At 65.0% G+C, this 55554-nt stretch carries 61 protein-coding genes, 1 tRNA gene and 1 pseudogene (2 of these 63 running past the window's edge); 39 read left to right on the top strand and 24 right to left on the bottom strand.

From position 1 onward, the window contains the following. Together MAE01_RS09275 and MAE01_RS09270 are read left to right on the top strand one after the other, a co-directional pair. Nucleotides 1–703 carry the 3' portion of a uroporphyrinogen decarboxylase/cobalamine-independent methonine synthase family protein gene (locus MAE01_RS09275; protein WP_147039267.1) on the top strand. 344 nt of this gene lie to the left of the window's left edge, so 703 of the gene's 1047 nt are visible here — the last part of the coding sequence; its start codon lies beyond the left edge, outside the window; its stop codon occupies nt 701–703. A gap of 135 nt (nt 704–838) precedes the next feature. Beyond that, nucleotides 839–928: transfer RNA gene (locus MAE01_RS09270), tRNA-Ser, on the top strand. A gap of 119 nt (nt 929–1047) precedes the next feature. Here MAE01_RS09270 and MAE01_RS09265 read toward each other — a convergent pair. Then, the gene (locus MAE01_RS09265; protein ID WP_147039266.1) at nt 1048–2187 is read right to left on the bottom strand and encodes a tyrosine-type recombinase/integrase; all 1140 of its coding nucleotides are present in this window, start codon (nt 2185–2187) and stop codon (nt 1048–1050) included. Continuing rightward, complete coding sequence (locus MAE01_RS09260; RefSeq protein ID WP_229718090.1) at nt 2180–2758, bottom strand: hypothetical protein; 579 nt, start codon at nt 2756–2758, stop codon at nt 2180–2182. The genes MAE01_RS09265 and MAE01_RS09260 overlap by 8 nt, the downstream gene beginning before the upstream one ends. A 126-nt stretch (nt 2759–2884) precedes the next feature. Between MAE01_RS09260 and MAE01_RS09255 the strand changes: the two genes are divergently transcribed. The 3 genes from MAE01_RS09255 to MAE01_RS09240 all read left to right on the top strand — a co-directional run bounded on the left by MAE01_RS09255 (nt 2885) and on the right by MAE01_RS09240 (nt 4552). Continuing rightward, on the top strand, nt 2885–3118 hold the full coding sequence (locus tag MAE01_RS09255; RefSeq protein WP_147039265.1) for a helix-turn-helix domain-containing protein: 234 nt from the start codon (nt 2885–2887) through the stop codon (nt 3116–3118). Between the two features lie 37 nt (nt 3119–3155). Further along, entirely contained in the window at nt 3156–3815 is a 660-nt protein-coding gene (locus tag MAE01_RS09250) for an AAA family ATPase (protein ID WP_186806192.1), read from the top strand. A gap of 482 nt (nt 3816–4297) precedes the next feature. Beyond that, nucleotides 4298–4552 carry a glutaredoxin family protein gene (locus MAE01_RS09240; RefSeq protein ID WP_147039262.1) on the top strand — a complete coding sequence of 85 codons (255 nt, stop codon included), beginning with the start codon at nt 4298–4300 and terminating at the stop codon, nt 4550–4552. Between the two features lie 195 nt (nt 4553–4747). Here MAE01_RS09240 and MAE01_RS09235 read toward each other — a convergent pair whose 3' ends face one another. Then, nucleotides 4748–5746 carry a zeta toxin family protein gene (locus MAE01_RS09235; RefSeq protein WP_186806191.1) on the bottom strand — a complete coding sequence of 333 codons (999 nt, stop codon included), beginning with the start codon at nt 5744–5746 and terminating at the stop codon, nt 4748–4750. After that, nucleotides 5739–5948 carry a hypothetical protein gene (locus tag MAE01_RS09230; protein WP_186806190.1) on the bottom strand — a complete coding sequence of 70 codons (210 nt, stop codon included), beginning with the start codon at nt 5946–5948 and terminating at the stop codon, nt 5739–5741. The genes MAE01_RS09235 and MAE01_RS09230 overlap by 8 nt, the downstream gene beginning before the upstream one ends. A 473-nt stretch (nt 5949–6421) precedes the next feature. Here MAE01_RS09230 and MAE01_RS09220 point away from each other — a divergent pair, with 473 nt between their 5' ends. The 3 genes from MAE01_RS09220 to MAE01_RS09210 all read left to right on the top strand — a co-directional run bounded on the left by MAE01_RS09220 (nt 6422) and on the right by MAE01_RS09210 (nt 9720). Further along, nucleotides 6422–6679: a hypothetical protein gene (locus MAE01_RS09220; RefSeq protein ID WP_147039259.1), complete on the top strand. Its 258-nt coding sequence runs from the start codon at nt 6422–6424 to the stop codon at nt 6677–6679. 500 nt (nt 6680–7179) lie between these two features. Continuing rightward, nucleotides 7180–8598 carry a hypothetical protein gene (locus MAE01_RS09215; protein WP_147039258.1) on the top strand — a complete coding sequence of 473 codons (1419 nt, stop codon included), beginning with the start codon at nt 7180–7182 and terminating at the stop codon, nt 8596–8598. A gap of 219 nt (nt 8599–8817) precedes the next feature. Next, complete coding sequence (locus MAE01_RS09210) at nt 8818–9720, top strand: DUF4062 domain-containing protein (RefSeq protein ID WP_147039257.1); 903 nt, start codon at nt 8818–8820, stop codon at nt 9718–9720. 80 nt (nt 9721–9800) lie between these two features. On the opposite strand, the gene MAE01_RS09205 is transcribed toward MAE01_RS09210, so the two are convergent. Beyond that, nucleotides 9801–12515: an NACHT domain-containing protein gene (locus MAE01_RS09205; protein WP_186806189.1), complete on the bottom strand. Its 2715-nt coding sequence runs from the start codon at nt 12513–12515 to the stop codon at nt 9801–9803. A 537-nt stretch (nt 12516–13052) separates the two neighbouring features. Here MAE01_RS09205 and MAE01_RS09200 point away from each other — a divergent pair. The 4 genes from MAE01_RS09200 to MAE01_RS09185 all read left to right on the top strand — a co-directional run bounded on the left by MAE01_RS09200 (nt 13053) and on the right by MAE01_RS09185 (nt 18802). Further along, entirely contained in the window at nt 13053–16028 is a 2976-nt protein-coding gene (locus tag MAE01_RS09200; protein ID WP_229718089.1) for an AAA family ATPase, read from the top strand. Beyond that, entirely contained in the window at nt 16028–16288 is a 261-nt protein-coding gene (locus MAE01_RS09195; RefSeq protein WP_147039255.1) for a hypothetical protein, read from the top strand. Before MAE01_RS09200 ends, MAE01_RS09195 begins: the two co-directional genes overlap by 1 nt. 6 nt (nt 16289–16294) lie before the next feature. Continuing rightward, the gene (locus MAE01_RS09190; protein WP_147039254.1) at nt 16295–17572 is read left to right on the top strand and encodes a hypothetical protein; all 1278 of its coding nucleotides are present in this window, start codon (nt 16295–16297) and stop codon (nt 17570–17572) included. Nucleotides 17573–17647: 75 nt separating this feature from the next. Further along, entirely contained in the window at nt 17648–18802 is a 1155-nt protein-coding gene (locus MAE01_RS09185) for an AI-2E family transporter (RefSeq protein ID WP_147039253.1), read from the top strand. Nucleotides 18803–19082: 280 nt separating this feature from the next. Here the strand turns inward: MAE01_RS09185 and MAE01_RS09180 are convergent, their stop codons facing one another. Further along, entirely contained in the window at nt 19083–20162 is a 1080-nt protein-coding gene (locus tag MAE01_RS09180; RefSeq protein ID WP_147039252.1) for a DinB/UmuC family translesion DNA polymerase, read from the bottom strand. Between the two features lie 58 nt (nt 20163–20220). Here MAE01_RS09180 and cmtR point away from each other — a divergent pair, with 58 nt between their 5' ends. Genes cmtR through MAE01_RS09155 form a run of 5 tightly spaced genes read left to right on the top strand, consistent with a single transcriptional unit; the run spans nt 20221 to nt 23945 of the window. Further along, nucleotides 20221–20580 (top strand): Cd(II)/Pb(II)-sensing metalloregulatory transcriptional regulator CmtR, encoded by a 360-nt coding sequence (gene cmtR, locus MAE01_RS09175; protein WP_036297877.1) that lies wholly within the window; start codon nt 20221–20223, stop codon nt 20578–20580. Then, nucleotides 20577–22490: a heavy metal translocating P-type ATPase gene (locus MAE01_RS09170; RefSeq protein ID WP_147039251.1), complete on the top strand. Its 1914-nt coding sequence runs from the start codon at nt 20577–20579 to the stop codon at nt 22488–22490. Before cmtR ends, MAE01_RS09170 begins: the two co-directional genes overlap by 4 nt. Continuing rightward, the gene (locus MAE01_RS09165; RefSeq protein ID WP_147039250.1) at nt 22490–23101 is read left to right on the top strand and encodes a cadmium resistance transporter; all 612 of its coding nucleotides are present in this window, start codon (nt 22490–22492) and stop codon (nt 23099–23101) included. Before MAE01_RS09170 ends, MAE01_RS09165 begins: the two co-directional genes overlap by 1 nt. Further along, nucleotides 23098–23622: a signal peptidase II gene (locus MAE01_RS09160; RefSeq protein ID WP_147039249.1), complete on the top strand. Its 525-nt coding sequence runs from the start codon at nt 23098–23100 to the stop codon at nt 23620–23622. The genes MAE01_RS09165 and MAE01_RS09160 overlap by 4 nt, the downstream gene beginning before the upstream one ends. Before the next feature lie 11 nt (nt 23623–23633). Beyond that, complete coding sequence (locus tag MAE01_RS09155) at nt 23634–23945, top strand: thioredoxin family protein (RefSeq protein ID WP_147039248.1); 312 nt, start codon at nt 23634–23636, stop codon at nt 23943–23945. 7 nt (nt 23946–23952) lie between these two features. On the opposite strand, the gene MAE01_RS16195 is transcribed toward MAE01_RS09155, so the two are convergent. From MAE01_RS16195 to MAE01_RS09140, 3 genes are all read right to left on the bottom strand, one after another. Beyond that, nucleotides 23953–24405 carry a hypothetical protein gene (locus MAE01_RS16195; RefSeq protein WP_229718087.1) on the bottom strand — a complete coding sequence of 151 codons (453 nt, stop codon included), beginning with the start codon at nt 24403–24405 and terminating at the stop codon, nt 23953–23955. 760 nt (nt 24406–25165) lie between these two features. Next, complete coding sequence (locus tag MAE01_RS09145; protein ID WP_147039247.1) at nt 25166–25567, bottom strand: hypothetical protein; 402 nt, start codon at nt 25565–25567, stop codon at nt 25166–25168. Nucleotides 25568–25880: 313 nt separating this feature from the next. Further along, a complete protein-coding gene (locus MAE01_RS09140) occupies nt 25881–26246 on the bottom strand; it encodes a hypothetical protein (protein WP_147039246.1) in 366 nt (121 codons plus the stop codon). 122 nt (nt 26247–26368) lie between these two features. Here MAE01_RS09140 and MAE01_RS09135 point away from each other — a divergent pair, with 122 nt between their 5' ends. From MAE01_RS09135 to MAE01_RS09105, 7 genes are all read left to right on the top strand, one after another. After that, on the top strand, nt 26369–26962 hold the full coding sequence (locus MAE01_RS09135) for an RNA polymerase sigma factor (RefSeq protein WP_147039245.1): 594 nt from the start codon (nt 26369–26371) through the stop codon (nt 26960–26962). Continuing rightward, nucleotides 26959–27717 (top strand): hypothetical protein, encoded by a 759-nt coding sequence (locus tag MAE01_RS09130; RefSeq protein WP_147039244.1) that lies wholly within the window; start codon nt 26959–26961, stop codon nt 27715–27717. The genes MAE01_RS09135 and MAE01_RS09130 overlap by 4 nt, the downstream gene beginning before the upstream one ends. 144 nt (nt 27718–27861) lie before the next feature. Then, nucleotides 27862–28425, top strand: coding sequence for a hypothetical protein (locus MAE01_RS09125; protein WP_147039243.1), 564 nt, complete (start codon nt 27862–27864; stop codon nt 28423–28425). A gap of 322 nt (nt 28426–28747) precedes the next feature. Then, nucleotides 28748–29464 (top strand): VIT1/CCC1 transporter family protein, encoded by a 717-nt coding sequence (locus tag MAE01_RS09120; protein ID WP_147039242.1) that lies wholly within the window; start codon nt 28748–28750, stop codon nt 29462–29464. Between the two features lie 73 nt (nt 29465–29537). After that, nucleotides 29538–30959 carry a ferredoxin reductase family protein gene (locus MAE01_RS09115; RefSeq protein WP_147039241.1) on the top strand — a complete coding sequence of 474 codons (1422 nt, stop codon included), beginning with the start codon at nt 29538–29540 and terminating at the stop codon, nt 30957–30959. Nucleotides 30960–30973: 14 nt separating this feature from the next. Then, nucleotides 30974–31453: an FMN-binding protein gene (locus MAE01_RS09110; protein WP_042538263.1), complete on the top strand. Its 480-nt coding sequence runs from the start codon at nt 30974–30976 to the stop codon at nt 31451–31453. Then, the gene (locus tag MAE01_RS09105) at nt 31453–32292 is read left to right on the top strand and encodes an FAD:protein FMN transferase (RefSeq protein ID WP_147039240.1); all 840 of its coding nucleotides are present in this window, start codon (nt 31453–31455) and stop codon (nt 32290–32292) included. The genes MAE01_RS09110 and MAE01_RS09105 overlap by 1 nt, the downstream gene beginning before the upstream one ends. Here MAE01_RS09105 and MAE01_RS09100 read toward each other — a convergent pair. The 4 genes from MAE01_RS09100 to MAE01_RS09085 form a co-directional block, all read right to left on the bottom strand. Beyond that, a complete protein-coding gene (locus tag MAE01_RS09100) occupies nt 32283–33260 on the bottom strand; it encodes a sensor histidine kinase (RefSeq protein WP_071043059.1) in 978 nt (325 codons plus the stop codon). The genes MAE01_RS09105 and MAE01_RS09100 overlap by 10 nt on opposite strands. Continuing rightward, nucleotides 33257–33970 (bottom strand): response regulator transcription factor, encoded by a 714-nt coding sequence (locus MAE01_RS09095; RefSeq protein ID WP_228385636.1) that lies wholly within the window; start codon nt 33968–33970, stop codon nt 33257–33259. Before MAE01_RS09095 ends, MAE01_RS09100 begins: the two co-directional genes overlap by 4 nt. Nucleotides 33971–34206: 236 nt before the next feature. Beyond that, complete coding sequence (gene lgt, locus MAE01_RS09090; RefSeq protein WP_147039239.1) at nt 34207–35118, bottom strand: prolipoprotein diacylglyceryl transferase; 912 nt, start codon at nt 35116–35118, stop codon at nt 34207–34209. A gap of 144 nt (nt 35119–35262) precedes the next feature. Then, entirely contained in the window at nt 35263–35556 is a 294-nt protein-coding gene (locus tag MAE01_RS09085; protein WP_042538258.1) for a metal-sensitive transcriptional regulator, read from the bottom strand. Nucleotides 35557–35658: 102 nt separating this feature from the next. Between MAE01_RS09085 and MAE01_RS16280 the strand changes: the two genes are divergently transcribed. The 11 genes from MAE01_RS16280 (at nt 35659) to MAE01_RS15965 (ending at nt 41980) form a co-directional block, all read left to right on the top strand. Further along, nucleotides 35659–35844 carry a DUF8730 family Cys-rich protein gene (locus MAE01_RS16280; protein ID WP_074731942.1) on the top strand — a complete coding sequence of 62 codons (186 nt, stop codon included), beginning with the start codon at nt 35659–35661 and terminating at the stop codon, nt 35842–35844. A gap of 6 nt (nt 35845–35850) precedes the next feature. Further along, complete coding sequence (locus MAE01_RS09075; RefSeq protein WP_147039238.1) at nt 35851–36216, top strand: thioredoxin family protein; 366 nt, start codon at nt 35851–35853, stop codon at nt 36214–36216. Nucleotides 36217–36230: 14 nt separating this feature from the next. After that, nucleotides 36231–36350, top strand: a complete 120-nt coding sequence (locus tag MAE01_RS16275; protein WP_488181021.1) for a DUF8730 family Cys-rich protein — start codon at nt 36231–36233, stop codon at nt 36348–36350. A gap of 26 nt (nt 36351–36376) precedes the next feature. Further along, entirely contained in the window at nt 36377–37786 is a 1410-nt protein-coding gene (locus MAE01_RS09070) for an MBL fold metallo-hydrolase (RefSeq protein ID WP_042538252.1), read from the top strand. Between the two features lie 17 nt (nt 37787–37803). Then, nucleotides 37804–38574: a sulfite exporter TauE/SafE family protein gene (locus tag MAE01_RS09065; protein ID WP_147039237.1), complete on the top strand. Its 771-nt coding sequence runs from the start codon at nt 37804–37806 to the stop codon at nt 38572–38574. Between the two features lie 20 nt (nt 38575–38594). Further along, nucleotides 38595–39113 carry a DUF4395 domain-containing protein gene (locus MAE01_RS09060; RefSeq protein WP_042538248.1) on the top strand — a complete coding sequence of 173 codons (519 nt, stop codon included), beginning with the start codon at nt 38595–38597 and terminating at the stop codon, nt 39111–39113. 32 nt (nt 39114–39145) lie between these two features. Continuing rightward, nucleotides 39146–39511, top strand: a complete 366-nt coding sequence (locus MAE01_RS09055) for a rhodanese-like domain-containing protein (RefSeq protein WP_147039236.1) — start codon at nt 39146–39148, stop codon at nt 39509–39511. Nucleotides 39512–39876: 365 nt separating this feature from the next. Beyond that, complete coding sequence (locus tag MAE01_RS09050) at nt 39877–40359, top strand: hypothetical protein (RefSeq protein WP_147039235.1); 483 nt, start codon at nt 39877–39879, stop codon at nt 40357–40359. Between the two features lie 256 nt (nt 40360–40615). Further along, nucleotides 40616–41146: a hypothetical protein gene (locus MAE01_RS09045; protein WP_147039234.1), complete on the top strand. Its 531-nt coding sequence runs from the start codon at nt 40616–40618 to the stop codon at nt 41144–41146. Nucleotides 41147–41243: 97 nt separating this feature from the next. Further along, on the top strand, nt 41244–41552 hold the full coding sequence (locus tag MAE01_RS16090; protein ID WP_147039233.1) for a transposase: 309 nt from the start codon (nt 41244–41246) through the stop codon (nt 41550–41552). Between the two features lie 26 nt (nt 41553–41578). After that, entirely contained in the window at nt 41579–41980 is a 402-nt protein-coding gene (locus MAE01_RS15965; protein WP_186806188.1) for a hypothetical protein, read from the top strand. Nucleotides 41981–42006: 26 nt separating this feature from the next. On the opposite strand, the gene MAE01_RS09030 is transcribed toward MAE01_RS15965, so the two are convergent. Then, nucleotides 42007–43227, bottom strand: coding sequence for an IS30 family transposase (locus MAE01_RS09030; RefSeq protein ID WP_443093770.1), 1221 nt, complete (start codon nt 43225–43227; stop codon nt 42007–42009). A 410-nt stretch (nt 43228–43637) separates the two neighbouring features. On the opposite strand from MAE01_RS09030, the pseudogene MAE01_RS09025 reads away from it, so the two are divergent. Then, nucleotides 43638–44099: pseudogene (locus MAE01_RS09025) on the top strand (transposase); the annotation flags it as partial. Nucleotides 44100–44267: 168 nt separating this feature from the next. Here MAE01_RS09025 and MAE01_RS09020 read toward each other — a convergent pair. The 3 genes from MAE01_RS09020 to MAE01_RS09010 form a co-directional block, all read right to left on the bottom strand. After that, a complete protein-coding gene (locus MAE01_RS09020) occupies nt 44268–44501 on the bottom strand; it encodes a hypothetical protein (RefSeq protein WP_147039232.1) in 234 nt (77 codons plus the stop codon). 221 nt (nt 44502–44722) lie between these two features. Continuing rightward, complete coding sequence (locus MAE01_RS09015; RefSeq protein ID WP_147039231.1) at nt 44723–45073, bottom strand: GntR family transcriptional regulator; 351 nt, start codon at nt 45071–45073, stop codon at nt 44723–44725. A 1-nt stretch (nt 45074) separates the two neighbouring features. Continuing rightward, entirely contained in the window at nt 45075–45980 is a 906-nt protein-coding gene (locus tag MAE01_RS09010; protein ID WP_147039230.1) for a hypothetical protein, read from the bottom strand. Between the two features lie 1245 nt (nt 45981–47225). On the opposite strand from MAE01_RS09010, the gene MAE01_RS09005 reads away from it, so the two are divergent. The 3 genes from MAE01_RS09005 to MAE01_RS08995 all read left to right on the top strand — a co-directional run bounded on the left by MAE01_RS09005 (nt 47226) and on the right by MAE01_RS08995 (nt 49671). Next, the gene (locus MAE01_RS09005) at nt 47226–48404 is read left to right on the top strand and encodes an O-antigen ligase family protein (RefSeq protein ID WP_186806187.1); all 1179 of its coding nucleotides are present in this window, start codon (nt 47226–47228) and stop codon (nt 48402–48404) included. 366 nt (nt 48405–48770) lie between these two features. After that, complete coding sequence (locus MAE01_RS09000) at nt 48771–49142, top strand: recombinase family protein (protein ID WP_222591668.1); 372 nt, start codon at nt 48771–48773, stop codon at nt 49140–49142. Nucleotides 49143–49188: 46 nt separating this feature from the next. After that, the gene (locus tag MAE01_RS08995) at nt 49189–49671 is read left to right on the top strand and encodes a helix-turn-helix domain-containing protein (RefSeq protein ID WP_147039228.1); all 483 of its coding nucleotides are present in this window, start codon (nt 49189–49191) and stop codon (nt 49669–49671) included. Between the two features lie 185 nt (nt 49672–49856). Here the strand turns inward: MAE01_RS08995 and MAE01_RS08990 are convergent, their stop codons facing one another. The 7 genes from MAE01_RS08990 to MAE01_RS08960 form a co-directional block, all read right to left on the bottom strand. Continuing rightward, the gene (locus MAE01_RS08990; RefSeq protein WP_147039227.1) at nt 49857–50117 is read right to left on the bottom strand and encodes a hypothetical protein; all 261 of its coding nucleotides are present in this window, start codon (nt 50115–50117) and stop codon (nt 49857–49859) included. Between the two features lie 83 nt (nt 50118–50200). Further along, the gene (locus MAE01_RS08985) at nt 50201–50647 is read right to left on the bottom strand and encodes a single-stranded DNA-binding protein (protein ID WP_186806186.1); all 447 of its coding nucleotides are present in this window, start codon (nt 50645–50647) and stop codon (nt 50201–50203) included. A 38-nt stretch (nt 50648–50685) separates the two neighbouring features. Further along, the gene (locus MAE01_RS08980) at nt 50686–51165 is read right to left on the bottom strand and encodes a hypothetical protein (protein WP_147039225.1); all 480 of its coding nucleotides are present in this window, start codon (nt 51163–51165) and stop codon (nt 50686–50688) included. Continuing rightward, nucleotides 51162–51551, bottom strand: a complete 390-nt coding sequence (locus tag MAE01_RS08975) for a hypothetical protein (protein WP_147039224.1) — start codon at nt 51549–51551, stop codon at nt 51162–51164. Before MAE01_RS08975 ends, MAE01_RS08980 begins: the two co-directional genes overlap by 4 nt. Continuing rightward, entirely contained in the window at nt 51548–53362 is a 1815-nt protein-coding gene (locus tag MAE01_RS08970; RefSeq protein WP_147039223.1) for a type IV secretory system conjugative DNA transfer family protein, read from the bottom strand. Before MAE01_RS08970 ends, MAE01_RS08975 begins: the two co-directional genes overlap by 4 nt. 13 nt (nt 53363–53375) lie before the next feature. After that, a complete protein-coding gene (locus MAE01_RS08965; protein WP_147039222.1) occupies nt 53376–54647 on the bottom strand; it encodes a ParA family protein in 1272 nt (423 codons plus the stop codon). Beyond that, nucleotides 54644–55554, bottom strand: the 3' portion of a protein-coding gene (locus MAE01_RS08960; protein WP_147039221.1) for a putative type IV secretion/conjugal transfer ATPase. The gene runs 676 nt beyond the window's last position; the window shows 911 of its 1587 coding nt (coding positions 677–1587); the start codon falls outside the window, past its right edge; its stop codon occupies nt 54644–54646. Before MAE01_RS08960 ends, MAE01_RS08965 begins: the two co-directional genes overlap by 4 nt.

Genomic DNA, 55554 nt, shown 5'->3' with positions numbered 1-55554 from the left:
GGGGGCGGTGCCGGACGGCATCCGCTTCCAGGTGTCGCTGCCGACGCCGGTCGCGATCGTGGCGTCGTTCTTCTCCGGCGACGATCGCGCGGCGATCGCGCCGGTGTACACGGCGACGATGAAGGCGGAGCTCGAGGCGATCCTGGATGCCATCCCGCACGAGGATCTTGCCGTGCAGTGGGACGTCGCCAACGAGATGGGCATCATCGAGCGCGCTGCGATCCACGGCGCTCCGATGCAGGCGTGGTGGGACGGCGACCCGTTCGACGGGCTCGTGGCGCGCCTGGTCGAGCTGGTGGATGCCGTCCCCGCCGATGTCGAGGCCGGGGTGCATCTCTGCTACGGCGACATCGCCGAGCATCATTTCCTGGAGCCGGCGGACACCTCCGTGCTCGTGCGGTTCGCGAACGCCGTGATCGCCGGCGCCTCGCGGCCGCTGTCGTGGCTGCACCTGCCCGTGCCGATCGAGCGGGACGACGCCGACTACTTCTCCGCACTCTCCGAGCTCACGCCGGTCGCCGAGCTGTATCTCGGACTCGTGCACCGGGAGGACGGCGTCGAGGGTGCGCAGCGGCGGATCGCTGCGGCATCCGCTGTCGTGCCGACGTTCGGCGTCGCGACGGAATGCGGCATCGGCCGCGCGCCGGAGGGTACGACCGAGGGCATCCTCCGCACGCATGCCGAGGTCGCCGCGGGGTGGTGAGTGGGGTTGGGCGCTGTCGCGCCGCGAGACGAGGTTTCCCGCACGAGACGGGCGCTGCCACCGCCGGTCTCATGCTGCAGACCTCGTTTCGTCGCCGATTCGCGCGAGCGGCCCTCGTCGCGTAAACTTTTCCGCGGTGACGTGTCCGAGCGGCCGAAGGTGCAACACTCGAAATGTTGTGTAGGTTCACCCCTACCGTGGGTTCAAATCCCACCGTCACCGCCAGAACGAAGGCCCCGACTCCCCTAGGAAACACTGGGAAGTCGGGGCCTTCGTCATTGCAGGAAATGGGCCCGTGCCCACATTTTGCCCACATCTGAAACAAAGGACTTGGCGAGGAACGTTCACATTCGCAGGTCGGAGGAGCGCCCGGGTTGCGGGGACGGCCAGGGGCCGGTTTCCATCGATTGCGAGCGCGCTCGGTCCAGGGCCTCCGAGACGGCATCGAGGTCATCGTCGAACAGGTCGCTGTATGTGTCCAAGGTCATCGCGGCGCTAGCGTGTCCCAGCATCCGCTGAACCGCCTTTACATTTGCGCCCGCGCTGATCGCCAGTGAGGCAGCGGTGTGACGTAGATCGTGCGGGCTCACGTAGGGAAATGAACGATCCTCGGCCATCGTGCGCTTCACGGCGGCGGCGAACCATCCTGACTTCGAATTCGGCAACCGCATGGGCTCCGCGCCATCACCGAAGAGGAACTCATCCGGCCTGCGGAGCCTGGCGATCGTCCGAAGGTCGCGCGCGAGGAACCGAGGAACCGGCACGGATCGTGCATGGTGTGACTTCGGTGTGCCCATGTGGACTGTTCCGGAAACCATCACCGCGTTCTCAGAAACGAGAACCCTGCTTCGCACGGGGTCGAGATCGCGCACTCGAAGCGCGCTGGCTTCACCCCATCGAAGTCCCGTGTAGGCCAGGAAGAAGACCAGCATCGGATGAACTGACCGTTCGGCGAGCAGTGAGACCTGGTCATGGGACAAGTACGACTTCCGCTTCGGGTTCTTGCGCGGGAGTGTCATGTCTCGTATAGGATTCGCACCCAGCCGGCGGTCTCGAACTGCAGCATCAAAGATGCCCGCCAGGATCCCGTACGCCCGCAGCACGGTCGTAGCGCTACGAACCGCTGCCAACTCGGACACCCACGCCTGCACATCGGAATGGCGGACAGCCGAGATCTTCCACGAGCCCCATCGCGGAAGCACGTGTAGCCGCCACGCAGACTCCAGTGATCGGTATGAGGAGGGCTTCATCACCGCCTTGCGTGCGGTCAGCCAGTCATCGCCTAGCGTCGCCACCGTCACGCGAGCGTCGGAGGGGTTGATGAACTCGCCGCGTGCCTTCGCGATTTCAACGCTCGCGAGAAAGATCTCGGCGGCGCGGCGGGTCTTGAAGCCGCGCTTGTCGGTCTGCCTGTTGTCGGGAGTGCGGAACCGGACCCGGTAGCGCCGGCCCTCGTTGGTCTTGTACGGCGTGACGCTACCCATCGGCCTGGCGGCCGACGTTGTACGTCATGCCTTCCAGGCGTCCAGAGTCGCGGGCCTTCTTGATCCAGTCGGATGCGGTGCGGTGAGGGATATCGAGCTCGACCTGCACCGCCCGCACGGGCGGGGTGCCGGCAAGGGCGGCGGCACCGTAGATGATCTCCACGACTTCCATGCGCTCATCTTTCACGCCGCGTTTCACGGCGGCGGACGCCATCCATGACGGAATGATCCGTCCTTCGGTGGAGGTGAGGTCCGCGATGGTCGTCCAGTTCGAATCCGGTTCGTCGCCGAGGCGCACGGCAATGCAGTGCGGGACAGCTGCCTGCACGATCGCGGCGGATGCGGTGCGTCGCAGCGCCTGGTGGTCGAAGTTCGGACGGGTGGCGCGATTGAGGATCGTCGTGACGATGTAACGGCCCTCGCCCGTGTTGTAGTGCGCCTCGATCGTGGTCTCCACGCCGGCGACTTCGTCGATGACGGAGGCGGTGAACTCGGGCGCAATGCGCAGCGCGGACCCGACCGGCTGCGTGGCGGAGTGCCACGTCATTGCTGTGCCATCAGGATTCTTCACGTCGACCTTCACCCCCTCAGTTTGCCTTACCGCGCCAGAGATTCGCAGAAGCCTCTTGACTTAGTGTACGACTAAGCCGTCTACTTGTGTCAATACGCATTTTCGATACGCAAGAAGGGTGAGACGATGTCAACGGTGAACACCACTGAGTCGCCCGACGTTGGGCACGAGTTTGTGAAACCGCAGGAGGTGGCCCGTCTGATCCCGGGTCTCACGGTCAAGAAGCTCGCCGAGTGGCGGTACGAGCGGCGCGGCCCGGACTACTACAAGTTCGGCAGAGTGATCCTCTACGACGTGGAAGAGCTAAAGGCCTGGATCAACGCCTCCGCGATGTCTGCCGGTGATGGTCATGCTCGCTGACCTCGCTACCTCGTCGACCGCGGGGGGCGCTGGGCACATGAAGATCATCTCGGTCGTCAACCAGAAGGGCGGAATGGGGAAGACGACGATCACGATGCAGCTCGCCGCCGCGCTGTCGCGGCGCTACCGCGTACTCGTGGTCGATGTCGATCCGCAGCAGTCCACGGTGTGGTGGGCGGAGAACGCGCACCGGCATCTGCCGTTCGACTTCGCCGGTAGACAGCATCCGTCCGTGCTCGCACGCCTGTCGCACCTCGACGGCGACTACGACTTCGCAATCGTCGATACGCCCGGGAGCCTCGAGGACGCCCGCACCCTCGACGTCGTCGTGGGCGCGTCGGACTTCGTGATCGTGCCGCTCGCCCCCGAACCGCTCGCTGTCGAGCCCACGATGCGTACGATCCAGCGGTTCATCGAACCGCGCGGTGTCCGGTTCGCCGTGCTACTCAATCGAGTCGACCCGCGGGTGCATGGACAGTTGGAGGCGTGGCACGAGCTTCTCGATGGCACGCTCGGTGTGCCGCGCTTCGATGCCCATCTGCGACAGTACAAGGCGCAGGCGGACGCTCCTGTCCTGGGCAACTTGATCACAACGATCCGTGACAACCGCAGCACCCAGGGTGTGATCTGGGACCTCACGATGCTCGCGCTCGAGATGGTCGAGCAGCTCAGCCCGCGGCTGCAGGAAGCGTGGTGAACCATGGCGCACGTCGACCTCAACGACCGGCTTCGTGAAACGCGCGCGCGACTCGACCGGCAGCGTGCCAGCGCCGGCCAACCTCGTGCCAAGTACGCACGCCTCGAGCGCAAGGAGGCCCGAGTGCGCGAGGACCAGTGCGCCGAACTGACGAGCCTCGCACGCTCGCTCATGCGCGATCGCGTGTCGAGGCGGGAGCGCATCACCGAGAACACACTGATCCGCGTCGCCATCGATCTGCTCCTCGCGCACCGTGACCAGCTTCGCGGCTCTGACGAGGGTGAGCTCCGCCGTTCGATGATGCCCGAAGTTCCGGACTTCCGGAGTTCGGCGGTTGCGGAGTCCGGAACATCCGGCGTTCCGGACTCCCGAACAACGGATTCCCCAGACTTCCGAAGTTCGGGCGTCGCAAACTCGCTGACTTTCGGACCTCGGAACTACGAGCGTCCGGAACCTACCGAGTCCCGACGCGGGAGGCGATCATGACGCAGGTCACCGTGTACTCGACCGGGCCGACGTGCCAGCGCTGCCGGCTCACGTGCGAGCGGCTCGACGCGCTCGGCATCCGGTACGACCTCGTGGACATCCACGACGAGCACAACGCCGCAGTCCGCAGGTTCCTGGTGGACGAGCTCGGATATCGTGAAGCGCCGATCGTCCAGGCAGGGGACTCGCGATGGGCCGGCTTCCGGCCGGATCTCATCGACGGCGTCGCTCGCGGGCTGGGCATCTCGTAGGTCCGAGACGATACCGAGAGGTGGGCAGCCCCGCCGGCTGCAAGAGGGTAGTGGACGGCACCCCGCTCCGTGCCGCGCTTTCGCGGCATATCCTCCCTCGCTGCGCTCGGTCCGGTATTCCACGACGCGGCACTGCGCAGCGCACCGTCCACTAGGAGTCGGCAGCTATCCGGCCGGAGCAGCAGTGCGGGCAGCTCAGCGCAAGATCGACGTCCCCGGTGCAGATGGGGTGACGATCGGGGCTGCGATGTCAGGCGAGTCGTGACGGTCAGCGCGCTGCTTGAGCGCTGCGAGTCTCGATCGCAGGGCAACAAGTTGGATGGGCACGACCTCGGAGTCCGGTGGAAGCGGCAGATCGGGCACCACCTTCCGGATCGCCATCTCGTGGAGCTCGATGATCGACTCGACCGCGGCGTCAGGAATCGAGCGCAACGATTGCGCGTACACCGTCATGTGGCGCAACTCACTCAGCCACTGTGTTGCTTCGAGGGCGGACATCGTCTCAGAGCATGACGCGCGAAACGCAGCAGACGCGCCGGCCATCGCCGTGGGGTCGGCGCGGTGAGCATCGAGCACGGTCTGCCCTCGCCGCCCGATCACCGATACGCGTTGGACGGCCGAGTCAGCCACGGATGCCAAAACGAGCGCATCGACATCGGCAAGGCGTAGCTCATTCTCCGCAGGGGTGACGAACCGCGACTGTCGACGCTGCTGCATCTGACGCAGGCCTCGCGACGTCGCCGACAACAGGCTCTCCTCGCTGCGGGTGGCGGCGACAACGACGTGCACTTGATAGTTGGAGGCCGCGAAGCGACGTGCCACAGCAAGTGCAGTGCTCGGTGAACGGAACGCGCCCTCGAGAAGCAACGAATAACGGTTCTCGCGCGCATGAGCGATGCTCGCTTGCAGCCAGGAGGCCGCGGCCTCAGACAGTTCGTTCTGGCCGACCGCTGAAGCACGGAAAGGCGGCTCGAGATAGCGCGGATGAAACGCTTGAAGATCCTCGCTCAAGATCGGAACGAGATCGCCGCCATGCATTCGTCGGATCAGCGCGATCGCTCGTCCGGCCCCCGCACCCGATGCTCCGGAAAGCAGGACCAACGCGGGGTGCGGAGCGGACTGTGCGCCGCTGAACACCGATCGCAGGACGAGCGCCTCGAGGTCTGCGGCCGACGTCTCTGCAGAGTCAGCCACGAGCAGGCCCGGCGTTGTGGATCGCGTTGAGTTTCGCGACGACCTCGTCGCGATCGAATCCGTTCACGTCGTAAAGCTCGGAGCGAGCCTGCGCGATCCGATCTGCGACGCTCGCGTCATGACCTTCGCTAGACGCGAGGAGCCCGGCTAAGGCTACGCGTACCTCGTCGCGCAGCGCGTCATAAAGCACCGCATCGTTCACTCGCCACGGCGAAGGGCGCTGGGACATGTTGACTCCTTGCCGAGAGCTTACCAACGGTGCTGGGCGCAGGACCGGCCCGAGAAGTTGCCGTGTCAGAGGCGCCCCGTACGATCGCCGTGGGCCGGGAAAGGGGACCGGTGTGGGATCGAGTAAGCGTCTCGCGGAACTGTACGACAGGTACGCGGCTGAGAAGAACCTTGCCAGGTTGATGAAGGAAGCGCCCCTCCAATCGCTCACCTCCCGAGAGCTGGAACTGGACCGACTGCCGGTGACGATCTACCCGCGCCCACGAGGATGTCAGGCCTGGGTGCGGATCGGGCCGCACGCCGTCCGTGTTTCGGCCAGGGTCGTGCGGTCGACCCCGCGTGCGGCCGGGATTGAGTTTGTCGTCGAGGAACGGACAGTACGGTGCTGGGTCTGGGGTTCGGCCGTCGACGTGGAAGCAGCGGACGAGGACGCGTAAGGTCACAATTATGGGCGCACCATCTGAGTGGATCGCCGCGCGCGGACTCTGGCCAGTGAGCGCCGATCCAAGCGAACTCGTGGTTCCCGACCACGTGCTGAACGACGTGGAGCTCTCGCTCGCAGCCAAGGGACTATTCGCGCTACTCGTCGCGTCTCAAGGGCAGCCCATCGACCCGTTTGACGACGCGCTCGAAGACACAGCCGACATCTCGGCGGCGATTGATGAGCTTCTCGAGGCGGGACTGGCCGTCCGCGTCGCGAAGTGAGCGTGGCGGTGGCCGAAGTAGCCAGCGGCACAAGCGTTCTCGTGCCGATATGGATGCCCCGCATCGTCGCCCCCGAGGCCAACGCCCTCCTACTCAAGCATCCACACCCCGCCTTGGTCCCGATACCTATGTCGAGACGTGCCGCGGCAGCTGGCAGCACTCCAGTGACGGTTGCAAAGACCAGCTCGCGGGCAGGATCCGGCATGGGCGTCGAGACGGCTAAGCGTCGGTGTTCGCGGCAGGCCCTCGGCGGAGCTCATCCAGGCCTACGAGATTGCGCAACTCGATGCTCAGAAGCAGACTGCCGGTGCGCAGGAAGTCTGTTGACGTGACTGGTCTATTCAGACGGACTGCGCATTGTTCCGCTGCGTACCCCGCAAGTCGATTCGTATCCGGGCAATGCCCGTTGGCGGAGCCTGGTGGACACCGAGAGCGGCAGGGCAAGAGTGACGCTGCGGAAAGCGCGCACGGCGCATCGGGATTGGCGATACTGTGCGCGTGTGAGCGAGATTGTCATACACCCTGTTTCCGATTCGACAGAGCTAGACGCGCTCCTTAGGCGGGCTCACGCCGGCGACGAATTCACGTTCGCCGCGAGAGCCGGCGCGGCGGGATTCTCGGGGCGGAGGCTTTGCCTTGTGTCTTTGCCAGCCGGCCGCGCGTGGATGTCGGATTATCTCGGCGACACGTACGACTGGCCGAGTTCGATCGTTGCGATCGCTGTAGCTACCACGGGGCGCCGCATCACCACCGTCGATACGCAGATCCGGCTCGGGCCGATCCTCGCCCTCGCTGAACCCATTGACGAAGACGGGCTAGTTGCGAATCTCCCCCTGTCTCGAAGCCAACTCGACACTGTTGCGGAGGCGATCGATCGCGGTCGGCGGCTGCCACCCGTGACGTCGCGGCGCATCGTCGATGCACTTGAGGGTCTCGCTGGGACCGACGGTCCGGCCGTTCGCGCAATGTTGTCGCAACTGACCGGAACTGTGATTGAGCGCGGTCGTCGGGGGAGCGTCCTGCAACAGGAGCGGGACGCTGTGATGCTTGCGGGGGAGATCTTCGGAGCTCGCGAGGCATTCCGACCAGCGCTCAGGAGCATGGAGGCTGGCCAGGGAGGTCGCGCGCCGTTCCTTGCGCGGGTCACTACCGCACATCAGTTGGAGGACCACGTCATCAATTCCGACGCGCGCAACTTCCTGGACTGGACTCGCGAGGAGGAGATCGCGGCAGCCGCACTAACGTTTCGACAAGGAGATCGCGCCCTCACAATCATCAACGCGAACAAGGCCCCCCTTGAGCGACTGACTGGCGCAGACCTCATCTACTTCAACCACCCGACCGGATCCTTCGTCCTGGTTCAATACAAGATGATGGAGGCAGGTTCTGACGGATGGACCTATCGTCCCGACCGCCAGTTCGATGCGGAACGACAGCGGCTCGGGTCGGTCCAGGCGGCCCATGACCGAGCGCGTACATCCTCGATCGACGTCACGAACTACCGATTCTCAGAGTCCGTTGCTTATTTTAAGTTTTGCAAGCGGAATGGCGCGTTCAGCTCAGATGAAACACGACTCATGCCCGGCTACTACGTCACTGACGAGTTCCTCGGACTCTATCTGGATGAATTTCGGACCCCACGCGGCGCACGCCTGGTTACCGAAGCGCATCTGGCAGACCGAGCCCTGTACGGAGCTGGCTTCGCCCGAATGGTCGCAGCTGGCCTAGTCGGAACCCGAGCGTCAACCAGCGAAGAGATCAACCGGGTGGTCGCCGAGTCGCTGAGTGGGAATCGAGCCGTGGTGTTCGCATTCGAAGGTCCATCGCGTGAGCGCTCTAGGGGAACCGATGATGAAGAGACAGAAGCTGAGCTCATCGATCCGGATCCCGAAGTTCTCCGGGGCACACTTGGTCTGTAGGCGGTGAAGCACCCCAAACGAGCAAGAGCGCTCGCTCGATCCTCAAACGGGCGACGCACGCTAGAAAGGTGTGCGGCGTGCGCGAGACGGTCGAAGGTCATAGCCCTGACCACAACGAGCGCCCTCACGTCACATCGTGTCTTGGAGAAGAGACGTGTTTCAAGCAGCTCGGCTGGTCAATGCCTCCCTCCGCTTACACCTCATCTCTAGACTGTGGCGGTGACCAGCATTGCTTCAGTCGTCTACGTGATGATCGCCTCCCCATCCGATGTGCCAGAGGCGAGGGACGCCGTTTACGAAGCGATCGGCCGCTGGAACGAAGCGAATACGAGAGAGCGCGGTGTCGTCCTCGTGCCACTCCGCTGGGAGACAGGAGCGGTGCCTCTGTTAGGCAATCACCCGCAGGCCATCATCAACAACCAACTCGTGGAGCGCGCCGACGTCGTGGTCGCCATATTCGGAAGTCGACTTGGTAGTGCCACGCCAGCAGCGATCTCCGGGACCGCAGAGGAGATCGAGCGCGCTGTGAGCGCCGGCAAGCCGGTGCATCTCTACTTCTCATCAGCTCCTCGACCGAACGACGTGGATCCTCAGCAGCTCGCTGCCCTCCACGACTTTCGATCAAGGCTGGAGCAGGACGGATTGCTCGGCACATTTGCCAGCCCGACTGAGCTCACCGCTCACGTGTGGCAGGCGATCGAGCATGACATCACTCAGTTTCGCTCCGATGGCCGGCTTGCGCCCGTCGGCACCCCAACGGCTACGGCACCACCTCAGTTAAGCGGTGATTCGTCTTTGGCGCCTAGTAGGGCGGGCGCGGACCTCTTGGTGCAGGGTGGATCGGAGCGCGAGCAAGTATCCGATGCGAAGGGTCGACTCCGTAGTCGCCTCCATCGCTGGGTGGACATCGTCAACCGGGGCAGCGATGACGCGAGCGACGTATCTCTGGTGCCCGTTGGTCAGGGCGTGTTCCTCTACGACGACGATAGATCTCGGACTGTTCACAGCGGCCAAGCACAGCGAATTCCGTACGAACTGTCGCTAGCAGCTGGGGGCCGCCAGGCCTTCACAGTGCGATGGGCTGATTCGACTGGCGCGCATGAGAAGACATTCGACGTTTAGTGCGGGTCGGTCCCTATCGGGAAGCGCCTCGCCGTCGATCGACGAGCACTTCGTCACCATCTCCGAACGTTCAGCAGTCCCTAATCCGCCAGGATGTCGCGCAGAGAATCGCCAACTGAGTGTCGGTGGACAGCAGGTAGGACGGCTTCCTGAAGTGCTCGCGTGAGGACTGGCTCGCTCGGAACTACGTGGTGCAGCGCCTGTGCGAGCGCCGTGGCGACGCCCGGCTGTTCTAGCGCGAGAAGAATCGTTGCGCCGACATCAGGGTCGGTCGCACTCTCGGCTAGTGACCGTACGGCCTGACCAGCCCCTGCGAGCGTGACGGTCAGATTCGCCATTAAGGGCGCGGTGGCAACCTCCGCTTCGAATTCGTCCCAATCAAGCGGCGTCTGCCGACGGATGTCCGTCGGACGTGGCAGTACGGCCGCAAGTCCCCGAGCCCGAAGCCCGGCACCGGTCTCGTCGCAGAGGGCGTGGATCATGTCCTTGAAGCGCCAAGCATTGTCGTTGCCGGTGCCCGACGCGGCCATGGCATCGCGAATACCGTCCGCGACCAACGCCGAATTTCTGTCGTCCGCGTCCGCGAACTGGATCATGATGCGGCAGTTCTCTGGGAACTCAGATGTGGCCGGCGCTTGGAGTACTCTCACACCTTGTCGCATGAGCCTGGCTCTCCATTTCGGGCTAGATCTGGCCATTCCGTCATCGATCACATCCAAGGCCAGCCGCGGCCCGACGGGGAAGAGAGCAGCGAGCCGGTTCACTGCGTTGTCGTCGAGCGACTCGATGAGTTCTATCACCGCACTCTGGAGATGCGGCTGTGGAGTTGCAAAGAGTCTGCCCGCAGCGAACAGCCACGTATTGCGCCAGTGGGGACTGGGGGCGCACACGCGGAGTGCTTGGACGGTGGACTCGAGCGGACCTGACGTCAGTAACATCGCTGCCATGAGCTCCTGAAGGGACCGTACGTCGTATCCGTAGCCTGCTTCTCGACGAGGGACGATCAAGACGAGTCGGTGGGTGACCGCTTCCAGAATGCGTCGTAGAAGATCGCTATCTCGGCCGGAGGGTTGGAACTCGTGCTCTAGCAGCAGGTTCCATGCGATCGCTTTCAGCTCGTCGAACGACAACACGGCTAGCGAGCGATCTGCGTTCTCGCTTCGGACCTGCAGTTCAAATCCCACCCGCTCGTGGAGGCGGTGCACAAGCGACGCATGGTCGCGAAGTAGATGACTGTGGCCGCCGACCTTGCCCTTCTCTCGTTGCGCGACAGTCTCGTAGTAGCCCGAGAACAGGCTGAAACGATCGGGAGCTAGGGGGCCCGATCCTTCGATAATGATCGCGAGGATTAGAACTTGGAGTGGTGTGCGGAACAAGTACTTGAGCGACTCGTCCTTGGCGGCAATTCGGAGCTGTCGAATCACCCGATCTAGACGATCTGGGTCGGCTTGCAGGCGGACTCGACTGGCAAGGATTCCGTACTTCAATGCCTCCTTTCGCGGAAGGTCCGCGAGATCGACCCGGCCGAAGTGCCCAGGAGCAATGTTCTCGGTGAACCCGAGCGGACGAGTGGTGAGGACGACGAAGACGTCAGACTTGGTAGCTTCGGCCTCGTCTACAAATTCTGTTATCTGCTCGATCAGGCGCTTTCGTACCGATAGCTCAGTGACCTCGTCCAGCCCGTCGAGGATGAGGATGCATGGCCACTGTCTCATCCAGGAGTCGAGAACGCTAGGCGATATCTGGCCGGCGTTCAGTCTCTTCGAGATGGTCTTGGCTATCCACTTGAGCAGGGTGGCTTCGTTATCGAGTCCACCTTGTTGCGCGTACTCCGCGAGATCGATCCGCATCGGCCACCTTCGATGGAGCGGGAGGCCACCGCGGCCCATCCTGATGAGAGCTGCTCGAGTCCCCTCGACCACCGCTCGCTGCCCCTCGCTTAGGTCATCTGCGCCGTCAAGCATTGCGGCGCGATACGCCTGAACAAGGAACTTTGAGATCGTCGTCTTGCCGTTGCCTGGGGCGCCAGCCAGAATGATGCTTCTGGGTTGAGAGACGGTTGTGATCCCGGGCCGAAGAACGTGCTCCGCCCGGTCCAACACGTAGTGGACAACCGTCGATCGGGTCGTGGTGCCGGTTTCCACGATTGGGAGATCGATAGCAAGGTTGTGCACAGCATAGGAGCGGAGATCCCCGCTCCCGGCCTCGTCGAAGTAGATCAGGCCGTCACCCCCGGTGAGACTCGACCGTGCGTGCGTGCGCAGAGCCGGCTCTAGTTCCTCGACCTGAAGCCTGTCGGTGAACTGGCCAAGGTGGGCAAAGACATCGGCGGCAGTAAGGAATGCGGGGAATCCTCGCCGCACGTCGCTCTTGGTGAGCAGCAGCGTCCCAACCTGGGTTCCGTCCCAGATTCGCCAGTTGTTAATTCTCGAGAGGCGACTCAACTTCTCGCGGCGAAGCTCGCCAGCGGCGTCGTTGACGTCTCGGCTCGCGTCATCAAGCTTTTCGATGAACCGCGCAATATTCGCGAGTACTGAATCATGGCCGCCGACCCCCGGAAACGCCGAGAGCCGGACGTTAGTGATGAACAGCATGTTGGCGGGAACTTCCACGCGGTCCCCATTGGGGTCCGCCCACGACTCGAGTTCTGATCGAATCTGACCCCACAGCCAACTGGCGTTGTCCTCGGGGCGGTCTGAGGGAAACTGGCGGTGCTTGACCTGGATCACCGAATACCCATCCCACACCTCGGTGCTCGGGTCCTGCCCAGGGAAGGTGACGGTCGACCAGGGCATGCGGCCTCGGTAATAAAGATCGCGGCCGCCATCACGTCCCGCGCCCATGACCTGCACGCCTGGCCCGAAACACGAAAGCGCAATAGCCCCGGCGAGGTCCTGGAAGCCGGTCGGACCGAGCTGCTGTAGATCTAGTGTCATCTCATGCCCCCTTACGACCCTATCTACGTCGCTGAGGGGCCAGGGTCGAGCCACGCGGCCCGCGGCCTTCGAGTGGCATGGATCGGTCGTCTGGATAGGTTCAGTTCATGACACTCGTCCTGCGTCGCGTCGATGGCCAAAGATGCGCGATGCGAACGCTCGAGCGCGCTGGAACGACGCCCCGAAAAGCCCACTGACGAGACGAAGCGAAAAGGGCGATGCACGCAGGCACTTTCTGTGAATCATCTGGCGTGTTAGGCAAACTCGGCGTACTCTGATGGCGTGCGAGGAGGACTCGAGCGCTGGAAACGTGGCGTCGGCTCGCGAGGGGTCGGTCAGGCGATGGACTACGCCTTGCGTGGCACGTGCGATTCCCATCTCCGATCGGCGGGTGCGGTGGCACTCGATGCCTACAGCGGCGTCAGCGATGCCACCGTCACCCGGTTCACCGCCGAACCTGGAGTCCTCGAGCGCGACGAACTGGGTGCCGAGCAGCTGGCGCGGTGGGTCGACGGCTGTGACCCGGCGTCGGGGGAGCGGCGCGGACGTCAACTGGACTCCCCGCACGCCGACCTGGTGCTGGACAGCACGGTCAATGCGCCGAAATCGTTCAGCATTGCCGCGCTGATTCATCCAGAGCTGGCCGACGAGTTCGAGGCGCTGCAGGATCGGCTCCGGGATCGGATCATCTCGACATGGCAAGTGGAACTCAACGCACGACGGGGCGCTGGCGGGCGTGTCCGGGAGCGGCTGGCGCGGGTCGAGGTCGTGGAGTTGCAGCATCGCCGGTCGCGGGCGTTGGATCCGCACATCCATCGTCATCTGTGGCTGGGGGTGAAGGTCCGCGGCGTCGACGGGAAGTGGTCGAACGTCGACTCGCGGGTCGCGATGCGAGTGCAGAACCTCGTCAACGCAGAAGGGGACCTCGCCGCGCGCACCGACCCGGCATGGGTGGCCGCGCTCGCCCGACACGGGTATTCACTAGACCAAGACGGCGAGATCGCCCAGCTTGCGCATGCGGTGCGGCCGTTGTCGCGGCGCTCGAACCAGATAGAGGCAAACCGTGCCGTGCAGCTGGCGCAGTGGCGCACGGCCCACCCGGGGGAAGAGCCGAGTCCTGACATGTTGCAGAGAATCGACCGGTACGCGTGGGCCGCGGGCCGACCGGACAAGCCGCACAACCTTGACGAGGACGACTGGACCCAGCTTGTCATCGACGAGCTCGTACGCCTCGACCCGCATGTGCTCGACCGTCATGTGCCCGTGTTCGTGCCGCACAACATCCCGGAGGCCGTCGACAGAGGGCTGCTTGCTCGACGTGCGGTGGCTGATGCGGACGAACGATCGAAGTCGAGCAACGGCCGCTTCAGCATTCTCGATATCCGGGCCGGCGCCACACGGGCGGTCGCAGCATCGGGCGTCACCGGTGACCGAGGGACTCTGCAGTCCCTCATTGATGACGTCGCATGGCGGGCGCTCGCGCACACCCGGGATCTGCTCCCTGACGAGTCGGCCAAGCCCGCCCATGTGAAGGCTCTCGTCACGAACCTGTTCGCAACGTTGAAGACCGAACTAGGCGAACGACTCACGAGCCTCAGCGTCGAAGGCGGGAGCGTCCCAGGCGATCTACGCCATTGGGATCCCGCTCACCCGCTGCTGCAGGGGAGCGGACTGGACCCCACCCAGTCCGCCGCGGCGACGGCCGTTGCCAGCACCCATCGACTGGTCACGGTGACGGGACCGGCCGGCACTGGGAAGACGACTCTGCTGCGTGCGGCGCGCACCGTGCTGGAAGCAGAAGGCCGGGACATGCTGATCGTCGCTCCGACTCGGAAGGCGGCTGCGGTCGCCAGTCGTGAGGTCCGCACGGCCGGAACGAGTGTTCATGCGTTGCTCGCCGACCACGGCTGGCGGTGGCGCAAAGACGACGCCGGGGCAGACATCTGGTGGCGGCTGAATCCCGGTCAGCGCGACCCGACGACCGGCGCGATCTTCCGAGGCCCACAACACCTTTCCCTGGACCCCCATGTGCGCATCGTCGTGGACGAGGCCGGGATGCTCGACTTGCACGCCGCCCACGCGCTCACGACGCTCGTCCTGGAGACCGGTGCCGGCATCGCCCTTGTCGGAGATCCGCACCAAGCCGCCCCAGTCGGGCACGCCGGCGCGATGGCCCTCGCCGAGCGTCGCGCCGGCAGGAGCGTGGAACTCTCTGGCGTGCACCGATTCGAGGACCCCATGTATGCCGCCTTGACGTTGTGTCTGCGGTCTCCTAGGTCTTCGGAGGATGCGGCGAACATCGCTGCCGAGTTGCTGCGGACGGGGCATGTTCGACGAGTCGATGATGCATTGGCCGCGCGCGACGCGCTCGTCGACCGATACTTCATGCGGCAGAGACACTCTCGAACGGTCGCGATTGTCACCGCGACGAACGAAGAAGCAGCCGACGTCAACGAGGCGATCCAAGAACAACGACTCGCACGTGGTGAGATCGGCCTCGAGCGGATCGCGGTGGGGAGTGACGAGCAGCGCATCCTCGAGGGAGACGTGGTCCAAACCCGCCGTAACGACCGCCTCGCCGGGATTGAGAACCGGGCCATGTGGATCGTCAGACGCATCGGGCCCGCTGCCCTTGAACTCCAGCGAGCGGACGACGCATCCGACATCCGCACGGTCACACGCGAATACGCCGCGGAACACGTTCACCTCGCCTATGCGACCACGGTGCACGGCATCCAGGGCGAGACCACCGACGCCGCTCTCGTCGGGCCAGGAGTCGACGCATCCGGACTGTATGTGGGCCTGACTCGTGGGCGTCGCCACAATGAAGCCATCGTGATTGCCGCAACGGACGCCGCAGCCCGCGCGGGCGTGGCCGAGGAGATGCTGCGTGGCCTACCCGAACCGGATCTTGACGACGCCGCCCACGCTGCTCACCACGACCTCGCCCGCGCGGCCCGCGACGCCGACATCGACATCGACGCCGACACCGCGGCAGACGACCACACGCGCACCCTGGGCGCGCCTCGCGGAGAGGCAGCGGGGGAGGGAAGCTACCGCCGGCTGACGGCGCAGGTGGCGGCCTGGATCCTCGCCGCCAGGACGGCCTTGCTCCAGGCGGCTGTCGCGGCCGCCGCCAACGACGCCCTTTTCCACGCCCGGCCCGGGCGCGACGATATCCCTCGTCACGCCGAGCTCCCGCCGCAATCGCGGCAGGAGCTGGAGGAGCGACTGCACCAATACGAGCGTCTCGCAGCGGATCTCGAGCACGGGCGCGACGTGCCTCCGCTGGACCGCAGGCGTGACGAACGAGACGACTCACGACTCGCGCCCGCCGCCCCGTACGCGGCATCGATGGAAAGAGGAATCTGATGAAACTGGACGACGCAGACCTGCTCCTGCAGAGAGTCGCAACCATCGCGATCATGTACTACCCGGGGCTCCCCGCCGATGCCCCGGAGTACAAGCTCGACGACGACATCGACTGGTGCCTCGACGAGACCTCGCCTGGCGACGCCTCCGCCGAACTCCGAGATCTCATCGGCCGCACCGTCGTGGATCCAACAGCCCACCGCGAAGCGTTGACCGCGCTGGTCTACTCCAAGGTCCCGGACGCGGATAACCCGGACTGATGCACCATGGCCGCGAAGAGCGAAGAAGCGATCGCTCGGGCGAGAGCTCGGGCTAAGGCGTGGCGAGAAGCCAATTCTGAGCGGGTGGCCGCATGGGGCAAACAATATCGCGAAGCACACGCCGAGAAGATCGATGAGCAGAGACGGGCATGGCGGTACGCCAACCGAGAACAGATCGCGCGTAACCGAAAAGAAACCCGGGAAGCGAATCCCGAACGCGATCGCGAGGCACAGCGTCGTGCCCGAGAGCGCCGACGCTCGCGCGAACTCCGGCGCCTCGCGCACAACGCGCACAGCCGGCTCATGCGGGAGAGAGATCCGGAGGCGGCCCGCGAGCGCAGTCGGCGTTTCCGGGAGGAGTACCCGGACAAAGTTCGTGAGTATCAGCGTCGATACCGTGAACGACACCCAGAGCGCGCACGGCAGAACCAAGCGGCGGCAGCCCAACGGTACCGTGACGCGAACGCCGAAGCGATCCGTGAACGCCAACGATCCGCCGCAGTAGAGCGTCGGCAACAGCGACCCGACGCATATCGCCGGTGGTATGAGCGCCACCTGGAGGAGCAACGCGCCCGCGGCCGGGAAGCATCCCGACTGCGCAGCCGACTCAAGAGAGCAGGGCTTCCGCCCCGCAGCATCCATCGCGTGTACGCGGCCGATCGGCGGGCCAACGACGCTGCAGCCGACACGTACTTTCGGCGAGAACGCTCCGTTGAGGAACTTGCCGTGATCGCTACGGAGCTCGAGCAGAAAGGACACCTGCGCATTCCGCGCGCAGTCAGAGAGCTGCGACGCGACCTGATGAACGGTCCGCTACCCGCCGCGCACTACCTGCAACAGTCGGTGGAGAACCGAGATCCTCAAGACGAGTCAGCCGAGCTCACGTCGCAGCGGTATCTGACCGCATTGAAGCGGATGCGGAAACGGGAACTTGAGGCGCTGCGAAAACAACACGAGCAAGATCTCCAGAACGTCCACGCGCAGCGTCCGCAGATTTACGAGCACCTGAAGCTGCGGCGACGTGCAGCACTCAGAGAAGAGATCCAAATGGATTCGATCGCCAGGGTGGCCCAAGGGCTCAAACCGTATGACATCGACCAAGAACTGCGAGTGCGACTGGAGAAGGAGGTCACGCCCGTCGTCAATGCGAAACTCACCGAAGTGAAGGAGCATACGCTGCAACGGGTCGACGAGATACTCGCACGCTACGGGGAGGTTGCGGACCCGGCCGCGCCTTACCGGGCGCCGGGGGCGACACCAACCTCTGGACCTGGCCTGCGCTGACGCCGATAGGTTTCGATGCTTGGTACAGAAAGGCTGCATCTCCCGTATGTCCTGATGGCCGTTAGTCTGAAGCGCATGGGACTGTTCCGAAACGACCCACAGCGAGTACGACTCGAGTCGCAGGATGTCGAACTGAAAGCGACTCGGGCGCCGTGGAGCCTTTGGACCGACAGTTTCGGCAAGCTCGCCATTCGCGCGATCCAGATCATCGTCGTGGTCATCGTCGCAGTCGCGATCATCTTTGCGTTTCAGCAGCTTACGCTCGTCACGATTCCTCTCATGATCGCGCTGATCTTGGCGTGCGCATTCAATCCCGTGATGAGTTGGATGCGACAGCGCGGGGTGCCGTCGCTCCTGGCGACGGTGACCACGCTTCTCGGGATTCTCGTGATCTTGGGGGCGCTTGGTTGGCTGATTGTGTGGGCGGTTCGGGATCAGTGGGACGAGCTGTACTCCCAGGCGGAGGAAGGCTTCCAGCATCTACTCGCTTGGCTGCAGACTCTGCCGATCGATTTCCTCCAGCCCGACCAGATCGACGAGTGGGTCGACACGCTCGTCGGGTTCCTGACCAGCGCTCAGTTCGGCTCAGGTGCCATCGCCGGTGTCGGTGCAGTCGCCAGCTTCGTCACCGGCCTCGTGCTGATGGTGACGGTCCTGTTCTTCTTCCTGAAGGACGGACCGCAGATGTGGGAGTTCCTGCTGCGCCCGTTCCACGGTCAGAACTACGTGCGAGCCCGCCGCGTAGGGGACAAGACCGTGAGCACCCTCGGCTCTTACGTCCGCGGCACCGCAACCGTCGCGGCAGTCGATGCCGTCGGGATCCTCATCGGCCTGCTCATCCTGCAGGTTCCCCTCGCCATCCCTCTCGCTGTTCTGGTCTTCCTCCTCGCGTTCATCCCCATCGTCGGTGCGACCGTCGCCGGAATCCTCGCCGCGCTCGTAGCGCTGGTGGCCAATGGCTGGGTGAACGCCCTCATCGTGGTCGGCATCGTCGTTCTCGTCAATCAGCTGGAGGGCAATTTCCTACAGCCCTTCCTGATGGGACGATCGATGCGGCTGCACGCGTTTGTGATTCTCGTCGCGCTGACAGTCGGAACAGTGCTCGGCGGAATCGTGGGGGCCGTTCTCGCCGTGCCGATCACCGCCGCCCTGTGGGGCGTGATCAAGGTCTGGGACGGACCGCAGCTCCCCGCACGCTGGGCTCGGCCGAAACAACCTGCAAACAGCTGAAGCGGAGACTGACCCCAACTTCTCGCCAGACTTGAGGTGGGAAGGCCTCGGGGCCTGGCATGCGCTGACGCCGACAGGTTTCGATGCTCGAAGGACCGAACCTGTGGCCTGAAGTCACGGCGTTGGCGGCGCGAGTACTTGTCACGTCTGCGAACGTGTCCCGGTGAGCCTACGGAGCGCGGATCCACGTTGCCCATGACGCGATGCAGATCAAGAGCTCCCATTGCCAAGCCGTGGTCGATCTTGCCGACGAGGATCACGAATGCCGCCTTCAGGAATCTCACGCTCGTACTCGTGCCAGCTCGGCCCAGTGCGTCGTCGCGCGCGGCGTCAGCATCCCCCGCTTCATCTGCCAGGACGGCCCGGGCCGGAACCCGCCGTAGCCGAGCCCCAGTGCATCCTTGCCGGCCTTCTTCTGCACGCCGTCGACGAGCGCCGCTATCCCGGCGTCCTCGTGTGGCTGTCGAAACGGCTCCAGCGGCAGATGCACGCCGGCCGGTAGGAGATCCGTGAGCATGAGTCCAGCGCGCGCGTAGCGCGTGCCGTCCTCGATCTGGTTGAGCAGTTGATGAGCTGCGCGCGTCAGCTCGACAGGATCGGCCGTGGGGAACGGGAGGCGGACCCGCACGCTCGGATAGTGCTTCTGCTCGGTCCAGTGGCTCGTGCCCGCGAAGGCGTCGACGCTGCGGGCGACCTGCGAGTGCCGTACCAGGCGCGCGGCGGCCTGCTGTGCATAGACCGATAGTGCCTGACGGATGCCGTCTCGTGTCGTGACTTTCTCCGAGAACGATCGCGACACGATGAGCTGATCCTTCTTGCCCGTTCGATCCTCTTCCGGGCCGATGCATGCGACTCCGCGCAGCTCCAGGGCCGTGCGCATCACCACGACGTTGAACCATTTCCGCACCTGTACCGGATCGACCGTCGCCAGGTCCCAGATCGAGCGGACCCCGTACCCGTTCAGCCGCCGCTCCAGGCGGCCGGCGATGCCCCAGACCTCCGAGACAGGCAACGCCTCCATGAGCCGCTGTCGCCAGTCCGGTCGGGTCGCCGGCCAGACGCACACGCCGTCGAACACATCGATCTTCTTGGCCGTCCGATTCGCGAGCTTCGCCAGCGTGCGCGTCGGCGCGATCCCGACGCACACCGGTACGCCGATGAGGCGGCGCAGCGTGTCTCTGATATCGCGGCCGACGCGCGTCATGGCCTCCACGTCCGCCGCGGTGCGACGATCCACCGACAGGAATGCTTCGTCGATCGAGTACACGTCCAGCTCGTGCGTGAATCGGTCCAGGACCTCTACTGGTAGCGCCGACTGTTGCTGAGTTGCGTATTCAGCGGCTTCCGACTCTTCTCCCAATGAATGGTGGGGAACTGATCACCAATGATTGATCAGCGCTTGCTGTATAGTTCAGTACATGCTGACTATTGCTTCGCGCCTCGACGTCATGAACCGGCTCGGCCGGGCCATGGCGGACCCGACGCGCTCCCGGATCTTGATGACTCTGCTGAACGCCCCGAGCTATCCGGCCGTGCTCTCGCGCGAGCTGGAGCTGACCCGCTCGAACGTCTCGAACCACCTGACGTGCCTGCGTGACTGCGGGATCGTGGTCGCCGAGCCTGAGGGTCGCCAGACGCGCTACGAGATCGCTGACCCGCATCTTGCGGCTGCGCTCGTCGCGCTCGTGGATGTGACGCTGGCGGTCGATGAGCACGCGCCGTGTGTGGACTCGTCGTGCACGGTGCCGGGCTGCTGCGGTACAGGGGCGGACGCGTGAGTGCGGCGTGTGGCTGCGAGCACGAGCCTGCCGTTGCGGCGGATGAGCCCGAAGAGGTGGAGCGGCCCTGGTGGAAGGACCGCGGGATCATGGTGCCGGTCTTCTCCGGTGTCGCGTTCCTGACAGGTCTGGTCTTCGAGTGGTCCGTTCTCGAGATCCCGGCGCTCATGCTGTTCTGGGCCGGCCTGTTGCTGGGCGCGTCGACGTTCACGCCCGGCGCGATTCGCAAGCTGTTCAAGGGCAAACTCGGCATCGGGCTGCTGATGACGATCAGCGCGATCGGCGCGGTCATCCTCGGCTACGTCGAAGAGGCCGCGGCGCTGGCGTTCCTGTACTCAATCGCAGAGGCCCTCGAGGACAAGGCGATGGACCGCGCCCGTGGCGGACTGCGGGCGCTGCTGAAGCTCGTGCCGGAGACGGCGACAGTGCTGCGCGACGGGGTGTCCGTGCAGGTTCAGGCGAAAGAGCTGACGGTCGGCCAGGTCATGGTGGTCCGTCCGGGTGAGCGGATCGCGACCGACGGGATCGTCCGGGCGGGGCGTTCCAGCCTGGACACCTCGGCGATCACCGGAGAGTCGATCCCGGTTGAGGTCGAGCCCGGCGCTGCGGTGTCGGCCGGCGCGATCAACAGCGCCGGCGCGCTGGAGGTCGAGACGACCGCGGCGGGCACCGACAACTCGCTCACCACGATCGTCGAGCTGGTGGAGCAGGCGCAGACCGAGAAGGGCGAGCGGGCGCGTCTCGCCGACCGGATCGCGCGGCCGCTGGTCCCGGGTGTGCTGATCCTCGCCGCCCTCGTCGCGATCATCGGGTCGCTGCTGGGCGACCCGGAGGTATGGATCACCCGCGCGCTCGTCGTGCTGGTCGCCGCCTCTCCGTGCGCGCTGGCGATCTCTGTGCCGCTGACGGTCGTCGCCGCGATCGGCGCGGCGAGCAAGTTCGGCGTGATCATCAAATCCGGCGCGGTGTTCGAGCGCTTCGGAACGGTCCGGCACGTCGCGGTCGACAAGACCGGCACCCTCACCCGCAACGAGCCCGCGGTCACCGCCGTCCTCACCGCGGACGGCGTGACCGAGACGCAGGCACTGGCCTGGGCGGCGGCGCTGGAGCAGCACAGCACGCACCCCCTCGCCTCCGCGATCACCGCCGCCGCCCCGGGCGTTCCCGCGGCCGCGGACGTGACCGAGCAGGCCGGACACGGCATCGAAGGCACCGTCGACGGCGTGACGATCACCGTCGGCAGCCCCCGCTGGCTCGACGCCGGCGAGCTCGGCGACCGGGTCGCGCTTCTTGAGGAACAGGGCATGACCGTCGTGATCGTCCACCGCGGTGGAGTGGCGGTCGCCGCGATCGGTGTCCGCGACGAGCTGCGCCCCGAAGTCCCCGAAGTCGTCCGCACGCTCGCGGATCAGGGTATCGGCGTGACGATGCTCACCGGGGACAACGCCCGCACTGCGCGTGCGCTGGCTGCGCAGGCGGGGATCGGTGACGTGCGCGCGGAGCTGCGTCCCGAGGACAAGGCGGCCGCGATCGGCGAGTTGTCGAAGGCGGGATCGGTCGCGATGATCGGCGACGGCATCAACGACGCCCCGGCCCTGGCGTCCGCGGACATCGGCATCGCGATGGGGGCGACCGGCTCCGATGCAGCGATCGAGTCCGCGGACGTGGCCTTCACCGGCCATGACCTGCGTCTCATCCCGCGGGCGTTCGACCACGCCCGGCGGGGCCGGCGGATCATCAACCAGAACATCATCCTGTCGCTGCTGATCATCACCGCACTGCTCCCGCTGGCGCTGTTCGGTGTGCTGGGACTTGCGGCTGTCGTCCTGGTCCACGAGGTCGCGGAGGTCATCGTGATCCTCAACGGCCTGCGCGCCGCACGCACCCGCACACCACGGTTGGCGAGCTGATGCTCGCGACCATCGGCTCAGCGATCGGCCTGTTCGCTGCGACCAACATCGACGACATCGTCGTGCTCACGGTGCTGTTCCTTGCCTCCAGCCGGGGGAAGCCACGGCCGTGGCAGATCATTGCTGGCCAGTATCTCGGGTTCATCACCCTCGTCGTGATCAGCGTGATCGCCGCGCTCGGTCTCACGATCGTCCCGGACGAATGGGTGGGCTTCCTCGGTCTCATCCCGCTCGGCATCGGCATCTGGACCCTAGTGCGCGGCCTGCGCCGCAACGGCGACGATGATGACGACGACGACGACAAGATCAGCGCAGTAGGCCTGTGGGGCGTCGCGGGGATCACGATCGCCAACGGGGCGGACAACATCTCCCTCTACACGCCGATCTTCCGCACCAGCACTCCCGGCGACGTCGTGATCATGATCGTCGTGTTCCTGATCCTCGTCGCCGTCTGGTGTGCCGCCGGACGCCTGATCGGCACGCACAAGGCGGTCACCGAGACGCTCGAGCGCGTCGAGCACTGGCTCGTCCCGGTCGTGTTCATCGGCCTGGGCCTGTTCATCCTGATCGAGTCCGGCGTCATCGTCCGTCTCTTCGAGGTCCTCGCATGACTCCGGACACGAACGCAGACGTTGAGTCGGCATCGGAACAGCGGCCGCAGAGGGGGCGCTGGCGGCTCACTGCCTGGGCACTCCTGATCGCCGTGGTCGTCGTCTTCATCGATCAGGGGACGAAGGCATGGGCCGAGGCCACTCTGTCGGAGCACGAGCGCATCCCGCTGATCGGCGACCTGCTCGGCCTGCAACTCGCCTACAACCCCGGCGCGGCATTCTCCTTCGGCGAGGGCTCCACCTGGGTGTTCGCTCTCATCGCCGTCGCGGCCACGTTCACCGCGATCGTGTTCGCCTTCCGAGTCCGACGCCCCGGATGGGCGATCGTGATCGGTGCGCTCGGCGGGGCCGCAGCCTCGCACGCCGGCGACCGGCTTTTCCGCCAACCAGGATTCGCGCAGGGGCACGTCGTGGACTTCCTCGCCTACGGCAACTGGTTCATCGGGAACGTCGCCGACATCGTCATCGTCATCGCCGCGATCGCCGGAGCGCTCCTGATGCTCCGCAGCGCCGAGAACTGAGAGGACCAACCATGGAGATCACCCTGCAGTACTTCGACGGCTGCCCCAACTGGGAGGCGCTCGACCAGCGGCTCGCTCAGGTCGTCGATGGCCGATCAGATGTCCGGATCACGCATCAGCGAGTCGAGACCGCTGAGGACGCGGTGCGACTTGGGTTCCACGGGTCCCCGACCGTGCTCGTCGACGGTGTGGACCCCTTCGCTGACGAGCACGCCACTGTCGGGCTCGCTTGCAGGGTGTTCCGCACCCCAGCGGGGCTCGCCGGGTCGCCAACCGTCGACCAGCTGCGTGTAGCGATATCGGGCCAAGGCTCCGAGGTGTGATGCTCGGTCAGGCATGGGTGGAACGGAGTGCCGGATAGTCGGACCACTCACCGCCGGCGAGACGCGACCATGCGGCAGCGGACGCGGTCGTGATGCCGAGGAGATCCGAGACGATCCGGGGATGCATTTGCCGGGTGAGCTCGATGAGCGCTGTTGTGCGGGCGCTTCCGGTGAGCAGGCCTTCGGCGCGAAGACGGCGGCTCAGCGGGCCTGGGGTGAGGTGTTTGCCAGGGTTCCGACCGGGGAAGAGCCATCCCTCGGGATGCCTCGCGGATGCGGCGACGAGGTTGACCATCGCATTCCCGAGGATTTCAGGGAGTTCGATCGGCTCGGCCCCGACGGTGAGCGTTACGGGCCGCGAGTTCGTATCGACCTGTGCCCGTGTGATCGTGACGATGCGGGTCAGCTGGATCCCGTAGAGCAGCACGAGGAGGCCCGCGGCTCGGGTCTTCGGGTCCATGTCGGCAGCGGAGAGGAACCTGCGGGCCATTTGCCATCGGTGGTCGGAGGCGTAGTCTCGGCCTTCGAGACGATGGGATCGGAACTCGACCCGAACGGTGCTCAGCCGGTGCTTTCGCAGCCAGCGAGTGAATGGTGCCAGCGCGTCGCGTTGGCTCGGCGAATCGGTCAGATACGCGTCAAGTCGGCGCTGCGGGAAGGTCGCCAACGTCTCCTGCTGCGACCGGATCTCTCGAAGGAACGCGGCGCAGTACTTCAGCGCAGCCCGTTGCCTCAGGAAGCCGGAAGCAGGGCTGGACGCGCTGCGCAGGGTGGGGTTCCACTCCTTGCTGTCCTTGCTGGCCTTGGCTGGACCCGCGTGAACGACACCCTCGGACCCGTCATCCGCGATACAGACGGACGTGTTTTCACACTCGCCACTCTCCCCGACATGCTCGACGTGAATCCGTTTCCTTCTCTGCTCGGGACGAGGGTGGAAGGCGAGTAGCGCAAAGCACGTTAGTCGTCGACGTTGGCCCACAGGTCGTGGTTATTCCCGATCGCCTCGGACAAATCGCGTGACGAACGCTACCGGCGTGGTCGGTAGCCATCTGCCGGCCGCGATCGTTTACGGCGCGATCTAGCGCCTGGCCTAGGAGTTCCCGCCACAAACGTTCGCCGCAACCGCCAAACGGCAAGGGTTTTCGGCTGATCTCGGACTGTCCCGCTCATCTCTCCGCCCGCTCGGGGTATGAGGCGACGTTGGTAGGCAACTCGGACGTTTACCAGGCGTAGACATTCTCGGAGATCTTGACCGCCCCTTCCGGTGCTTGAACACCGTCGGTCACGACTTGGTACTTGCCTGCCAGACCGTTGACCCCGACCGTGCCGCCACCGCAGCCCACCACCCACTCGTCCTCGCCTGCGTCCGCGACAAGACAAACGGTTGAGTTTTCGAGTCCCTGAGCGAGCCAGAGCGAAGTGCCCTCATGCTCCCCGATGTAGCGACTCGTCGATACATCGACCTCGTCATACGCATAGTCCGTGAGTTCCGGCAGCTCATCGCGGTATTCTCTTTCCCTTTGAAGATCCGAGAAACCGACCAGGTCAGTACTGCAGCCAGAGAGAAGCGTGGTCGACGCGAGAACCAAAGCTGTCGCAGAAGCGTAACGGAGGCGAGACATGGCCTCCATCTTGGCTCACCACAACCAAGAGCACCACCGGTCGACCGCCAAGCAGCCGAAAACGATCGTTTACGGCGCGGTCCAGATACCGGGCTCGGAACGGCTGCCGTAAACGCTCGTCATAACCACCAAACGGCAGGGGCTTTCGGCTGACCCCGCGGAGACGCACCAGTCCGTTCCGCGAACTGCGCGGGGACGGCACCCGTCGTGTAGCCCATGGGATTCGGCTGCGGACGCTCGGTCTTCGGTCCCGCGGGTTCGCTGAGCACGGCGGCCGTACGGCCTGGTTCCCAGGCGCTGCGGTCGCGGGTTCCTACGAGAGTGGGAATCCAGGGATCCAGGCGACGGACACATATGAGGCCACGGGCGCGATGGCGAGCAAGATGACGCCCGCGATTGCCAGTGGACGGCCGCGACGATTGATCAGTACGATCGTGATCGTCGCCAGGTAGACCGTGAGCAACACAATCGTGACCACGAGTGCGCTGCCAGCGCGATCGGACGCGAAGCAGTTCCTCGGCGCGGGGTAGATCGCGGGGCAGACGATCGGCCCCCAGGGAACCGCAGCGAACCAGACGAGTGCGATCGTGGCGCCCGCGAGCAGCGTCGCCGCAAGTATCAGCCCCCAGGAAATTGGTGCGCGTTCCAGCGGGAGCCTTTCGGACCTCGTGGTGGTCATAGCCTGAGCGTAGAGGAGAATCGTCGCGTGATCAGTTCCACCTCCGCTCTCCGTGCGCCGCTTGCATGCGGCTCAGAGCACGATGGATGTGACACTTCCGTGGCTGCCGGACATGACCGGGTATGAGCGATAAGAGCGACGAGAGCGCGACGTGGGAGAGAGCCCGCGCGGGGAGCGGCGAGGCTTACGCCGAACTCTTCCGCCGGCATCGTGACGCCGTGTTCCGGCGTGCTACAGCGCTGGTCGAACGGGCGCAGGATGCCGAGGATGCGACGGCCGTGGCGTTCTTCGAGCTCTGGCGAAAGAGGAGATCGGTCCTCCTCGTCGACGGCACCGTTCTCCCGTGGCTGCTGGTGACTGTCACGAACACGGCGAGAAATCAGCGTCGCAGCGGCATTCGATACCGGCGACTGCTGGCGGCGCTGCCGCGAGCGGAGGCCCGTGATGCGGAGCACGAAGCGATCGCTGCGCTGGAAACAAGGGCTCTCGGCATCCGGTTACGTGACGCACTGTCGGTGCTGGATCCGAAGGATGCCGCGCTACTTACGCTCACGGCGGTGGACGGTCTTACCGTCGCTGATGCCGCTCCGCTTATCGGGCTGAAGGCGGGAGCTGCGCGCACGCGTCTGATGCGTGCGCGCCGTCGCCTTCAGCATGACCTCACATCGACCACGCCACACGTCATCCCGCTTCTGGCGGAAGGAGAACGCGCATGAACACCACAATGGATCCTGTCTTTGCTGCGAGCGTCGGACGGGAGCTGGAGGCTATCGGCACCGGCCGCAGTCGACTGCAGCGCCATCAGCGCAGGACGCGGACGGTGTCTATCGTTGGCGGATCGCTCGCGCTGGTCGGGGCGCTGACGGGGGCCGCGATCATCAGCGGGCTGCCTGGTCAGACGACGGTCACTTCGTTCGGTGAGCCGGTGAGCGGTTCGTACACGGGTACTACGATCGTCGACCTCGGCCCGGTTCCGGCCGGTGCCGAGCAGGTGATCCTCGATGTCACCTGCACCGAGGGCGGAACGATCAATGTGCCGACGAATCCGGGAGCGGCGGACAGCAGGTCCGGAAGCGTCTCTTGGGAGTGCTCCGACCCGATCCGTGAGAAGTCCACGGTCCACGTCGACAACGGTCTTCTGCCCGGTGGCGGCGGAACCACGATCACCATCACCGCAGATCCCGGCACACCGTGGACTGTCGTCGCACGCTACGGCTCGTCGTCCTCTACTCCCTGGGGCGTGAACGCGCACGGTGAAACGTACGGAGTGCCGAATGAGAACGGCATCCCTGAACTGGTCTCAGCGCAGGCGACCAACGGCGAGATCGGATACACACGGGAATCCGAGTCGCTCACCTTCGAAGGCGAAGGATACCTGCCGGTCTACAAGTCGGACGGCGAAACGGTGATCGGCTGGTTCCCGATCGGCGACCCCTCGACCCTCGGAGACCCACCCGCGTTGAACGAGTGAGGTCGATCCACAGCTCACATGGACCGTGAACCTGCATGGTCAGTCGCCTGTCTCAAAACCCAGACGGCAAGGGTTTCCGGCTGATCTCCGCTGACTTGCCAAGTGTTTGTCCCTGACCGGGTCCGCCCAGGCAGACTGATAGTTGTGCTTCTTAACCGCGTTCTGGACCCCACGGACGACGAGCGCGTTCGCTCCGACATCGCCGCGTTGGCTGAGCCGCGTACATTGCAAGTGGACGGCGTGAGTCAAGATCGACAAGGAGTTCATCAGTTTCGATTCTGGGTGAACGAACCGGCAGCGGCCTGGGGGATGGTGCTCGAAAGCGGCGCGAGATGGTCCTACTCCGAAGGCGTAGTCGACTACGGTCACGGAGAACCGCGCCCGATCGACTTCATCGCCTCGCTACCAAGTCAGTTGAGGATGCTATGGCCAACCGAGTTCTTGATTTGGGGGGATCGTCCGACGCACTTCCGTCCCGTACTCCTTCAATCCATCGGCCAAAGATCGCTACTTCTCACGTTCGAGCACGGAAAGGACCCCGCGATGCGCCAGACCATGGTCATCGATCGGACAACCGGCATCGCCACGAAACGAATCGAATACGACCACGGGATCATCCTGACGAACATCGCTGCTCTCGACGCCCCAACGCCCACTCTTGACACGATCTTTGAACCTGTCACCGACTGGATTCGCGCAAAATATTGATCCCCGAACAAGACGCCCGCGTGAGTGATCAGCGCGTCACGACACCTGTTGAGAGACAGCCGAAATCGATCGTTTCCGGCGCGGTATCACTTGGTTGCCGGGGCGGTCGCCGCTAACGGGAGCCGGAACCCCGTTCTGGCATGGGCCTTCGGTTGGTGCCGCGACCGGACTTGCTAGCGGTCGAGCTGCGGAGGGCGCGTTTGTGGCGGGCGTACTCTTGTCCGATGACTCGACCTCTCACGAAGTGGCATTCCGCGCACGCAGAGCTCGACCTACGTCGGGATGTGCCTTCCATAGCCGCGCCGGGAGAAAGAACGGGGCGATGATGTTGGCGACGCATCCGGGTGAACCCCACCGCGGCGATCTCGCTGGGCGGCTCAACTGGCTCAGAGCCGGAGTGCTCGGCGCGAACGACGGCATCGTGTCGGTCGCGTCGCTCGTCGTCGGTGTCGCGGGGGCGACGACCGATTCCGCGACGCTGCTCGCCGCGGGTGTCGCCGGTCTCGTCGGCGGTGCGATCTCGATGGCGCTCGGGGAGTACGTGTCGGTGAGCAGCCAGCGAGACAGCCAACGGGCTCTGATCGAGAAGGAACGAGGAGAGCTGGCCGATAATCCTGCGACCGAGCTCGAGGAGCTGGCGAGCATCTATCAGGCGAAAGGACTTAGCCCGGCGACCGCACGCCTCGTTGCGGAGGAGCTCACCGCGCACGACCCGCTGACCGCGCACCTCGAAGCGGAACTAGGCATCACGGAGAACCAGGTGGTCAGTCCGTGGGCGGCGGCGGGGGCCTCCGCACTTGCCTTCGCACTCGGAGCGCTGCTTCCGCTCTTGGCGATACTGCTCCCGCCTCCCGAGATCCGGGTGCCGGTCGCTTTCGCGGTGGTGCTGCTGGCGCTCGCGCTGACCGGATTCCTGAGCGCGAGGATCGGCGGGAACCCCGCGCTGAGGCCCACGATCAGGGTGGTGCTCGGTGGGGCGATCGCGCTGGTGGTCACGTTCGCGATCGGTACGCTGCTCGGGACGAGTGGCGTTGCCTGAGAGACAGCTATGAGTTGCCTATCGGGAGCCGTTCCTTAGACCTGTCTCAGAGTCGGCGCAGCACGATTCCCCTATGACCACTCTGACGACGAGACCGCGTGCTTCCGTCCCCGCCGCTTCCCCTGAGCCACGGCGGGCAGCCCATGGCCGCGCGCGGGTCTGGCGTGCAGCGGCGATCACGGTGATCTGGGCGACCAGCCTGTTCGTCGTCGCTTTGTGGGTCGCCGGTGGTGGAGTGACCGCAGTCCTGGGGGTCAACGCCGAGACCGTCACGTCGCTCGGACGCCTCACCGGGTTGGTCGCGGCGAATCTGCTGCTCTATCAGGTGCTGCTGATGGCGCGCGTCCCGCTGTTCGAGCGCGGATTCGGTCGCGACGGGATCACGCGGCTGCATCGCTTCGTCGGATTCTGGTCGTTCTGGTTGATGGGCGCGCACATCGCGCTGCTCGCGGTGGGCTACGCGATGGCGGCCGGCATCAACCCGCTCGTCCAGCTGTGGAGCTTCATCTGGGAATACCCCGGCATGCTCCTGGCGACTGCCGGCACTCTGCTGATCCTGCTCGTGGTCGTCACCTCGATCCGGCGTGCTCGTCGGCACCTGCGGTACGAGTCCTGGCACCTCCTGCACCTGTACGCGTACCTGGGCGTCGGGCTCGCGCTGCCGCACCAGCTGTGGACGGGCGCCGACTTCCTGTCCTCACCGATCGCGACCGTCTACTGGTGGTCGATCTGGGCGCTCTCCGCAGGATCGGTACTGCTCTTCCGCATCGGGATGCCGCTGCTGCGGTCCACTCGTCGGGCCCTGCGGGTGGCGGGGGTCGAGGCGGACGGTGCTCGGGGCGTCACCATCCGGGTCACCGGTCGCGACCTCGCGACGCTCGGTGCCAGGGCTGGTCAGTTCTTCGTCTGGCGGTTCCTCGATGGACCGGGCTGGACTCGCGCGCACCCGTTCTCGCTCTCCGCTGCGCCGGGAAGCGAGCTGACGTTGACTGCCCGTGTGCTGGGCGACGGCACGCGACGCCTCACCGCGCTGCTCCCTGGCACCAGGGTCATCGTGGAAGGACCATACGGGGAGATGACCGGTGAGCGCAGGACCGGGACGAAGCTGCTTATGATCGGCGCAGGCGCCGGGGTCGCACCGCTCGTCTCGCTGCTCGAGACGGAAGGCTACGGACCGGGAGAAGCGATGCTTATCACCCGGGAGTCCGCGGCCGAGGACGCTCTTCGGCAGGAGGCCATCGCTCACCTCATCAGTACCCGTGGCCTGAGCTACCTGCCGTTCATCGGCCCGCGATCTTCCGGCGCGTCGAGCTGGATCCCTGCCACGCACGAGGCGTGGTCGGGCGCAGATCTCCTCCGCCATCTCGTGCCGGAGCCGAAGGACCACGACGTGTTCATCTGTGGCGGTGAGGCCTGGATGAAAGACCTCAGGCGCGACCTGGTTGGCGCCGGGTTCCCCGCCCATCGCATCCATTCCGAATCGTTCACGATCTGAGCAGGGAGACGGCCATGAAGAAGATCCTCTACACGCTGCTCGCGACCGTCAGCGGACTCGTGCTGCTGTTCAGCTACCGAACGTCTCTGGAGGCGGTCACCCCGACCGACGCCAGTGCGGCGACAGCGGGCAGTTCATTGACGACCGCCGAGACCGGCGCGAGCGGCTCGGGAACCACATCGACGAACTCGGGAACCATGTCTGGCACCGGCCTCGCCGACGGAACCTACACCGGCGCATCATCGCAGACCCGCTACGGGCCGGTGCAGGTGCAGATAACCGTCTCCGGTGGACAGATCACGGACGCACAGGCGGTCGATTACCCGAACAGCAACGGTCGGGACCGGCAGATCAACGGCACCGCGATCCCGAGGCTCGTCTCGGAGACGATCCAGGCGCAGAGCTCGAAGATCCAGATGGTGTCCGGTGCCACATACACGAGCGGTGGCTACCTCTCGTCGCTGCAGAGCGCGATCGACCAGGCGCAGAGCTGATGCGTACCGCGAATGAGGTGACGCGGGTCTGGGTCGAGGAGATCATGGGCATTCCGATGAGCATCCATCTGATTGCTCCGGGGGAAATGACCGACGAGGGCGCCGACCGGGCAGTGCGAGCATGCTTCGACGAACTGCGTGACATCGACCGGGTCTTCTCGACATATCGCACTGATTCCGACATCAGCCGCATCCGTCGCGGTGAACTCTCCATCGCCGACGCTGACAGCAGGGTGGCGCTGGTCGCGGATGCCTGCGAACGCGCCGAAGAGGAGACTGGCGGCCTGGTCTCCGCCCGGTGGCGGGGAAGGTTCGACCCGACGGGATACGTCAAGGGCTGGGCGGTGGAAGCTGCGGGCCGTCGGCACCTCGAGCCGCTGCTGGCTGCCGCGACCGCGGCCGGCATCAACGCCGGAGGAGACCTGCAGCTGTTCACAGCCGAGGGAGCCGACTGGCGATGGCCGGTGGGAATCGCCGACCCGCACGACCGCGGTCAGTTGATCGCGGTGGTCGACGTGGTGAACGGTGCGGTGGCGACCTCAGGGACGGCGGAGCGCGGGCATCATATCCTCGATCCGCGCACCGGTAGGCCCGCGACAGGCACCGCGTCGGCCACGATCGTGACCGACGGTCTCACGCAAGCGGACGTCTGGGCGACCGCTGCCGTGGTGGCCGGCCCGGCGAACCGCTCGTGGATCGCGGCTGCGGGGTCGCGCACCGGCATCGTCGTCGATGCTGATCGTCGCGTGACCCGCTGGCTCGGCACGACGATGGTGGACGTGCAGACGACGACGGTCGGTTCGCATCCGATCGGAGGAGACGCACTCGTTCAGGGATGAGCCGGCAGTGTGAGCAGGAAAGTCGTGCCGGATGCTGTCGACCGTTCGACCTCGATGGACCCTCCGGCACGGCGAGCGACATCTCGCACGAGTGAGAGTCCGAGACCGAAGCTGCGAGGGCGCCCACTCTCGCGCGGACGCGCGAAGCGCTCGAAGACCTGCTCGGGCGAGATGCCTTCGATCCCGGAGCCCTCGTCGATGACGCGCACCGTCACGTTGCGGGCGTCCCGCGCGATGCGGATCGAGACGGTACCTCGCGCCGGGGAGTGCTGCACGGCGTTGTCGAGCAGCGCGACCAGGATGCGGACGAGCGTGACTTCCGGCAGCTGCGCCTTCACCTCCTGATCCACGGTGATCGCGAGCGAGACCTCGGAGCGCTTCTCGCTCGTCGTCATCGCTGCGACCGCTGTCGCCGCCGCTGTCGCGACGTCCGCGTTCCCGTCGGCGAACGATTCTCCTTCCGCGGCGATGAGCAGGTCGTTGAGCACGTCGGCCATCATGTCCGCATCGCGCCGGAGGTTGGTGAGACCCGCTCCGAGGTCCTCGCCTCGGTCATGACGGCGTTGCAACACCTGGATACGGCTCGTCAGCGCCGTCAGCGGCGTACGCAGTTCGTGGCTCGCGTCGGCCACGAAGTTTCGCTGCCGACGCAGCGCCTCCCCGAGCGGGCGGACCGATCGTCGAGCGGCGACCGCGGCGACAACCCCGAGCAGCACCACGCCGATCACTCCGAGGATGATCACGGCCGGAACGATCACGTCGATGTCGACGATGAAGTCGTCCCGCGTTCCGGCGGGACCGCCGAACCAGCCGCCGCCGTGCTCCTCGCCTTCGCGGCGCGACGTTGAGAGCACCACCGCGATCAGCACGCCGATGCCGATCGCGACGATCACACCCGACGAGACTCCGACCCAGAGTCCGATGGATAGCGCTGCGCGACGCACGCGTCGATTATCGGCGTCGCTCATGACGGTGTTCCCGCGCGGTAGCCGCGTGCGCGGACGGTCTCGATCATGTCGGGGGACGTCTTGCGCCGCACATAGTGCACGTACGTGTCCACCGAACTCGTCGTATCTCCTTCATGGAACACGGCGCGGAGGATCTCGTCCCGACTGAACACGTGCTCGGGGCTGGTGCTCAACAGCTCCAGGAGCGCGCTCTCCGTCGCCGTCAGCGCCACTCGGATTCCAGATGGATCGTACGCGGCCTGGGCGTCCGGCGTGAACACCCACTCGCCGAGGCGTCGACGTACCCCATCAGCCCTGAACGCGCGTCGCAGCGCCCGAAGGCGCGCCAGCAGCTCGTCGTAATCGAACGGCTTCACCAGGTAGTCGTTCGCTCCGCCGTCGAGACCGGTGACACGATCGTCCACGGTGCCGAGCGCGGTCAGCATCAGGACCGGCGTCGTGATGTGCGCGGTACGCACGGCACAGATGAAATCGACGCCGTCCATGCCGGGGAGGCGTCGATCGACCACCATGGCGTCGTATCGCCTGCTCAGCGCGAGCCGGAGCGCGGTCTCGCCGTCCGCGGCATGCTCGACGTCGTACACCTCTTCCAGCACTTCGACGGTCAGCGCAGCGATCTCCGCATCATCTTCAACATAGAGCAGCGAACCGCGTGGCCCCTGTGCCGAGTCGCCCATGGTCGTCGTCCCGTCTTCCGCGATCGAGACCATCAGCGTACGCCCGGCGCAAACCGGGTCGGGTAACCCGGATGATCTTCCGCATGCCGTCGTCCGTCACACCAGAAACGATCGTTTTGGCGTCACTGGCCCGGTGGCTCCTTATGAGGCGCCACAAACGATCTTCGGAAACCCCTCTCGGCAGGGATTTTCGGCGCGCCACGTCAAGAGGCGTTGTGTCCGTGATCGCTTAGACAGAACTAGCTGACAGCTGGAGGTGTGGGTGGCGTTCAGCTCTCGTCTGCGCTGCTGGGCTGATGTTCCACCGCTGGCGCGCGTCCTTCTTGGTACACGGAGGGTTCGGGTTCGGGGTGTCGTCGCCCCTGGACGACGAATAGCGCGATGCCGAGGGCGACGACGACGACGGATGCCCAGATGTTCGCGGGGATGCCGAACAGGGCGTCGCTGGTGGGGTCGATCCTGATGGCCTCGAGCCAGCTGCGTCCGAGGCCGTACCAGATCATATAGAGGGCGAAGGTTCGTCCCCACCGGAACCGGTATCTGCGCTCGAGGAGGAGGATGATCGCCACGCCGATCAGGTTCCAGATGATCTCGTACAGGAACAGCGGGTGGAACAGCGTTCCGGCCGGGAGGCCGTCCGGGAACATGGTGTCCGTCGGCAGGATCTCGAGCCCCCACGGCAGCGTGGTGGGCAGCCCGAAGAGTTCGTGGTTGAAGTAGTTGCCGATCCGACCCATGGACTGCGCGATGAGCATCGCGGGCGCGAGAGCGTCGGCGAAGGACCACAGCCGGATACCGGTTCGTCGGCAGCCGATGTACGCACCGACAGCGCCGCCCAGGAGGGACCCGTAGAGGGCGTTGCCGCCGTCCCAGATGGCGAAGATGTTCCCGAGGTTCGCGCCCGGATAGAAGTAGTCCCCGACGTGGGTGAACACGTGATAGAACCGGGCTCCGATGATGCCGATCGGGACAGCCCAGATGACGATGTCGACAACCACGCCGTCCTCCGCGCCTCGTGCCGACAGGCGTCGTTGGGTGATGATCACGGCGGCGATGATCCCGGCGATGATGCACAGCGCGTAGGTGTGGATTGTGAGCGGCCCGAGGGTGAACTGTGCCCACGACGGTGGGGGGCTGGGAAGACTCGTCAAAAGCACGAAGCACCGCTCCTCATCTGGCATCACTGTGAATGCTTCAACACATCATTGTTCAGCGCCGGTCCCATGCGAACAGCGCCCTGGGAAGACTAACGGTGTTCGACACGGGAATCGTCGAACTCCTCCCAGGTCACCAGGCGAGGGCCCCGAGGAGCGGGCCTGACCGGTTCAGGCCAGGGAGAGGAAGAGCTTCTCCAACTCGGCGGGGGAGGTGACGTCGTCGGCGTCCGGATCGGTGAGGCATTCCCGCAGCGCGGTCGAGATCACGAGGAATCCGGCCCGGTCGAGGGCCTTCGAGACGGCGGAGAGCTGCTGCACGACGTCGCGGCAGTGCGCGTCGTCCTCGACGGCCGTAATGACCGCCGCCAGCTGGCCCTGAGCTCGCTTGAGGCGGTTGACGACTTTGCGCTTGGCTTCGGGGTCGTGGACGAGCGGGTCGCCGGTGACGAGGGTGTCGGTCATGGGTGGTCCTTCCGTCGAGTTGACAACCACTATACCCCCTGGGGTATTGTATTCACATGAACTGATACTCCCCGGGGTATCGCCGAGCAAGGAGATCAGCGTATGTGCAGAGCAACGAAGTGCCACACCTGTGGAAAGACGACCTGGACCGGGTGCGGTCAGCACGTCGCATCCGTGCGGAAATCCGTGCCCGCATCCGACTGGTGCAATGGCAGCCATACCCGTGCCGAAGTCCAGGCCGCCCAGTCTCAGCGGGGTGGCTTCTTCGCCCGCCTGTTCGGACGGTGATCGGCGATGGCAACTGTTGAACTGACCACCGGGAACTTCGAACAGCTCACCCACGCCGAGGGCATCGCGCTGATCGACTTCTGGGCTGAGTGGTGTGGACCCTGCCGGGCCTTCGCCCCGGTATTCGATGCAGCATCCGACAGGCACCCCGACATCCTCTTCGGGAAGGTCGACACCGAGGCCGAGACCGCTCTGGCCTCCGCCCACCGCATCACCTCGATTCCGACCCTGATGGTCGTCCGCGACGGCGTCCTGGTCTACCGGCAGCCGGGAGCTCTTGCCGAACCGCAGCTCGAGCTGCTCATCGAGAAGGCCCGCGAACTGGACATGGACGACGTCCGCCGCCAGGTCGCCAACACCGCTACCCCCTGAAAGGACCTGGCACCATGTGCGCACGAATCACCTGCTCCTCCTGCGGCAAGCCCACCTGGGACGGCTGCGGCCAGCACATCGAACAAGCCCTCGCGGGCGTCCCCGTATCCCAGCGCTGCACTTGCACGCACTGACCCAGAAGAAAGCGACGGAGACCCTTATGCTCCTCGAACGCCTCTACGACGACGACCTCGCCCACGCCAGCTACATCATCGGCTGCCAGCGCACCGGTGAAGCGATCGTCGTCGACCCGCGCCGCGACATCCAGGTCTACCTCGACCTCGCCGCGAAGAACAGCATGACCATCACCGCGGTCACCGAGACCCACATCCACGCCGACTACCTCTCCGGCACCCGCGAGCTCGCAGCCCGTACCGGGGCGACGATGTATGTCTCCGGCGAGGGCGGCCCGGACTGGCAGTACGGTGTCGGGTTCCAAGACGCCACCCGGATAATGCACGGTCACCGCATCACGGTCGGCAACATCACGGTCGAGGCGGTCCACACTCCCGGGCACACCCCCGAGCACCTGTCCTTCCTCGTCATCGACGGCGCCACGACCTCCGAGCCGGGCTATGTCCTCACCGGTGACTTCGTGTTCGTCGGGGACGTCGGACGCCCGGACCTGCTGGACGAGGCCGCAGGCGGCATCGACACCCGCTTCGACGGCGCACGGGATCTATTCGCGAGCCTCCGCGACCACTTCCTCACCCTGCCCGACTACGTGCAGGTGCTCCCCGCGCACGGGTCGGGGTCCGCCTGCGGCAAGGCGCTCGGCGCCGTCCCAAGCTCGACAGTCGGATACGAGCGGCGCTTCGCCTGGTGGGCTCCCTACCTCGAGGCCGGCGATGAGCAGGGATTCATCGACACGCTGTTGAACGATCAGCCCGACGCACACGCCTACTTCGCACGAATGAAGCGGCAGAACCGCGTCGGACCGGCCGTGCTGGGCGAACTTCCTCCGCTCCTCGAGCGCAGCGTCTTCGATCTTGACGCCGACATCGACGCCGACCGGGTCATCATGGTCGACACCCGCCACCACTCCCTCGTGCACGAGGGCACTGTTCAGGGCGCGCTGAACGTGCCCGGAGTCGCGAAAGCAGCCAGCTACGGCGCCTGGGTCTACGACCCCGACACCGAGACGCGGCCGCTCGTCCTCATCATCGACTCGGGGGACGCCGCGGCCCGGTTCCGGGATCATCTGCTGCGGGTCGGCATCGATCAGGTCGACGGGTTCATCACCACACTCGATGGCCTCCCCACGGTGCAGCCCAAGACGATCGCCCCCACCGACCTGGACCAGGTCGACGCGGCGCTCCTCCTCGACGTGCGAAACCGTACCGAGTACAACGCCGGGCACATCCCCGGCGCCGCGCAGCTCTCCGGTGGTCGGGCCCTCTGGCACACCGACGAACTGCCCGCCGGCAAGATCCTCACCTACTGCCAGAGCGGCGTCCGCAACAGCGTCGCCGCCAGCGCCCTGCGCCGGGCCGGCCTCGACGTCATCGAGATCGAAGGCAGCTACAACGCCTGGCTCGCCGCGACGCCGTCTCGGCCGACGGCCGCCTGAGCGGCCGAGGAGCTCGAGTGGACACCTCCATCATCCTCGCGATGACTCTCGCGGCCCTTGTCGGTGTCGCACTCGGGCTCCTCGGCGGCGGGGGCTCCATCCTCACTTTCCCCATCTTCTCCCTCGTCCTGGGCATCGGAACGAGGGAGACGATCGTCTCCTCTCTCTTCGTCGTCGCTATCACCAGCGCCGTCTCCGCCGCCTTCCGTGTGCGCCGACGCGAGGTGCGCTGGAAAGTCGCCGGCGTCTTCGCGGCGACCGGCTTGATCGGGGGAATCGGTGGCGGGATGGTTGGTCAGCTGCTACCAGAAACCGTGCTCACCGTTCTGTTCGCGGCGATCATGATCGTCACAGCGATCGCCATGATGCGGCCGCGACGAGAACGCGCGGCGCGCCCTCCGACGCGGCCGGTCGTCCGTGGAATCCGAACGACAGCTACGGGACTCGGCGTGGGAGTCCTCACAGGGGCACTGGGAGCAGGCGGCGGGTTCCTCATCGTCCCCGCCCTCACCTTCCTCGGCCAGCCCATCGCCGCTGCAGTGGGGACATCGCTGCTAGTCGTCGCCGTGAACTCGTCCGCCGGCTTCCTCACCCAGATCACGACCGTGGCCATCCACTGGCCCATCGTCCTCACCTTCACCGCGCTCGCCGTCGCTGGATCCTTCATCGGTCTGGCACTGTCGCATCGCCTCCCGGCTGCCGGCATCCGGACCGGGTTCGGGGTTCTGGTGCTGGCCGTGGGGCTGACCATGCTCGCCACCCTCATCATTCAGACGCTCTCCGCCTGACCACCACCAGAAAGAAGCCCATGCCTCACGCGACCGACACCGCGCCCCGCACCGGGGAACACGTCGACGGATACGAGGTGCCCGTCCTCGACGAGCACGCCGTCCGCATCGCCGCCGGCATCCTCCTCGCCATAGGCATCACCGCCCTTACCATCACGCTCGCCTCCGACAGCATCAGGCCGCTGCAGATGTTCGGCATGTTCTTCCTCCTCGACATGACGACGCGCGTACTCATCAGCGACCGGCTGTCCCTCACTCTCGCCCTCGGCCGTGCTCTGACACGCCGCCGCCGTCGGCACTGGGTGGGCGCGCCGCAGAAGGTCTTCGCCTGGTGGCTCGCCCTCGGTCTCGCTGCTATCTCGTGCGTGACGATGAGCGCTGGAATGGTCCCGCTACCCGTGACTCTCGGGCTCTGCGGAGTCTGCTTCACAGTCCTGCTCCTAGAAGCCACCCTCGGGTGGTGCGCGGGATGTGCCCTGCACCAACGCTTCAGTAGGCAGCCCACCCGCCACTGCGCCAACGGCGCCTGCGACCGCTGACACTCTCGCTCCCTCACAACGAAAGGACGCACATGCGCCGCCTAACCCTCACCACCCTCGCCGTCATCACCGCACTCACGCTCACCTCCTGCGCCAGCACACCCACACCACAGGCTGACCTCGGCCCCGACGCGGTCATCATCGACGCGCGCACCCCCGCCGAGCGCGCCACCGGCCACCTCGACGGCGCCCTCCTGCTCGACGTCACGGGCGGCGACCTCCAAGCTGCGCTGCCGGACCTTGACCCCGAAGCCACCTACCTCGTCTACTGCCGTTCAGGTAACCGGGCAGGAGTCGCCATCGACCTGATGAAGCAGGCCGGCTTCACCGACCTCCTCAACCTCGGCTCCCTGGAAGACGCCGCCGCCACGACAGGCCTCCCCGTCGTGCAGCCCTGAGACGTACGTGCTCGCCCCCACGAGCACGTACCTGCGTGCACAGCACGCCACCGCATCGCTCGAGCACTGCCTCGCGATGCACAGTCGGGGCGGGGTCGCCAGATGCCCGCCCCGACTGTTCAAACCTGCTCGCCTTAGCCCACCGAAAACGATCGTTTCCGGCGCGACCAGACGTGAGGCTCGGAAGCGCTGCCGCAAACGTTCGTCGTAACCATCAATTTGGCGAAGGGTTTCGGGCTGGACATGCGGAGAATTCTGCAGTGCTTGGGCCGGACTCGGAACGTCGACGCGAGTGAAGCACTCCTCATCGATGTTCGGACGATGGCTCAGTACGATGACTTTTGCGTGCGAGGAGAGAAGACCACATGCGAGCCCAATCGATCGTCGTCTACACGCTGGTGTGTCTCGTCGTGCTTCTGGCTTTCGCGATTGTCGCTGGAGGAATCGCGCTCAGTCTGTTCTTCCAGAAGGATGCCCCGGGGGATCAACTGCGCTATCCGATCACATGGGGCCACGCCGAGGACCCCGGCGCCCCAGACGGTTCGTTCATCGAGCTCGCAGAGGACGGGTCGGCTCACGTCGTGGACGTGACCGTTGGCGAGATCCGGATCGTCGACGTGGATCGCGTCGAGCGTCCGTGTGTGTCGACCAAGAGCGGTTCTTTCACCGGGGCGGCGACCTGGGAGATCGACGAAAATGGTGCGCTTCGTGTTCACTCCGAGGATGGCTCCGCGGTACTCACGCCTTGGGCCGCTCGGTTTACCGGTGATTCGGACTGGAGTTCGGTCCGGGAGTTGTTCTGCGACGCAGAATACGCAGATTATGGTGCCAGACCGGAACGCCGCTAACGGGTAAGTGGAGTGAACTTGGAGCGTGCATGTTTCCAGAGATGATTATCGGAGTCGGCCTCGTAGTGACCGGGGTTGGGCTCATCATGTTTCGTCGACTCGCCGAACGCGTGATTCGCGGCGGGCTTCGACGCTTCTAAGGTGAACCGATTGCGGACGGTGCGGGATCGGAGAAGGCCGCTCTGACCTCCCTCGTCGCCGTGGGCATAGTCTCCATTGCCTTTGGCATCTTCACCGTGATTAGATCCGCCTTGTGATGAAAAAGATGATGCCGCTGGGCACCGAACTTCGGCCTTCAAGCACTTCCCGCAGTGTCCGGCTGTTCGCACGTTGCATTGCGCTGGCAGCTTCGGGTGCGGCGGGCGCGATGTGCTTGCTCTTGATTGACCTCGGCCTTGTGGGTATTGCGCCCCTCGAGTGGCCCGATCTTCTGACCTCGACTGAGATGAGTGATCGGGGCGCGCTGAGCTTCTTGCTCGGCGCATTTGTGGCTGGCGTTGTTGTCGCAATGGCGGCGGCTGCGTTGGCGCCGAACGTCTCTTCGCATGCCGTGTGGAGTATTTGGTGTGTGGCCGCAGGTGCCGCGAGCATGGCGGTGCCAGCGTTACAGCTCAATACAGCGATATCGCTGGCCGTGACGCCGGGTAAGGGCACGCTGACGACACTGAGTATCGGGATAATCCTGCCCCTAGTGGCATCGCTTGTCTTCGTCTGGCTCGCGATCGACTGCTACGTCGCTTGGCGCAGGTGCAGGCGACTGAAGTGGGCCAACTCGGGCTCCGCCTAGAAGAATGATTCGCATTCGCTGGCCGAACGGGACTGCTGCACGAATAGGTGACATCTGATCTGGCTTGCCCGCGTGGTGGGCCTGGAAGGATGTTGCTGTGCCCAAGCCCTACCCGAGTGAATTCCGTGACGACGTCGTGCGCGTCGCTCAGAACCGCGAGCCCGGAGTCACGATCGAGCAGATCGCGAAAGACTTCGGTGTTCATCCGATGACGCTGCAGAAGTGGCTCCACCGCGCCAAGGTCGAGGAGGGCACGGCGCCGGGTCAGTCCCGGTCCGAGGCGGCGGAGATCCGTGAGCTGCGGAAGCGGAACCGGCTGCTGGAGCAGGAGAACGAGGTGCTGCGACGGGCGGCGGCGTATCTGTCGCAGGCGAACCTGCCGGGAAAAGGTTCTACCCGCTCGTGACGGAGCTCGCCACCGCAGGGATTCCTGTGACGGTGACGTGTCGGGTGCTCAAGCTCTCTCGCCAGCCCTACTACCGGTGGCTGGCGAACCCCATCACCGAGAGCGAGGTGGTGGAGGCGTATCGCGCGAACGCACTGTTCGATGCTCACAAGGACGACCCGGAGTTCGGGCACCGGCTCCTCGCCGATGAAGCCGCAGACGCAGGTGAGGCGATGTCGGACCGGACCGCGTGGCGGATCGCGTCGAGCAACGGCTGGTTCAGCGCGTTCGGGAAGCACAAGCGGGGTAAGGGCCGCCGGCCCGGCCCGCCGGTCCACGACGACCTCTGCGCGGTGGTCGACGAGGACGGCAGGACTCGGCATGTGTTCGCCGCCGAGGCACCGAACGAGCTCTGGCTCACGGACATCACGGAGCACAAAACGACTTGAGTTCCAGCTATCGTCGCAACACTGCTTCAACTTGCATTCAGTAAAGCATGGAGTCGTTCGGCTGGAGTGTCCCAATTGAGCGTCTTGCGTGGACGTTCGTTGAGGTCCTCGGCGACGCGCTGCAATTCGGCGGGCGTGTGGCGGGAGAGGTCGGTGCCTTTCGGGAAGTACTGGCGCAGGAGACCGTTCGTGTTTTCGTTGCTTCCGCGTTGCCAGGGGCTGCCTGGATCACAGAAGTAGACGGCCATGTCGGTGGAGACCTGGAAGCCTACGTGCCCCGACATCTCGGCTCCCTGGTCCCAGGTCAGCGAGCGACGCAACGCGGCGGGCAGCTCGGCGACGGTGGCGATGAGGCCATCGCGCACGGTCTCGGCCGTGTGGTCGTGCTTAAGATGCACGAGCGCAACGAAGCGGCTCGATCGCTCGACGAGCGTTCCGATTGCTGATCGCCCCATCGTGCCGACGATGAGGTCACCTTCCCAATGACCGGGGACCGCGCGGTCAGCGGCATCAGCGGGGCGCTCGGTGATGGAGACCATCGGATCCACGAAGCGACTGGTCCTCTTCGCTGGATCGCGCCGTGGTTTCCGTGTTGTCCGTCCGCGCCTCATCGCGGTTGCGATCTCGCGCTTCAGCGCACCGCGCCCTTGGACGTAGATCGCCTGGTAGATCGTTTCGGTGCTCACCCGCATCCCTTGATCGTTGGGGAAGTCTTTCACGAGCCGGTGGCTGATCTGCTCTGGCGACCATCGTTTACGCAACTTGCCTTCGACGTACGCGCGCAAATTGCTAACGGGCTCGAGTTTGCGGGCATGGCACCTTGGCCGGCGTGATGCCGCGATGCGGTGCGCTGCGTAAGGAAGATAGCCGACTGTGGTGGCAGTGTTGCGGGCGATCTCACGACTGATCGTCGACGCGCTTCGTCCCAGCGCCCGCCCGATCGCTCTCATCGAATCCCCACGGCTGCGCAGATCGTGAATGCGTTCCCGTTCGATCAGGCTCAGGTAGCGGGAATCGACAACGGTTTCCAGGCGTGCCAAGTCGACCGGAGCACCTCTCGTATAGGCCTCGCGTGGGTTCTTCACGTTTGCCAGTATCGCCGCCTGCCGATAACGAACGACGCGCCCATCAGGGTAGACGCGCCCGCCCGGAATCTGCTTGATGCCCTTATCCCAGTCCTGCGCCGAACGCTTGTCCACCCCGACCTGTCTGGCAGCGTCCGCCCGGCTGACACCGTCAGCACGCAACCGCTCAAACTGTGCTCGTTGAGCACGGGTGTCTTTCCCGGTGAAGATCCCCGCCTGATGCGCCCACTTATAGCAAGTGACCCGCACGAACCCGAGCTCCTTAGCGACCTTCGACACGTTCCCTGTCAACGCCAGCAGGCGGAAGAACTCGGCCTTGTCCTCCGTCGTATAGACCCGGCTCTTCACCCGCGGAGTCGAGACGCCAGCCTCATTTCGCCACCGGTAACACGACTCGACACTCAAGCCCAGCTCGGCCGCGACAGCACGGATCGTGCCACCGCGATCAAGGCGGCGGAAGAACTCATCCCGCTCCTTCGCCTTGTACTGCGCGTTCTCTCGACCCCTTGCTCGTATAGCCATCACACTCACTCCTCGATCGGAGTGTTGCGACGATGGCTGGAACTCAAGCGAGTGAGGGCAAGCTCTATCTCTGCGCGATCAAGGACGTCTTCTCCGGTCGGATCGTCGGGTACTCGATCGACTCGAGGATGAAGTCCCGGCTGGCGGTTCAGGCCCTCGAGAACGCTGTCGCGATGCGCGGCGACGTCGCCGGCTGCGTGGTCCACAGCGACAGAGGATCTCAGTTTCGAAGCCGGAAATTCCTACGTGCGCTGACCCGCCACCGCATGGTCGGAAGCATGGGAAGAGTGGGCTCGAGCGGAGACAACGCGGCCATGGAATCGTTCTTTGCGCTGCTTCAGAAGAACGTCCTCGACCGCCGCTCCTGGACCACACGCGAGCAGCTGCGGATCGCGATCGTCACCTGGATCGAACGGACCTACCACCGCCGACGACGCCAACGCCGACTTGGACGTTTGACCCCCATCGAGTTCGAGACCATCATGAACACGACCGTCGCACTGGCGGCGTGACTACAACCTGTCACCTATCCGTGCAGCAGTCCCCAGCCCATGAACCGACGGGATCCCCTGGGGTGCCGTCCCTAACGATCGACCCACACCCGCTGACGAGCAACAACGCCGTCGGTAAGAAAACGGCGACCGCGACCAGTGCCCTCGGTCTGGAGAATCTCTTGACGATCATGAGATCCCCACGAAGAGTTCGATGACGTTGAACACTCCGAAAGCGATCGCACCGATGCCGACAACAACGAGTGATGTCGTTACACCGGGACGGGTCGCGTCTTCAGCGACCCCCGGTCCGAAGAACTTCGTTAGTCCCGCGCGCATCAGTCGGGGGAACTGTCTCCTCGACAAGATGAGAAGGACACCGATCAGCATGAGTGCGACGGCAAGCAGCACTTCCGGAAACACGATCCCCCATTGTCTAATTCGAGCTAGTCGGGCAGTAGCCCTGACCACGATTCTTCTGACCGGCGCCTAGGACCGCAACCTTCTGCCGAATCGCGCTACCGCAAGACGTTCTGGTGGACGGTAATGGTCACTAGCGAAGGACTACGCGCGGACCTCGCCGCAAACGATCGTTTCCGGCGAGGCCGCGGCGTAAGGATTGGTCTGGGGTCGGTGGGGTGCTGCTAGTCCGACCAGACGCCCCGCAACAGGCGGATTGTCTCATCCAAGGAAACCCCCTCAGATGTACTGATATCTGAGAGACGACGCGCAGCTTCGAGTACAGGACGTGATGTCGTGCTCACCTTTGTGCTGACTCGCGTGCTGCCACCCGCGCGAGCGTCAACATAGCCGTCCGCTTCCAATGCCCGATACGCCTTAGCGACGGTCCCTGGCGCGACTCCGAGGTCACGCGCCAGCTGGCGCACGGAAGGAAGCTTCTCGCCGGCGCCCACTCGCCCTGCCGCGATCAGACCGCCGATCTGTTCGCGGATCTGTTCAGCGGGTGGAGTCGTACCGCGAAGCTCGATCTCCATGTCAGACCGCGCTCACTTGTCGACGTACGGGACGCCGCACGTTGCTGAGTACGATCTCAAACCAGCAAGCGAAGCCGAGCGCGGATGCCGCCCCGCCCAGGATCCAGAGCAGCGGACCGAAAGCGGAGAACGGCGCGATGATCGGGATGATGTCCTCGCCCTGAAACACGCCAACGCTGCTCGTCCCGGTGTATCCGAGGAAGCTCAGCACGGCGCCGAGATGCAGAAGAAGCCCGCCGATGAGGAGGCCCATCACATTCCGGCTGCGCTCTTGCCGGACCGCAGTGTCGTGGGGCGTGTCAGCAGCCAGCGGCGGGCGGGCGATCACGCTGAGCGCGAGGAGCGCGGTACCGGCGAACAGAGCAAGGGCGATGAGGCTCGGGAGCGAGTAGTACCAGCCGTAGATCAGGATGCGGATCTCCGCTGCCCCTGAATCCATCGCAAACAGGCGGTAGCGCCCGTCCTTGTCAGGGCTGGATGCGCCGCCGGCCGCAACACTGAGTATGACGATGACTCCGATGAGGCACCCAGCGAGCACGAGCCACCGCCGTCGAGTGAAGCTCAATGCGGTTCGCCGCGTGAATTGCGCAGACCCGGACGATCTACGGCGCTGCAACGGCAACATCAACACGAGAACGCCGACGAATCCGGAGACGAGCGGAACCACATACAGCCAGTCACCCCGCACCCACTCGAGAGGTATCGGAGAAGATACAGCCGAATACGCCGTATTCCCACTCAAACCGACGAGCAGCCCGCCGACAAGCGCGATGCCGGACCCAATCAAGGTGAAAGCCCGCACACTCCACGAGAGACCAACCGCTCCACGCGGCGGGCGAACGCTAGCCCACAGCATGGCCAAAACCAACCCGATTACCGGAGCTATCGTCGCCACCAACATTTCCACTCCCTCGACCGTATCGTTCGATTGATACTCTCGACTGTATCACCTGGTTGTTACGGAATGGCAAGTTTTTCGCCGTAGGGCTGCGTCGGCCACCGAAGATACGGTCGAACCTGCGGTCACGGTCCGAGCCTTCGGCGTCGAGTTGCCGGAAACGATCGTTTCTGGCGTGAGGCGGACGTAGGGCGCGCATGGCTGCCGGAAACGCTCGCCGCAGCTGGAAAACGACATGCACTGTCCAGCTGACCGATCTACCCACGGCGATCATTGGAACACGAAGCGCGTCGAGCACCCCAGGGGATGCGGGTCTCGGAAGTTCGCTAATCGACCCGGTCTACCGGGCGCGATGCCAGACGACTGCCGCGATGACGCCGCCCGCGATGAGAGCAGCTAGACCGGCGATGATGCTCATCGTTGGCCAAGGCGACAAGGCTGACACCACGGTCTCTCCGGTGGAGTTCGCGACATACGTGCATTGCGCACCGAACGGGAAGATCGACACGTGAGCACCAGGCGAGGTGATTCCTTCTTGGTATCGCGCGAGGAAATCAGCCGGTGGGGATATGTGGTAGATGCACGCTTCGTACTACCCTCGATTAGCGGGAAAACCCCACAGATGAAGCCGATCAAGACCAAGACCCACGAGTGAGAACGCCCGCGATCGAGAAGTCAAAGACGCGGGGTCGCGAGAGGGTTCTGCTCACCTTGCTGAGGATACCCGCTCATCGAATCGGCTCTGTTGAGACGATTGCGCGCACACTCAGGGGCACCTTCCCTCGCTATCGATGGCGGCGCTTCGCAATCACCGGCAGTTTGGGTAGCCGCAACGCCGTAAACGATCATTTCGGCTGGTGGCGCGGACGGTCAGAGTGCTGTTCAGCCCCATCAACGCGATAGGCCGTGGCCGCTCAACCTGAGACGAGTCGGTACTCGATTAGCCGAGATCGGGTGCCAACGCAATCGATGTCGATTTCGAGACCGGCGTTCTCGCTCGGACCGCGAATGGCGTAGCGTCGACGCGGAGCGGCCCTTGTGAACAGCAGCGTGCCGGATGGGGTGCAGGGAGCACGTATGCGAATCTACGCGGTGGCAGTGATGTTCTCCGTTTTCGCCTATTCTTTCTGGTTCAATCTGCTTGGAGTGTACGGAGCCGGCCTACTTCTCCTTGCTCTCACGTTGTGTACGGCTGTGGTGTGGCTAGCGCGGCGACACCATTATCCCGGTGTGGGTCGGCTCACACTCCCATCTGTGCCGTGGGCGTCGATGCTCTATCTAGCCCTGGCCCTGCTATCTGTCGCGTGGTCGGCGTGGCCGAGTGTCACACTTCTGACGTGGGTGCTGCTGGCCTCGGCGACAATGCACGGGTTGTTCTTGGTGGATCAGCTCGATGGTCAAGGTGTTGTGCTGATTAGTGGGTGGGCTCTCCAGCTCGCGATGGCTCTCTCGCTTTTTCTCGAACTCTGGGTCGCAACGATTCGTGGACATCCTTTGCTGCCCAACTTCGCTCATGTCCCGACCAATCCGGACCCACATTGGTATTGGGTTCGTGGGAACCTTCTCGATGGAGTCGTCACCGGTGGCCGAATCCAGGGCATCGTGGGAAATTCCAATCTCTTAGCCGCCCTGTGTCTCCTCGCGATGATCATCTGCGTCGCACAGTTTCTAGATCGCCAGGCAAATCGGCTCTATCTCGTTCTGATGTTCACGCTCAGCTGCTGGCTGTTCGTCCGTGCGAATTCCGCGACGATGATTGTCACAGTGGTGGTGATCGTGGTCGCAGTCGTCGTCATTGGCATGTTTCGCGTCGCTAAGTCTCGGAGGGTGCGCACATCGCTAGCTGTCGGTCTCGGCACACTTTTCATGGTTCTAGGTGTAGCTGCGGTCGTACTCCGGGGGCCTATCGCTGGCTTCCTGGGAAAGGACGCGACATTCACAGGGCGTGCCAGAATCTGGGAACTTGTCATCGGTCGCGCCATCGAAGCTCCTGTTCTTGGAAACGGGTTCGCCAGCCCGTGGCTTCCGTGGGATCCAGCGTTCTCGCGGTGGATCGTCGATCATGACATCACGGTGTTTCAGGCGCACAACATGTGGCTTGACGTTTTCATGCAGCTCGGCTTCGTCGGAGTCGCGTGCATCGCTCTCATTGTCGGGATCGCCATACGGAACGGCTGGCTGCTTGCACAAGCGGATAGGACGGCAGTCTCGAGCAGTTTCTTGCCACCTAAGCGCAGCAATCTCATCCCATTTCTCGCCATGCTCGTGCTTCTCGTTCAGGGACTGACGGAGTCGTCACCGGTCATGTTGTGGGGCTGGACACTTCTCACGATGATCTCGGCTCTCGGCTCTCGGCTCTCGGCTACCGGCTACCGAAACCGCTACCGACGACACGTCCGACAGGTCCTGATCCAAGACGAGAGTAGCGATTGAAGCGGGCCAACTCGGGCTCCGCCTAGAAGAATGATTCTCACTCGCTGTCCTGCGGCGGTGCGCACAGCGAGCCTTGATTGTCGTTCGAGCTTGTGTAACGCCTCCGAGGGGCGGCTCAGGCGCTGTACGCCCTGCCGCAAACGATCGTTATCGGCAGCCCCGCCGACGTCGACGACCAAGTGCACGACACGCCGAGAAATGACCCGCCGAAACCCCCTGCCGAAACCCAACCGCGCCGAAACATCGGCGGTACCGTTTTCGGCATGGCACACGAAGTCGGCTACGCCTGAGTCTCCAAGCGCGAGCAGAACCGCGCCCGTAGTGGCTCGCCTGTCTCGAGTACCTGCGTCCGGGGGTAGCCTCAAAGTGCGCCGCGTCGACCGTCTCGCTGGCAGTGAGCACATCCCGATCGAGACGTTGCAGGAGCTCGACGCCCGACAGGTGAACATCGTCAGCCTCACCGAGCCGACGATCGACACCGCGACACCGATGGGTCGCGTCCTCTACGGCATCGTCGCAGTGTTTGCGCAGCTCCGCGTCGACACCATCCGAGACAACACAACCCGCGGCCTGGATTACGCCCGCAGCCAGGGCCGCGTCGGCGGCCGGCCAAGCGTCACCATACCCGAGCGGATCGGAACAGCCGAGCGCATGCGGGCCGAGCAGTACAGCTGGGCGAGCATCTCCCGCGTGCTGGGAGTCGGAGCCACCAGCGTGCGCCGAGCCCTCAACCGATAACGGTATCTATCACCCCTGATAGAATGGCCTATCGGAGGTGGCCGCCATGACGATCGCGGAGGTTCCGCCCGAGGCGCGTGCGGCAGTGCTCGCGCGCCGCCGGAAGGAGATGGTCGAGCTGGACTACCGGCGCGAGCTGCGCCGCCTGGATCAGCACGGATACAGTCAGCGGGAGATTGCCAAGTGGCTCGGGATCGCGCAGCCGTCGGTGCTCAGCGCGCTCCGCACCGCGGCGAAGGTGACGATGCCGCTGGACGGATTCTCCGGCGCGACCCCCTACGAGATTTGCCAGCGCTACGCCGCCGATTTCATTGACCGGGCGAAGCTCGTCGACGAGCTCACGCGATTCCCCTACGTGAAGGGCGTGCAGACGGACGGGTATGACTCGCTGATCGTCGACCCGGACGGCACCTGGTCGGAGGTCGGAGACGCCGTACGCCGCGGGCTCATCGAGGACGAGGTCTACGAGGAAGTCTTCAACCGCCGACACGGTATCGCGGTGGCTCGTGCAGAGCACGCCGACACCTAGGCCACCGCGGCTCCTGCGCAGCGCCCCGATACCACTCTCCACAGCCCGTCAGGATTCCCTGTTGGGTAGTGGCGCAGTGTCCGGTTTGGCTGTGCTCGTTCAGGTTTCATTCGGTCGCGGATCCGCCGTCTCTCTTGGGGACGGTGAGGTTCGGCATCCGGGCGCCTTCCTCTACTGGATTTCCTTTACTGCTTTGTTGTGCGTACAACCAGGCCGGCGGCGACGAGCTCGTCGATCGCTGCGTGGATGTCCTTCGAGTCCTCGAATGCGTCCTCAAACGGGTTGAGTGGCCGACCCTGTGTCGAGAGCACTAGGGCATACAGTGCCTTCGCCGTGAGAGACAGCGAAGGGCCGTTGAGCACGGCGTCGGGAATGGCCGAGTCGTTGGGGTCATCGCTCACCGGGCGAAGGCCGAGTGCGAGGATCCATTCTTCGGCGTCAGGCATGGGCTCAGGGTACTGGTCGGTCGTTGGGATGTCATTGGTAAGCGGACGGGAGTACGATGACTCCCGTCCGCTTGGCTGGATGGTCAGCGGGTGACTCCGGTTCCGGCGTACGAGGCCGGTTCCGCTACCGGCCCCGAAGCTTCTGCTGCGGGGCCGTTAGCTTTTGGGGCGCGGTTGATGGTCGCGTCGGTGAACCGCAGGGATGCGCCGACGTTGTCGGCGACGACGTCGCGGGTCTCGCGTGTCTGGCCGCTGTCCTTGTCGGTGTACGTGCCGAAGCGGAGGTCTCCGACGACGATCGCGGCGTCGCCCTTGTGGAGCGAGTCGGTCACGTGGCGGGCCTGCTGGTTGAACACGACGACCCGGTGGAACACCGTGCCGGCGTCTTCCCAGCGTCCGGTGTCCTCGTTGAGGCGACGGTCGTTGACCGCGAGTGAGAACCGGGCGTACTCGTTGCCTGATTCTCCGGTGCCGTGTTCCGGGTCGGCGGTGAGGTTGCCCTCCAGCGTGACCGGGATCTTGGTGGTCATCTCCTTCTTCCTTTCGTCAGGGACACCTGGTGGCGTCCTCATTGTGCGTGGCCCTGGCTGGCCCACGCCGTCCATTCCTGCTCGTCAGTGACGTCCGTCCAGGTGCGGGGTTTGGCGGGTTTGTGCCCGTTGTTGCATCCGCCGCCATATGCCCTCGCGAGTCGGGGGGTGGCGATGGCGAGTCGTTCGTGCCAACCGATAGGTCCGAATCCGGCGTCGCTGGAATCGAACGCGGCGACGTGTGCGGTGTGGAGGGCGGAGAGTTCTTCGACGAGGTGGCTGTGTTTCCACCAGCAGGTGGGGACGACGCTGATGGGGATGTTGTAGCGGACGGTGAACCACTCGACCCATGTCCGCAGTGCGTTCCATCGCTCGGCGGCTTCGTCGGCTGTGAGTTCTCGCCAGTTGGTGACGAGTCCGCCGATCGGGGCGGATCCGCCGTGCCGGGAGTGCGGGTCGAAGCCGCTGAGTTCCTGTGCGAGGAGCGCATCGACATCTGCCGGGTCGAAGTCACTCATGATGCGTCCTTCGCCGGTCGCAGCTTCACCTGCAGCACCTGCAGGGCATGCGCCGATGCCTGCCGACGGGTCCGGTGCGAGGCCAGGACGATGTCGCGGTCGATCAGTCGATGCAAGAGTTCGTGACAATACGGGTGCAGGGCGATGAGGTCTTCGTCGTCTTCCCATGCCTGCCACTCACCCCGAATGATCCGCACCCCGCGGTAGTCCAGATGGTGCAGCTCGAGTTGGGTCTTCGATCCCGGGATTCCACAGGCCGCGCATGGCTCGTGCCCGTTGTTGGTGTGGTCGCGGAACCAACGCTCTCGCCTCGCGAACCAGGCCCGCGAGCGGAGGAACTCGTCTCGGTACAGGTTCTTCAGGCCTGTGCGTCGTCTGTTGCTCATTCGTCGCTCACCGCCTCCGCCTGCTCGACGGGATCCGCGATCTGCGGTTGCGGGGGCGCGGTGAACACGGCTTGCTGTTGCTGTTCGGTGTGGCGTTTGCCGTGCTGGATCTCGCGGGCATCGCGGCGTTCGTCCCAGCCGGCGAGGTCGAGGAGCACGCCGCGGCGGTTGCGATAGGCGAGTAGGCCGAGGGTTTGCGGCATCCGCCGGATCTCGTCGACCGACATCAGCGGCAACCGTTCCTTTCGCTCGCTGGTGTGGTGACCGGCCTGGTCGCTGTCCCAGGACCTTTCTGTGCGGCGGGCGTCACGGGAGCCGAGCAGCGCTTCGACGTCCCGGAGGTGGGCGACGTGGGATGCCCCGCCGAGGAGGACTTTGGCGGTGGCGGCGACCCAGATGGTGTCGGCTTCTGCGCGGGACCATGCTGTTTCTGCTTGGGAGAGGGCTTGGAGGACAACGAAGGTGCAGATGCCGCGGCCGCCGCCGTCGGCCATGACGCGGGGGAGTGCTCCCCAGCGGAACATGTTCGCGATCTCGTCGAGGATCAGCCCCAGCGGGTGCGCGAGCCGGGACCCGGGTGAGGCGAGCGCCCTGACGCGAGCGACCTCGACGATGTCATCCAGCAGCGCCCCGAGGAACCCGCCCATCGCGGACGCACCAGAGGACGAACCGATCAGGTACAGCGTGTTCGCCGCGTCGAGGAACTCTTTCGGGTCGAAGACCGGGTCCCCGCGACCGGGCATCAGCGCGGCACGGATCTGCGGGACGGCGAGTGGGGCGACGGCGCCTTGGACGCCGAACCAGATCGAGGAGACGAGCTTCTCGTCCCCGCTGATGGTCGCTTCGAGGTTGTCGCCCCATCCGGGTGCGCCGTCGGAGCGGAGTACGTCGACGGCGGTGCGGGCGAGGGCGGGGCTGGATCCCCAGTCATAGATGTCTTCGATGGTGCGGTCGCCGACGGCGGCGGCGTGGAGGAGCCGGCCGAGGACGACTCCGGAGGCTTGCGCCCATTCTCCGTTCGTGGTCGAGGCGCCCAGCGCTGTGCCGGTGATGATGGCGTTGCCGCGCTGCATCGCCACGAGGGGGTCTTCACACCCGGCCAGCGGGCTCACCCGCAGCGGGTGGCGGATCCCGGATAGGCCTTGGGGGTCGAAGACGTGGGTCTGGCCGCGGTGCTGGCGCATGTGCATGGTCGCGGTGAGGTTGTCGTTCGTGGTCGAGGTGGTGATGAGCGGGCCTGACCAGTCGAGGATCGCGGAGATGAGAACCCGGTACCCCTTGCCGGAGCGGGGTGGGCCTTCGAGGGCGACGGAGTCTTCGATCGACACGAACACGTCGTGGCCGCGGGAGCGTCCGACACGCCATCCGACATCTGTCGGCTTCGGGCGCTCAAGGTCGGGGCGGAGCTGCCGGGCGCGGCGCAGGACGGCGCGGGCGGAGAGGTGCTGGCGGATCTCGGATGCCGGCGCGAACCCGGGCCTGGTGCGCAGGTCGGCGATGAACGCCCGGTCCGATTCCCGGTACCGGCGGTAGAGAACATACACCGCGACTCCGAGGCCGACCAGCAGCAGCACCGCGACGAGACCCGCGACACGGATCTGCCACACGGGCAACGCGCACCCAGCGAGCCTGTACTGGGCTGGGTCGCCGGTGACGGTAAGGATGAGGCCGGAGAACAGGCTGTTCGCTTCGGGCCGGGCACCGCACACCACCTGGGTGATGGATTCTGCGACGAAGGTGAAGGCAAGCGTCAGGATGAACGCTGCCGCCACGAGGACGGCGAGGGCCTTGCCGAACCAGCTGCTGTTCATGATGATGTCCCGTTCAGTCCAACCCGGTGGCGACAGCGGCGGCGACGCGAAGCCACGCATCCTGTGTGGCCCGGCCGAGGGCATCGAATCGCAACGCGCCGCTTTTGAGAGCCGCGTCGAATGGGATGGTCTCGACGACCCGCACCTGGTCGGCGAACCCTGCGGCGATGGTTTTGGTGTCGTGGCGGGAGCCGGCTTCGGGGGTGGTGACGATTACGACGGCGTTCGCGGCCAATGCCGCCGAGTGCCGGTCGCGCTGACGGAGCGCGTCCAGGAGCAGGGAGGCGGACTCGGCGGATTCGGGGGAGGGGAGGGTGGGGATGACGAGTTGGTGGGAGTTGTCGATCATGCGGAGCCACCGGTCGGCGGACTCATCGTTGCCGGAGTCGAACACGATGAGCCGGTAGTAGCGCACGGCGACCTGCAGCAGCAGGTCGAACTCGTCCTTCTCGATGCGCTGGTGCGCGGCCAGCAGCTCGGGGTTGGAGCGGAGGACGTCGTAGCGATCGTCGGGCTGGTGATGCACGAACCGCGAGATGTCCGAAACGGATGCCGTCGCGCCAAGCAGGTCATGGGCGGCGGGGAGGAGATCGCGGATAGTCGTGTCGTACAGTCCCTGCTCGGTGCGCCAACCCAGAGTGCCGCGGGTGTCGTTGTTGTCCCACGCCAGAACGTTGCCACCCCCGTACCTGGCGAACACCGCCGCGACCATCGCAGAGGTCATGGTTTTACCCACGCCGCCTTTGCCGTTGGCGACCGCGATGTTCCGGTACCCGGCCCAATGCCGAGACACCCGCCCGATCGCTTCACGTCGCCGCAGCTGCGTCTTCGTCTCGGCGATAGGGATGCCGGCGCGTGCGGCGAGTCGTCGCCATCCGGTGTTCGCCTTTGGTGCGGCGGCGCCGGGCGCGATGAACGAATGTCGAGAAGCCGGGACATCCTGTTCGGCGCTGACGTCGTTTGGCTCCGCTGTGGGAGCGGCAGGATCGGGCTCCGTCGCCTCGGGGGTGGTAGCCGGCGGCGGGATCACGTCGGCTGTTGGTGCGGCGGCGACGTCGCCGGTCGCGCCGATGATCAGGTGGTGTTCGCCGCGGTCGCCGGAGGTGATGAGCTCGAGGGCGGTTCCGGTGCGCCTCGCTTCGTCCGTCGCACGCCGCACGACGATGTGACGGATGTCCTCGTCGCCGGCAGCGGAGATGGGTTCTGCTTCACCGTTCGGGGCGATGAACGTGGCGTTCGGGCCGGTGACGGTCGCGTATGCGCGGGGTGTGGTTTCGGTGGTCATTGCAGTTCCTTCTGGGCGGTCAGCCATCCGTCGACCGAGGTGTCGTCGGGCCAGAGCGAGTCGACGACCGGGTCGTCAAGGTTGCGGAACTCGTCGTCGTATCGGCTGTCGAGGTCCATAGCGTCATCGGTCTTGAAGAGGTCGTACTCCCACTGGGTGGAGGTGGCGAACGCATCCACCAGGTAGGAGTATTGGCCGACGTAGGCGAGGAACTCGCCTTTTCGCAGCTGCCTGGCCATGGAGGCGTGCGCGGGCGGGATGCTCAGGCGCTGTTGGATGCTGGTGCCTTCTTGCTGGTTGATGCGGAAGATGAACTTGTTCTCGATATCACCGGCGATCGAGTAGGCGAGGTTGCGTTCTTGGGAGTCCGCTTCACCGACGGCGTCCAGGTCGCCCATCTTGTGCAGGATGACGATGTTGCTGATCCCGTAGTGGCGAGAGAGCTTCAGCCACTGCTGGTACATCTGCAGCGAGGCGAGTGAGGTCATGTCTCGCCACCCTTCTTCGCGGATGACGTAGCGGGTGCGGTGTGCGCCGCGGTCGGAGATCACGGCCTGATTCCACGCGGTCGTGCAGATCTGTGACAGCTGCGCGACCAGATCCCCACGGGCGAACAACTCGGACGTGTCGACGACGACAATGGGCGCCGCATCGTCGAAGCTGACGGTCGATTCGTCTTCGAAGAGTCCGGAGAGGTCGCCGTTGACGAACCTGCGCAGGACGAAGCTGGGCTGGATGGCACCCTGCGCAAGATGGCGATCCTGATCGGACTCCCGCGCCAGCGCGGTCAGTTCTACGTATACCCCGCGCAGGGTCGGCCGGTCGTTCGTGTGCGCGATGCAGCGCTCGAGCGCTTCGAGGAGCGCCGCGTGCTCGACGGCGGTGAGGTGCGAGGCGGGGAGGGCGG

The organism is Microbacterium aerolatum (genome assembly GCF_007988825.1).
Lineage (GTDB): Bacteria > Actinomycetota > Actinomycetes > Actinomycetales > Microbacteriaceae > Microbacterium > Microbacterium aerolatum.
Note: the sequence above shows the minus strand (reverse complement) of the source record. Positions and strands in the feature narration are given on the sequence as shown.

Coding starts and splice junctions, on each gene's coding strand:
- MAE01_RS09205 (WP_186806189.1), bottom strand. CDS start 12,515: ATGCCCTGGTCGACCGTCACCTTCCCTGGGCAGGACCCGAGCACCGAG.
- MAE01_RS09160 (WP_147039249.1), top strand. CDS start 23,098: ATGACTCCGGACACGAACGCAGACGTTGAGTCGGCATCGGAACAGCGG.
- MAE01_RS09120 (WP_147039242.1), top strand. CDS start 28,748: ATGATGTTGGCGACGCATCCGGGTGAACCCCACCGCGGCGATCTCGCT.
- MAE01_RS09085 (WP_042538258.1), bottom strand. CDS start 35,556: ATGACCGACACCCTCGTCACCGGCGACCCGCTCGTCCACGACCCCGAA.
- MAE01_RS09185 (WP_147039253.1), top strand. CDS start 17,648: ATGGGACTGTTCCGAAACGACCCACAGCGAGTACGACTCGAGTCGCAG.
- MAE01_RS09050 (WP_147039235.1), top strand. CDS start 39,877: ATGCGAGCCCAATCGATCGTCGTCTACACGCTGGTGTGTCTCGTCGTG.
- MAE01_RS09095 (WP_228385636.1), bottom strand. CDS start 33,970: ATGGTCTCGATCGCGGAAGACGGGACGACGACCATGGGCGACTCGGCA.
- MAE01_RS09140 (WP_147039246.1), bottom strand. CDS start 26,246: ATGACCACCACGAGGTCCGAAAGGCTCCCGCTGGAACGCGCACCAATT.
- MAE01_RS08980 (WP_147039225.1), bottom strand. CDS start 51,165: ATGAGTGACTTCGACCCGGCAGATGTCGATGCGCTCCTCGCACAGGAA.
- MAE01_RS08990 (WP_147039227.1), bottom strand. CDS start 50,117: ATGCCTGACGCCGAAGAATGGATCCTCGCACTCGGCCTTCGCCCGGTG.
- MAE01_RS09070 (WP_042538252.1), top strand. CDS start 36,377: ATGCTCCTCGAACGCCTCTACGACGACGACCTCGCCCACGCCAGCTAC.
- lgt (WP_147039239.1), bottom strand. CDS start 35,118: ATGCCAGATGAGGAGCGGTGCTTCGTGCTTTTGACGAGTCTTCCCAGC.
- MAE01_RS09115 (WP_147039241.1), top strand. CDS start 29,538: ATGACCACTCTGACGACGAGACCGCGTGCTTCCGTCCCCGCCGCTTCC.
- MAE01_RS09250 (WP_186806192.1), top strand. CDS start 3,156: ATGAAGATCATCTCGGTCGTCAACCAGAAGGGCGGAATGGGGAAGACG.
- MAE01_RS09135 (WP_147039245.1), top strand. CDS start 26,369: ATGAGCGATAAGAGCGACGAGAGCGCGACGTGGGAGAGAGCCCGCGCG.
- MAE01_RS09015 (WP_147039231.1), bottom strand. CDS start 45,073: ATGGAGATCGAGCTTCGCGGTACGACTCCACCCGCTGAACAGATCCGC.
- MAE01_RS09075 (WP_147039238.1), top strand. CDS start 35,851: ATGGCAACTGTTGAACTGACCACCGGGAACTTCGAACAGCTCACCCAC.
- MAE01_RS09045 (WP_147039234.1), top strand. CDS start 40,616: ATGAAAAAGATGATGCCGCTGGGCACCGAACTTCGGCCTTCAAGCACT.
- MAE01_RS09155 (WP_147039248.1), top strand. CDS start 23,634: ATGGAGATCACCCTGCAGTACTTCGACGGCTGCCCCAACTGGGAGGCG.
- MAE01_RS08965 (WP_147039222.1), bottom strand. CDS start 54,647: ATGACCACCGAAACCACACCCCGCGCATACGCGACCGTCACCGGCCCG.
- MAE01_RS09130 (WP_147039244.1), top strand. CDS start 26,959: ATGAACACCACAATGGATCCTGTCTTTGCTGCGAGCGTCGGACGGGAG.
- MAE01_RS08970 (WP_147039223.1), bottom strand. CDS start 53,362: ATGAACAGCAGCTGGTTCGGCAAGGCCCTCGCCGTCCTCGTGGCGGCA.
- MAE01_RS16280 (WP_074731942.1), top strand. CDS start 35,659: ATGTGCAGAGCAACGAAGTGCCACACCTGTGGAAAGACGACCTGGACC.
- MAE01_RS09195 (WP_147039255.1), top strand. CDS start 16,028: ATGAAACTGGACGACGCAGACCTGCTCCTGCAGAGAGTCGCAACCATC.
- MAE01_RS09100 (WP_071043059.1), bottom strand. CDS start 33,260: ATGAGCGACGCCGATAATCGACGCGTGCGTCGCGCAGCGCTATCCATC.
- MAE01_RS08985 (WP_186806186.1), bottom strand. CDS start 50,647: ATGACCACCAAGATCCCGGTCACGCTGGAGGGCAACCTCACCGCCGAC.
- MAE01_RS09105 (WP_147039240.1), top strand. CDS start 31,453: ATGCGTACCGCGAATGAGGTGACGCGGGTCTGGGTCGAGGAGATCATG.
- cmtR (WP_036297877.1), top strand. CDS start 20,221: ATGCTGACTATTGCTTCGCGCCTCGACGTCATGAACCGGCTCGGCCGG.
- MAE01_RS09165 (WP_147039250.1), top strand. CDS start 22,490: ATGCTCGCGACCATCGGCTCAGCGATCGGCCTGTTCGCTGCGACCAAC.
- MAE01_RS09255 (WP_147039265.1), top strand. CDS start 2,885: ATGTCAACGGTGAACACCACTGAGTCGCCCGACGTTGGGCACGAGTTT.
- MAE01_RS09190 (WP_147039254.1), top strand. CDS start 16,295: ATGGCCGCGAAGAGCGAAGAAGCGATCGCTCGGGCGAGAGCTCGGGCT.
- MAE01_RS16275 (WP_488181021.1), top strand. CDS start 36,231: ATGTGCGCACGAATCACCTGCTCCTCCTGCGGCAAGCCCACCTGGGAC.
- MAE01_RS09110 (WP_042538263.1), top strand. CDS start 30,974: ATGAAGAAGATCCTCTACACGCTGCTCGCGACCGTCAGCGGACTCGTG.
- MAE01_RS09240 (WP_147039262.1), top strand. CDS start 4,298: ATGACGCAGGTCACCGTGTACTCGACCGGGCCGACGTGCCAGCGCTGC.
- MAE01_RS09220 (WP_147039259.1), top strand. CDS start 6,422: ATGGGCGCACCATCTGAGTGGATCGCCGCGCGCGGACTCTGGCCAGTG.
- MAE01_RS09060 (WP_042538248.1), top strand. CDS start 38,595: ATGCCTCACGCGACCGACACCGCGCCCCGCACCGGGGAACACGTCGAC.
- MAE01_RS08995 (WP_147039228.1), top strand. CDS start 49,189: ATGACGATCGCGGAGGTTCCGCCCGAGGCGCGTGCGGCAGTGCTCGCG.
- MAE01_RS16195 (WP_229718087.1), bottom strand. CDS start 24,405: ATGGACCCGAAGACCCGAGCCGCGGGCCTCCTCGTGCTGCTCTACGGG.
- MAE01_RS09145 (WP_147039247.1), bottom strand. CDS start 25,567: ATGTCTCGCCTCCGTTACGCTTCTGCGACAGCTTTGGTTCTCGCGTCG.
- MAE01_RS09265 (WP_147039266.1), bottom strand. CDS start 2,187: ATGGGTAGCGTCACGCCGTACAAGACCAACGAGGGCCGGCGCTACCGG.
- MAE01_RS08975 (WP_147039224.1), bottom strand. CDS start 51,551: ATGAGCAACAGACGACGCACAGGCCTGAAGAACCTGTACCGAGACGAG.
- MAE01_RS09055 (WP_147039236.1), top strand. CDS start 39,146: ATGCGCCGCCTAACCCTCACCACCCTCGCCGTCATCACCGCACTCACG.